This window comes from Streptomyces millisiae (assembly GCF_031845425.1).
GTDB lineage: Bacteria > Actinomycetota > Actinomycetes > Streptomycetales > Streptomycetaceae > Streptomyces > Streptomyces millisiae.
The window spans coordinates 113406-171076 of sequence record NZ_JAVREM010000001.1; the positions used below are offsets into that span (position 1 = coordinate 113406).

Consider the following 57671-nt stretch of genomic DNA (forward strand, 5'->3'; position numbering starts at 1 on the left):
AGTGGGCCAGGCGCCACCGGGTGCCGGCCGTGATGGTCTCGCACGAGAGCGTGGACGGCGTCATGGCCACCTGGGGCCTGCCGGGCGGCTGGTGCCGGCGCGCCGCGGACGGCCTCAACCGGCGGACCGCCTACGCCTTCACGCGGATCGTGTGCACCACCGCCTGGGCGGCGCGCGAGTTCCACCGCGTCGGCGCGCGGAACGTGGTGCGCGCCCCGCTGGGCGTCGACCTGCGCCGCTGCCACCCCGGGCTGCGCGACCCGCGGCTGCACGCCCGGCTCACCGGCGGCGGGGACCAGGTGCTGCTCGCCCTCTGCTCCCGGCTCTCCCCCGAGAAGCGCCCGGGACTCGCCCTCGACGCGCTGGCCGAACTGCGCCGGCGCGGCGTGCCGGCCACCCTGGTCGTCGCCGGCGACGGGCCGCTGCGCGGCCGGCTGCGGGAGCGGGCCGCCGCGACCCGCCTGCCCGTCGTCTTCCGGGGACACGTCGGCGACCCGGCCGACCTCGCGGTCCTCCAGGCCACCGCCGACATCGTGCTGGCGCCGGGCCCGGCCGAGACCTTCGGCCTCGCCGCCATGGAGGCCCTGGCCTGCGGAACCCCCGTGGTCGCCAACGCGCGCTCGGCCGTCCCCGCCCTGCTCGGCCCGGCCGGCACCACGGCGCACCACGGCACCGCCTTCGCCGACGGCGTGCAGCGGCTGCTCGCCCGCCCCGCCGACGCCCGGCGCGCCATGGCCAGGGCGCGCGCCGAGGAGTTCCCCTGGTCGGCCGCGGTCGACGCGTTCCTCGCCGCCCTGGACGCGCCCGCCGTCGTCCGGCGCGCGCCGCAGCCCGTCCCGGCGGTGGAGGGCGGCCCCCGGTGAACGAGGCGCTGCGGTTCGCCGCGCTCGGCGACTCCCTCACCGAGGGCGTCGGCGACCCGGTACCCGGCGGCTGGCGCGGCTGGGCGCCGCTGCTGGCCGCCGGGCTCACCGCGCCGGAACACCGGCCGCCGGCGCGACTCGCCAACCTCGCGCGCAGCGGCGCCCGCACCGCCGACGCCGCGGGCGAGCAACTGGCCGCCGCCCGCCGGCTCCGCCCCCACCTGGCCGGGGTCATCGTCGGCGGCAACGACATCCTCCGTTCCGCCTTCGACATCGCCGCCAACGCCCGCGACCTCGACGCCGTCATCGGCACCCTGAGCCGGGACGGCACCCTGGTGCTCACCGCCTGCCTCCCGGAACCCGGCGGCGTGCTGCGCCTGCCCGGCGCCCTGACCCGCCCGCTGGCCCGGCGGATGGCGGCGCTCAACGACGTCGTGCACCACCTGTCCCAACGGCACGGCGCGGTCCACGTGCACCTGGCGGGCCATCCGATGGCCGCGGCGGTCGAGGCGTGGAGCGTGGACCGGCTGCACCCCAGCGAGCTGGGCCACCGGCTGCTGGCCCGCGAGTTCCACGCCGCGCTGGCGGCCCGCGGCCTGGCCACCGGGCCGCCACCCGCCGCGGCGGCCGAGCGCCCGCCGCCCTCCAGGGGCGCCAGCGCCCGCTGGCTCGCCACCCGTGGCACCCGCTGGCTGCTGGCCCGCGCCACCGACCTGCTGCCGGGACTCGTCGGTCTGGCGCTGACCGAGACCGGCCACCGGGTGGCCGGCACCGTCGACACCCTGGACGCGGCGTCCCGCGCCGCGACCCGGGCGGCGCTCGCCGCGCTCGGCCAGCGACCGGCCGCCCCGGCCGCACCGTCCGACCGGCCGGGCCCCTTCGGGCCCGCCGACCAGCTCGGCCGGATCGAGGGCATCGACCACGTGGGCCGACTCCGCCCGCCGGCGCGTACCGACCGCTCACCGGCCGCCTGACCGGCGCGCCGGCGTCACGTGCGACCGGCGTGCGGGGCGAACAGGTCGAGCAGCCTGGTCCGCGCCGCCCGCACCCGGTGGGCCAGGATCTCCGCGATCACCCGCAGCAGGACATAGCCGAACTCCGGGTCCTCGTCGCACAGGGCCTGCACCTCGGGCCCCTGGAACTCGTAGGCGCGCACCGGCGAGAGCGCCTCGGCCCCGAAGTCCCACTCGTAGGGCGGGAACAGCCAGGACCAGCCGAGCAGGTCGCCGGTGTCGAGCGAGGAGACCGCGGTCGGCCGTGGCCCGCCGAGCCGCAGGTCGAGCGTCACCGTCCCGGACCTGATGATCCAGAACCGGTCGGCCCGCCCCTTCTCCTCAAAGATCCGTTCGCCCTGCGCGAAGGAGACCTCCTCCGCCAGGGACATCAGGCGCTCCCGGTAGTCGGCCGGAAGGACCCGCAGCAGACGCCGTGGGGCGGCCATCGCCGGCCTCCTCCCATTGCTCCCTCAGGGGGACACTGCCATTGCACCGCGCCGACCGCCCGGCCGCATCCCGAGCCCCCCGCCGCCACCGGGGCCGAATCGGCACGGCGGGCGCCGCTCACTGTCAGTGGCACCGCCTAATCTGTGCCAGGTGACCGCACCCGCAACAGCTGACCAGGCAGGCGAGGGCCGCGCCGCCGGCCCGCCGGCCGGCGGGCACCTCCCCGGCGGCCGTCCGGCCCCCGGGCCCGCGGCGGACGAGGGGCTGGCCCGCCGGCTGCGCGCCCTGGCCTGCACCGCGCCGCTGCACGACCTGGACGCGCGCAAGGCCAACCTCGCCGGCGAGTACAGCACCTACGCGATGGCCGAGGTGGCGCTCGCCGCGATCGACCTGGTCACCCTCAGCATGGACTTCGACACCGGCGCCGACCACGAGCAGGTCGTCGCCCGGCTGCTGCCCAGGGTCGCCGCCCAGGCCCCGAGCCGGCCCGCCGCCGAGCACGAGCGGGTCGCCCGCTGGGTCCTGGACAACCTGATCAACGTCGGCAGCGTCGACCGCGGCTTCCGCGCCGTGTACGGCACCTTCGAGCCCGACGGCTCCTACGTCCGCCGGGACTACGACTTCAAGCTCGTCGAGGAGGTCCCGGGGCCCGGCGGTGGCGTGTACCTGCGCACCACCGACGAGGCGGTCAACGTGCTGGTCGGCGCCCTCGACACGGACGTCACCAGCGCCCAGATCGCGGCCGAGGTCAAGCTCGAGGTGCTCATCAACCGCGGCCGCCTCGCCGACGCCCAACTCGCCGCCGAGCAGGCCAGGTACCGCACCGTCCAGTACGCGGAGACGCTGCGCCGCACCCTGGAGACCACCCGGCGCAACGTGCGCGCCGTCGACTGGCTGCACGCCGTGCCCGACATGATCGACGAGGCCCTCGGCCACATCGCCGACCGCTACCGCCACGAGAACGCGATCCTCACCAACATCAGGCGCGCCCGCGACGAGGCCACCGACACCGGCCACAAGCTGCGCGCCGCCGAGCTGGTCGACATCGTCAAGGACTGCATCAGGCGCCACACCCAGCTGCAGTCCCGGCTGTTGGAGGCCGGCCCGCTGTTCCGCGCCGAGCAGGACCGCCAGGCGTTCCGGCCGCCGGCGGCCAGGGCGGGCGCCGACCTCTACGGACAGCTGCTCGCCCCGCTGCTGCCGGAGCCCCTGGAGCGCGCCACCCGCGTCACCGACGCCTTCTTCGCGCGGGGCACCGGCCCCCGCCCACCGGGCGCCGTGCGCCTGGCCGACCTCGCCGAGTCGCTGCTCACCCCGCCGGCCCCGCGCGAGCACCTGGGCGCCGAGCTGCCCGAGCCCGACCTGGTCACCACCCCGGACGACAGCCGGTTCAGCGAGGAACAGCTGGCCGCCGCCCTGGAACTGCTCCAGCTCCCCGAGGACGCGCCGCGCCGGCTCTCCGGCCTGCTCGCCGAGGCCCGCCGCGCCGATCCCGACCTGCCGTACCTGGTGGCGCTGCTCGCCGTGCACGCGGCGAGCCCCCCGGTGGGCACCGCGCACCGGCAGGGCGAGAGCCGGCTGCTGTTCGCCGTGGACGACGGCACCGAGCTCGACGACCCGGAGTTCGGCGGCGCCGACCTCATCGTCGGCACCGCCCTGCTGGCGCCCGACGGCTCGGCCCCCGCCCGCCGTCCCGCCCGCACCCTGGTCACCGTCCCCGCACCGGCCACTCCCGCGGAGCCCGGCCGATGACCGCCCACGCCCCTTCCCCGGCGGAGGTGGGCCGTGGCCTGCCCGCGACCCGACCGGTGACGGGATTCGCCGAGGCCGGCCGGCCCGTGGCGAAGGCGGCGGGCCCGGCCGGCTCCGGGCCGGGGGCGTTGCGGGGGCGACGGCCGCGGCACGCCCGGCCGGCGCGCCGGACGCAACCGCCATCCCGCGTAGCGAAGGACGCACCGTGACAGAACCCCTCACGCCGACCAGCGACCAGACCGCTCCACCGCCGCGGAGCGGACCCGCGCCGACCCCGGCCGACGCGGCCGACGCCGCCCGGCTCGTCTCCTTCGGCCTCCAGCCCAAGCTCTCCCCGGCGCGCGACGCCGAGTACGGCGCCCTGCTCCGCCGCTACCAGGAGGAGCCCCCCTTCGCCCGGCTCGCCGACGCGGTGGCCACCGGCCTCGGCCTCGTGGTGCTCGAGGTGTCCACCCGCGCCGGCATGGCCGTCGCCGCCGCCGAGGACTCGGTCTTCGCGGTCCGCATGGGCGAGTACGCGCGCCGCGCCACGGCCGACCCGGCCGACCGCTTCCTGCACGGCCTGGCCCATCTCGCCGTCGCCGCCCTGGCGTTCCCCCGCCCCGCCGACCTCGCCGACGACGGCTACATCGGCCGGATCACCGTCAACGGCGTGGAGGCCTTCGTCCGCCAGGCCTGCCGCCGCATCGAGGAGCGGGCCGCGGAGCAGGGCGAGAACACCGACCCGGTCAGCGAGGCCCCCGGGCTGGAGGCGGCGTGGCGGGTCTACACCCGGCGCAGCGCCACCGGCGCCACCAAGGACGCCCGCCGGCTCGCCGGCTCCACCACCGGCATCATCGGCAAGGCCGTCGGCTTCCTGGCCGACTCCGGCTTCCTCCAGCGCACCGGGGACGACGGCGGCGGCACCTACCGCACCACCGCCCGCTACCAGCTCCAGGTCCGCGAGCTCGCCGCGACCGGCGCCATGGCCGAGCTGCTCGACCTCGGCATCGTCCCCGTCGGCGACGGCAGCGGCTCGCTGCTGCCGGCCGACACCGACGACGGCGAGCTGGTCGACGGCGCCGGCCTCCCCTTCCACGGCTGAGCCACCGTCACCGCCCGCCACCCACCCGACCCAGCGACTTAACGAGAGTCCCCAGTCATGTACGAGCTGTCCCGGATCCGCCTCTACTCCATCGGACCGGCCGGTGCCCGCTACGCCGACACCGTGCTCGACCTGCGAGGAGTCGGCGAGCCGGTGCCCCGACCGGCGCCCGCCCAGGCGGACTTCTTCGAGGACGAGCCGGTGGGGCCGCCGCGCCGCCCCGCGCCGGCCGGCGTGCTCTTCCTGGAGAACGGCGGCGGCAAGTCCGTGCTGCTCAAGCTCATCTTCTCGGTGATGCTGCCCGGCCACCGCAACACCCTGGGCGGCGCCAGCTCCGGCGTGCTGCGGAAGTTCCTCCTCGCCGACGACTGCGGCCACGTCGCCCTCGAATGGCAGCACACCCTCACCGGCGAGACCGTGGTCGTCGGCAAGGTCAGCGAGTGGCGTGGCCGCCAGGTCTCCGGCGACCCGCGCAAGTTCGCCGAGGCCTGGTACTCGTTCCGGCCAGGACCGGGGATGAGCCTGGACTCGCTGCCCGTCGCCGAGTCCACCGCGCTCCGCCCCCGCGCCGACGGCACCTCCGGCGCGTCGGGCCGCCGCCGGACCATGAAGGGCTTCCGGGACGTCCTCACCGAGACCGGCAAGGCCTACCCCAACCTCGACGTGGTCTGGGAGGAGGTCCACGAACGCTGGGTCGACCACCTGGGCAGGCTCGGCCTCGACCCCGAACTCTTCCGCTACCAGCGCGAGATGAACGCCGACGAGGGCGAGGCCGCGGGCCTGTTCGCCGTCAAGAACGACTCGGACTTCACCGACCTGCTGCTGCGCGCCGTCACCGACACCCGCGACACCGACGGCCTCGCCGACCTGGTGCACGGCTTCGCGCACAAGCTCGGCCGCCGCGCCGAGCTGGGGGCCGAGCGGGACTTCACGGCCGGCTCCCTCGATCTGCTCACCCGGATCACCGAGGCCGCCGGCGAGCGCGACTCGGCCCGCGCCGTCCACCTGGCCGCCGAGCACCGGGCCCGCGCCCTCGCCCGGCTGCTCGCCGCCCGCGGCGCCGCCGAGCGCGCCCGGGCCGCCGAGCTGGCCGAGCACGTCGCCGCCGCGGCGCACACCGTCACCGACGCCGAGCGGGCCCGCGCCACCGCCGGCCGGGTCGCCGCCGAGCTGGCCTACCGGCACGCCTCGCTCGCCCTGGCCGCCGCCGAGAAGGCCGCCGCCGCCGGGCGCCGCGAGCTGACCGAGGCGCGCACCCTGCACGCCGCCTGGCAGGCGGCGGAGACCGTGCTCCAGCACCGCGCGGCGGCCGACCGCGCGGCCCGCGTCGCGGCCGCCATCCGCGAGGCCGAGCGGGACGCGGCCCCCGCGCTCGCCGCCCGCGGCCGGGCCGCGGCGGCCCTGGTCCGCGCCCTGCACACCGCCGCCGCGAGCAGCGAGCTGGCCGCCACCGAGCAGGAGGAGCGGTCCGCCGCGCTCCAGGCCGAGTCGGAGGCCGCCCACCGCGACGCCACCACCGCCGCCACCGAGGCCCAGCGGGCCCGCAGCGAGAGCGAGCACCTGCGCCAGCGGCTCGCCGAGGTCGAGCAGGAGACCGAGCAGGCGGTGCGCGCCGGCTGGCTGGACGGCGCCGACCCGGCCCGCGCCGCGCTCGCCGCGAGCGACGCCGAGCGCGTCGCCGTGGCCGCGTACGAGACGGCGCGGGAGGCCGCCCGGCGCACGGCGGACGCGGCCCGCGCCGCCACCGGCGAGCACACCAGGGCCGAGCTGGCCGCGGCCCGCGCCGCCGACGCGGCGCGGGCGGCCGAGGCGGCCTGGCGGGGCGAGCAGCGCACCGCGGCCGCCCTGGCGGCCGAGCCGCGGATCGCGGAGCTGCTCGGCCTGCCGGCGCGGGCCGACGAGGGACCGGCGTTCACCGCGGAGGAGCTCGACCGCGCGGCCGAACAACTGGCCGGCCTGCTCGAGGAGCGTGTCGCCGACGCCGAGCGGCAGCTCTTCGAGCTGCGCACCGCGGCCGCCGACGACTCCCGCATCCTCGCCGCGCTCGGCGACGGCGGCCTGTTGCCCCCGGGGCCCGACGTGCTGGCCACCGTCGAGTACCTCGGCGAGCACGGCATCCCGGCCCTGCCCGGCTGGCGCTACCTGGCCCAGGCGGTCAACCCCGCCGACCACGCCACGGTCCTCGCGGCACGCCCCGAGCTGGTCGACGGCGTCGTCATCACCGACCCCGACAGCCACGCCAGGGCCCGCGAGGTGCTCTCCGGGGCCGCGCTGCTGCCCCGTTCTGCCGTCGCCGTCGGCACCGCGGCCGCCCTGCTCGCCCCGACCCCGCCGCCCGGCGGCGCGGAGAGCGGCGTCTTCCTCGTGCCACCGAACCCGGCCATGCACGACGAGTCCGCCGCCGACGACGAGCGCCGCGCCCTGCGCGAGCGCGCCACGAGGCGCGACGCCGAGATCCGCGACCTCGCGGCCAGGCTCACCGCCGACCGCACGCTGGCCGCCAGGATCGCGTCCTGGCGCGCCGGCTGCCCGGCCGGCCGGCTCGCCGAGCTCGCCACCGCCGCGGAGCGCGCCGCCGGTGAGGCCGAGGCGGCCGGCCGGCAGCTCGCCGAGGCGGACGCCGCCCGCGCCGAGGCCGAGGAGGCCGCCGCGCAGGCCGCCCGCGCCAGGGAGGAGCGTCAGGAGGCAGCCCAGCGCGCCCGCCGCGCCGCCGACGCGCTGGCCGGGCTGGCCCACCGGCTCCGCGAGCGCGCCCGCTGGGGGACCAGGCTCAGGGAGCTGGCCGCCGAGGCCGCCGAGGCGGCCGAGGCCGCGGCCGCCTGCCTGGAGCGCGCCCGCGCCGCCGACGAGGACCGGCGCGCCGTGCAGCGCGCCGCGGACGACGCCCGTCGCACCGCCCGCGCGCTGCGCGCCGAGCGCGCCGAGGTGACCGGCGTCCCCGACGAGGGCGTCGAGGAGGCGGCGCCGGCCGCCGACGCGCCCTCCCTGCCGGCGCTGCGCGAGGCGTACCGGTCCGCGTCCCAGCTGTACGAGAAGGTCGGCGTCGGCGCCGACCTGCGCGCCGAGCAGGCCAGGGCCGAGGGGGACGAGAGCGCCGCGCTGGCCGCACTCGACCGGCTGAGCAACAAGGTCCGCACCCGCGCGGCCCGGCTGCTCGACGGTCCTGAGGGCGCGGACGGCCCCTCCCGGCAGGCCGCCGTGGCCCGCGCCGAGGCCCTGGTCCAGCTGCTGGAGTCCCGGGCGTCCGCCGCCAGCGAGCAGCTGGGCAGGCTGCGCGGCGAGGCCGAGCGGCTCGCCCCGGCCGACGGGGAGGCGCACATCGAGCTGCCGGCCGAGCGGGTCCCGGCCGACGCCGCGGCGGCCAAGGAGCTGCTGCGCGCGGCCACCGCCGAGTTGGCCGCCCACGAGGACGCGCACGCCGCGGCCGTCGCCGCCCACGAGGACCTGCTGCGCGAGCACCGGGCCGCCCAGGAGGCCGCCGCCGGATTCGAGGAGACCGCGGTGCCGCTGCGCGACCAGCTGCGCGACCCGGCCCCCGGCGCCGGCGCGCCGGCCGCCGAGGGCGGCGACGGCGCGGGGGAGCCCCCCGCCGAGCCCTACCAGGGCGGCCTCGACGAGGCCCGCCGGGCCGCGGCGGAGGCCCGCCGCTCCCTGCGTTCCTGCGCCGCCGGGCTCGCCGCGGCCGAGGCCGCCGTCCGGGAGGCCGGTGACCGGCTGGTGCGGCACGCCAACTCGACCCGGTTCGAGCAGGTCCGCACCCCCGCCCGGCAGCAGATCCGCGAGCTGCCGGCCGCCGCCCTGCCGGCCAACGCCGCCGCCTGGGCCGAGGCGTTCGCGCCCCGGCTGCGCGTCCTCACCGACGAGCTCGAGCAGTTGGAGCGCAACCGGGACGGGATCGTGGACCGGCTGCGCGGCCTCGTGGAGTCGGCGCTCGCCACCCTCCGCTCCGCCCAGCGGCTCTCCCGGCTGCCCGAGGGGCTTGGCGAGTGGTCGGGCCAGGAGTTCCTCCGCATCCGCTTCGACGACCCGGACCAGGCCACGCTCACCGAGCGCCTCGGCGAGGTCATCGACGAGACCACCCGGGCGGCCGTCCGTAAGAACTCCGACCTGCGGCGCGACGGCGTCTCGCTGCTGCTGCGCGGGGTGCACGCGGCGCTCGCCCCCAAGGGGGTGCGGGTCGAGATCCTCAAGCCGGACGCCGTGCTGCGGGCCGAGCGCGTCCCGGTCGGCCAGATGGGCGACGTCTTCTCCGGCGGCCAGCTGCTCACCGCCGCCATCGCGCTCTACTGCACGATGGCCGCGCTCCGCGGCAACGACCGCGGCCGCGACCGGAACCGGCACGCCGGCACCCTCTTCCTGGACAACCCGATCGGCCGCGCCAACGCCACCTACCTGCTGGAGCTCCAGCGGGCCGTGGCCGACGCCCTCGGTGTCCAACTCCTCTACACGACCGGCCTGTTCGACACCACGGCGCTCGCCGAGTTCCCGCTGGTGATCCGGCTGCGCAACGACGCCGACCTGCGGGCCGGCCTCAAGTACATCAGCGTCGAGGAGCACCTGCGGCCCGGCCTGCCCCAGCAGGATCCGTCGGCCGAGCCGGTGCACGGCGAGATCACCGCCACCCGGGTCTTCCGCAGACCGCGCTCGGGGGAGGGGAGCTGAGCGCCGGTCACTGACGCCGCAGCGGCCGGCGCCTGGCGGCGCTGCTCGGCGTCGAGATCACCCCGTGGCGCTGCTGCCAGGCCTGGCGGGTGATCCAGATGTCGAGCACCGCCCAGGTGGCGACGACCGTGCTGCCGAGCGAGCAGAACGCCATGGGCAGGGCCAGCCAGGACCCGGCCAGGGTGCACAGCAGAACGATCACGACCTGGGTGAGCGTCAGGGCGATGATGATCACGGCACGGACGGCGGCGGCACGCACCGGGTCCGGCATGCGGGGTCTCGCGTACACTCCGCCTTCGCTCCTCGCACGGCAAAGATGCGCTGATATGTCCTGCCCATCCATGGTAGAACGCCTTGCGGGCTCCTCGACGAGGGGTCAGGATGAGGCGCCCGCAGGCCAACTCCTCCCGCGGCCCGGGCCGATACCCCGGTGGCGGCCACGGCACCGGTAGTAGGCTCGCGCTGCGGCGGCGGGAACCCCCGAGCGGCCGCTCGAAGACCAAGGGGAGGGCATGCGCTTTCGCGGCAAGTCGATCCGGCGGAAGACGGGCGCGCTGGTCCTGGTGCCCCTGCTGTCGCTCGTGTCGGTCTGGGCGTTCGCCGCCACCGACGCCATCGGTGAGGCGAGAGCCGTCGGCGCCGCGTCCGACGCCGCGGCGGCCCTCACGGGGCCGACCCACGACGTCACCGCGGCCGTCCAGCGCGAGCGCCGCCAGACGCTGGTCCACCTCGGCGACCCGAGACGGGCCGACTCGCTCAGCGAGTTGCGGGAGATCAGGGAGGAGACCGACCGGGCCGTCGAGCGCGCCCGGCAGGGGGCGCGCGAGGCCGGGGGCGGCCTGCGTGACTCGGCCCGTGACCGCCTGGAGCGGCTGCTGTCGGCGCTCGACGGCCTCGACCAGGTGCGCGACCTGGTGCAGAGCAACACCATTCCCCGCGAGAACGCGTTGGCCGCGTACGGCGACGTCGTCGACCTCGCCTTCCGGCTGCTCGCGGTCCTCCAACCGGCGGACGATCCCGACCTCGCCCGGCAGGGCCGCGCCGTCGTCGGTCTCGCCCAGGCCCGCGAGCACCTGTCGGCCGAGGACGCCCTGGTCGCCGGGGCGCTGGCCGCCGACCGCACCGACGAGGTGCTCGGCGAGCTCGTCGAGCTGATGGCGCGGCGCGAACTCGCGTACGACACCTACCTGCCGGACCTCACGCTGGACGACCGGCAGGCGCACGAGGCGTTCTGGGAGAGCGGCACCGGCCGGGTCCTGGCCGCGGCCGAGGAGAGCCTGATCGAGGGCAACGCCGCGGCCGTCCGCGCCGACAGCTGGGAGGAGACCAGCTCCTCCGCCCTCGACCAGTTGACCGCCCTCGGCGGCGAGGCCGCCGCCCACCACCAGGAGCGGTACGACTCCGCCACCTCGGGGCCGGCCGTGCGGGCCTGGTTGGTCGGCGGCCTCGGCCTGGTGGCCGTCGTCGTCTCGGCCGTCGTCGCGGTGCGCGTCGGTCGCGGCCTCACGGGCGACCTGCGCGGCCTGGCCCGCGAGGCCAGGGACGCGGCCGCGGTCAGGCTGCCCGGGGTCACCCGCCGGCTCGCCGTCGGCGAGCACGTCGACGTGGAGACCGAGGCGCCGGTCCTGGAGTACGGCTCCGACGAGCTCGGCCAGATCGGTCGCTCCCTCAACATCCTGCAACGCGAGGCGGTCTCGGCCGCCGTCCAGCGCTCCCACACCCGGCGCGGCATGTCCGAGGTGTTCGTGAACCTGGCCCGTCGCAGCCAGGTCCTGCTGCACCGTCAGCTCAACCTGCTCGACGGCCTGGAGAGCCGCACCACCGACTCCGAGAACCTGGCCGACATCGTCCGCCTCACCCACCTGGCCACCCGCATGCGCCGGCACGCGGAGGGGCTCGTGCTGCTCTCCGGAGCCGCCCCGGCCCGCCAGTGGCGCAAGCCGGAGCAGCTGATGGACGTGGTGCGGGCCGCCGTCGACGAGGTGGAGGACTTCGAGCGGGTCGAGGTGCGCCGGCTGCCGCCGCTGGCCGTGGCCGGTGGCGCGGTCGCCGACCTCGTCCACCTCGTCGCCGAACTCCTGGAGAACGCCACCGTCTTCTCGCCGCCGCACACCGCCGTGCAGGTCGACGGGGAGCGGGTGCCGCACGGCTTCACGCTGGAGATCCACGACCGCGGCCTCGGCATGACGGCCGAGGCCCTCCGGGACGCCAACCGGCGGCTCGCCGATCCCCCCGAGTTCGAGCCGTCCGACACCGACCGGATCGGCCTCTTCGTCATCGGCCGGCTGGCCGAGCGCCACGGCATCAAGGTCTCCCTGCGGGACTCGCCCTACGGCGGCACCACGGCCGTCACCCTGATCCCCGGCGAACTGCTGACCGAGGTGCGCGAGTTGCCGGGCAAGCGGGGCAGTATCGCCGGGCGGCGGGACCGGCCGGCGCCGCACGGCGGCCCGGTGGAGCTGGAGGCGCCGGTCGGCGCCCCTGACCTGGTGCTCGGCCCGGCCTCGGGGCCGCCCGTCGCCGGTCCTTCGCCGGCCGTCGGGCACCCCGTGGAACACGGCCCGGCCCACGAGGCCGAGGCGCCGGTGGCGTCGCCCCGACTGCCGTACCGGCACCGCACCCCGGTGCTGGTCGCGGACCACGGCCGACAGGTGGGCGAGCCGCCCGAGCCCGAGCCCGCCCCCGCGGCCCCCATCCCGCTCGCCCGCCCCAAGGCCACGGAGGAGCGCACCAGTACCGGTCTGCCCCGGCGCGTGCGCCGCCCCGCGCCTCCGTCGGGCGGCTCGGGCCCCGGCGACGGAGGGGGCCCCGGCGGCCACCCCGAGGCCGACGCGCTGCCCGACGTCGACGCGGACGAGGTCCGCTCCCGGATGGCCTCCCTGCAGCGCGGCTGGCAGCGCGGCCGCCAGCAGACCGGCGACCGCCCGGGGCCGACCCGGCCCGACGCGCGCCCCGAGACCTTCGAGACACCCGAGACCCCCGAGACGTCGTAAGCCCGTAAGCAGCGAGAACACCGTAAGGCAGGACCGATGACCGCACCCGAGGCCGCGGCCCACGGCGGCGCCCCACCCGACGAGGCCCAGCTGGGTCGCATCCTCGACGAGTTGGCCGAGCGCGTGCCCAGCGTCCGGCACGCCCTGATCCTGGCCGCCGACGGCCTGCCCAGAGGCGCCACGCGTTCGCTGGGCAGGGACGACGCCGAGCAACTCGCCGCCATGGCCTCCGGTTTCCACAGCCTCGCCAGGGGCGTCGGCCGGCACTTCGAGACCGGCCATGTGCGGCAGACGCTCGTCGAGCTCGACGACGCCTTCCTGCTGGTCACGGCGGCCGGCGCGCGCAGCGCCCTGGCCGTGTTCGCCGAGGCGGACGCCGACATCGGGCAGGTGGCCTACGAGATGGCGTTGCTGGTCAAGCGCGTCGGCCCGCTGCTCGCCACGCCGCCCCGCGCCGACTGAGGCGCCGGCGTCCCCACGCCCCCGACGTCCCGACGGCGAGCCGCCCGGCGCGGCTCGTCGTGGCCGCTTCCTGCCGAAGATCACCGGAACGCCGCGCCCATGTCGCGAACGCGTGACAACGGGCCGGTGACGCGAACCGCCGCCGACCGTTCCGCGTCCGATCACGATGACGGCGGTGTCCCGGGACCGACGGGGGTGGTCCCGGGGCGCCGCCGTCCTCCGTGGAGCGCCACCCTGGTGCGTGCGTCGCCCACCTGGCATCGTCTCGCCCAGACGTGCCACGTGACCGCGTCGTTCGTGTAGACCAGACGGGAGCCGCCCATGACCGCCGCGCACGCCGCAACGCCCACCGAGCCCGCGCCCCTGTGGCGCCCGTCGCGGGAGCGGGCGGCCGGTGCCCGGCTCACCGCCTTCCACGCGCACGTCGCCGCCCGGCACGGCGCGCCCCCGCCGTCGCCCGACGACCCCGAGGGCTCCTACGCGGCGCTGCACCGCTGGTCGGTCGACGAGCTCGACGCCTTCTGGTCCGCCGTCGCCGACTGGTTCGACGTCCGCTTCGCCACCCCCCACCAGGCCGTGCTCGCCGACCGGCGGATGCCGGGCGCCCGCTGGTTCCCCGGTGCCACCCTCAACTACGCGGAGCACGCGCTCCGTCGGGCCCTCGACCCGGCCGTGGCCGAGGAGCCGGCGCTGCTGCGGGTCGACGAGCGGCACCGACCCGAGCCCGTCAGCTGGGCCGAACTGCGCCGCCAGGTCGGCTCGTTGGCCGCCGCCCTGCGAGAGCACGGGGTGCGCCCCGGCGACCGGGTCGCCGGCTACCTGCCCAACGTCCCCCAGGCCGTCGTCGCGCTGCTGGCCACCGCCTGCGTCGGCGCCGTCTGGACCTCCTGCGCCCCCGACTTCGGCGCCCGCAGCGTCCTCGACCGCTTCCAACAGGTCGAGCCCGTCGTGCTCGTCACCGTCGACAGGTACCGCTACGGCGGGCGGGAACACGAGCGCGCCAGCACCGTGGCCGAACTCCGCGCCGGCCTGCCCACCCTGCGCGCCGTGGTGCACGTGCCGCTCCTCGGCACCCCGGCGCCGGACGGCGCCCTGGAGTGGGACGCTCTCACCGCCGCCGACACCGAACCCGAGTTCACCCAGGTGCCCTTCGACCACCCGCTGTGGGTGCTCTACTCCTCGGGCACCACCGGGCTGCCCAAGGCCATCGTCCAGTCCCAGGGCGGCATCCTGCTGGAGCACCTCAAGCAGCTCGGCCTGCACTGCGACCTCGGCCCGGGCGACCGGTTCTTCTGGTACACCTCCACCGGCTGGATGATGTGGAACTTCCTGGTCTCCGGGCTGCTCACCGGAACCACCGTGGTGCTCTACGACGGCGCCCCCGGGTACCCCGACACCGGCGCCCAGTGGCGCGTCGCCGAGCGCACCCGGGCCGCCCTGTTCGGCACCTCCGCGGCCTACGTCATGGCCTGCGCCAAGGCCGACCTGCACCCGGGCCGCGACCTCGACCTCTCCGCCGTCCGCTGCGTGGCCACCACCGGGTCGCCGCTGCCCCCGGACGGCTTCCGCTGGCTGCACGAGCGGGCCGGCGCCGACCTGTGGATCGCCTCGGTCAGCGGCGGCACCGACGTGTGCAGCTGCTTCGCCGGCGCCGTGCCGACCCTGCCGGTCTACCCGGGCGAGTTGCAGGCCCCCGGGCTCGGCACCGACCTGCGGGCCTGGTCGCCCGACGGCCTGCCGCTCACCGACGAGGTGGGCGAGCTCGTGGTCGCGGCCCCCATGCCCTCGATGCCCGTGCGCTTCTGGAACGACCCGGACGACGCCCGTTACCGGGACGCCTACTTCACGACGTTCCCCGGCGTCTGGCGGCACGGCGACTGGATCACCCTCACCTCGCGCGGCACGGTCGTCATCCACGGGCGCTCCGACTCCACCCTCAACCGGCAGGGCGTCCGCATGGGCTCGGCCGACATCTACGAGGCGGTCGAACGGCTCCCCGAGATCCGCGAGTCGCTGGTGGTCGGCATCGAACTGCCGGACGGCGGCTACTGGATGCCACTCTTCGTCCGCCTCGCCGAGGGCGCGGCCCTGGACGACGCGCTGCGCGCGAGCATCCGGCGCACCATCCGCGAACACCTCTCCCCGCGCCATGTGCCGGACGAGGTCATCGAGGTCCCCGGGGTGCCGCACACGCTGACCGGCAAGCGCCTCGAAGTGCCGGTCAAGCGGCTGCTGCAGGGCGCGGCGCTGGAGTCCACGGTGAACCCGGGGTCCGTGGACGACGTCGAGCTCCTCAGGTTCTTCGAGCGCCTGGGCCGCGAGCGGGCCGCTGTCAGTGGCGGCGACTACCGTGGGTGACCAGTAGCTTCCGATCCGTCGAGGGGGAACCATGGCACACACCGGGAAGCGCGTCAGGGCCGGCGGGCGTGGCGGGCGGGCCGGCCGGCGGCAGGGGACCGTGCCGGCCGCGCGCTGGCGGGAGGCGGCCGGCACGGTCGCGGTGGTCGCCGACGAGGCCGGCTTCGCGCTGCTGCGGCGCCGCTGCCCCACGCTGGGCTTCGCCGACCACGCCGGTTACCTGCGGGCGACCGAGGCGCTGCTGCGCTCGCTCGCCGGCCGCCACGGCCACACCAGCGTGGCGCTGTTCGACCCGGCCGCATTCGCCGACTACTGCGAGCGGGAGGGGCTGGCACCGGACAGCCCGGCCAGCCGCGCCCGGTACACGGCCGAGGTCGCCGCCCGCGGCGCCACCGTCCCGTACGCGGGCCAGCCGATGGACCGGCTGCTGCCCGAGCTGCGCGCCGAGCGGCACCGGCGGGACACCTGGGAGCTGGGCGGCGACCTGCTGGCCGCCGCCGGTGGCTGTGCCGACTGCGGGGCGCCGCAGGCGCGTTGCGCCTTCCGGCGGGCCGCCGGGCTGCTCGCCGAGGTGCTGGAGCGGGTCGGTCCCGGATCCCACCACCTGGTGGCCACCTCGTTGCCGGACACCGCCCCGCTGGCCGCCGCGCTGACGGTGGAGATCGGCGCCGGCGGCGAGCTGCGGGTGGCGGAGCCGGCGGCCCTGGCGCTGTGCACGGTGCTCGCCGTGTGCCTCGCCACGGGCGACCCCGGCGGTCTCGTCCTGCGCTCCACCCCGACCGGCCCCGGCCCGCAGGAGGTGCGTGGCTGGAGCCTGCGCGACCGCCGGGCCAGGCCCCTCACCGCGAGCGAGGTGTTCGCCGCCTACTGCACGGACGGCGCGACGGGGGAGCCGGTGCCCCCGGAGCCCGGCGTCTCCTACCTCGCCGCCCCCGAGCTGCCGCCCGCCGAGTGCCTCCGGTGGTAGGCGCTCCGTCACCCGCCGGCGAGCACGGCGCGGGCGGCCTCGCGGGCCGTCGCCGCGGTGTCGGCGGCGCGGGCCGCGGCGGCGGCCCGCTCGCAGTGGGCCAGCGTGTGCTTGGCCAGCGTCGCCCGCACATAGGGGATGGCCGCCGCCCCCATCGACAGGCTGGTGACGCCCAGCCCGGTCAGCACACAGGCCAGCAGCGGATCCGCGGCCGCCTCCCCACAGACGCCGCAGCTCCTGCCCTCGGCCTTGGCCGCCTCCGCGGCCAGCGCCACCAGGTCGAGCAGCGCGGGCTGCCAGGGGTCCTGCAACCGGGAGACGGCCCCGACCTGGCGGTCGGCGGCGAAGGTGTACTGCGCCAGGTCGTTGGTGCCCAGCGAGAGGAACTCGACCTCCTGCAACAGCGCCCTGGCCCGCAGCGCGGCGGCCGGGACCTCCACCATGGCGCCGGCCTTGGCGGCGAGCCCGGCCGCCCGACAGGCGTCGGCGAACGCCCGGGCGTCCTCCCGGTCGGCGACCATGGGGGCCATCACCTCCAGATAGACCGGCAGCCCCTCGGCGGCCCTGCCGAGCGCCCGCAACTGGGTCTCCAACACGGCGGGATGGGCCAGCAGCGCGCGCAACCCCCGCACGCCGAGCGCCGGGTTGGGCTCGTCGGCCGGGCTGAGGAACGGCAGGGGCTTGTCCGCGCCCGCGTCCAACACCCGCACCACCACCCGCGACTCGGGGAACGCCTCGAGCACCTGCCGGTACGCCGCCGTCTGTGCCTCCTCGGACGGTGCCGAGCCGCTCCCTTCCCCTTCGAGGAACAGGAACTCGGTGCGGAACAGACCGATCCCCTCGGCGCCCGCCCGGAGCGCGGCGGCGACGTCCGCCGGGCCGCCGATGTTGGCGAGCAGCGGCACCTTGTGGCCGTCCGCCGTGGCCCCCGGGCCGGTCACCGTGTCCAGCGCGGCCCTGCGGTCGGCCGCCGCCCTGGCCAGGGCGGCCCGCTCGGCGGCGCTCGGGTTAACCACCACCTCGCCCGTCGAGCCGTCCACCGCGATCACCGTGCCCTCGGAGATCTCCAGGGCACGCGGGAGCGCGACCACCGCGGGCACCCCGAGCGCGCGGGCCAGGATCGCGCTGTGGCTGGTCGGGCCGCCCTCCTCGGTGACGAAGCCGAGCACCAGCGAGGGGTCGAGCAGCGCCGTGTCCGCCGGGGCCAGATCCCTGGCGATCAGCACGAACGGGTCGTCGCTGTCCGGGACCCCCGGGATCGGCACCCCCAGCAGCCTGGCCACCACGCGGTTGCGCACGTCGTCGAGGTCCGCGACCCGCCCCGCCAGGTACTCGCCCGCGTCCGCCAGCAGCGCCCGGTAGGCGGCGAAGGCGTCGTAGACGGCGCGCTCGGCCGTGGAGCCCGCGGTGATCCGCCGCTCCACGTCACTCATCAGCTCGGGATCCTGGGCCATCAGGGCCTGCGCCTCCAGCACCGCCTGCGCCTCGCCGCCCGCCAGCGTGCCCCTGGCCGTCAGGTCGGCGGCCACCGCGGCCGCCGCCTGGCCGGCGCGCCCCAGCTCACGGGCCGTCTGCTCCGGCTCGATGCGGGCGTCGGGCGGCTCGACCGCCGCCGTGCCCATGTGCCGCACCTCGCCGATGGCCACGCCCTGGCTGACGCCGACCCCCTGCAGCCTGGTCTCCATCTCACCGCCTCGCAACGCTTCGCCGGTCCCGGCTCTCGTCGGGCCGCACATCACATAAAAGCCCACGTCGCCGCATTCGGCCCCTCCGGCCGCGCCGTCGGAACCGCCGGGTAGGGTTCTTCCGCACAGTAGGAGACACGGGGAACACGGGAGGCTTCCGGGTGGAGCTCCAGGATTCAGGCGTTCAGACCCACCGGATTCTCACCATCCCCAACATCCTCAGCATGGCCCGGCTGGCGGGGGTCCCCCTCTTCCTGTGGCTCGTGCTCTCCCCGGCCTTCGACGGCCCCAACCTCGACGGCTGGGCCCTGCTGGTGCTGGCCGCCAGTGGGGTGAGCGACTACCTCGACGGCAAGCTCGCCCGCCGCTGGAACCAGGTGAGCGCGCTCGGCCGCGTCCTCGACCCGGCCGCCGACCGCCTCTACATCCTGTCCACGCTGGTCGGCCTCACCTGGCGCGACATCCTGCCGATCTGGCTCACCGCACTCCTGCTCGCCCGCGAACTCATGTTGCTGGTCACGGTCTTCGTCCTCGACCGGCACGGATACGCCCCGCCCCAGGTCAACTACCTGGGCAAGGCGGCCACCCTCAATCTCATGTACGCCTTTCCGTTGCTGCTGCTCAGTGACGGAAGTAGCTGGGCGGCATCACTCGCTGCTATTTTCGGATGGGCGTTCGCCGGCTGGGGTACAGCGCTGTACTGGTGGGCAGGGATCCTCTACGTGGTCCAGGTCCGCCGCCTACTGAGGGCGAACCCCACGGCCGACTGAGCTCGCCCTGGCAGTGTCGCAGGGGCCTGGCGCCCGCACGTGCCGCTAATTCCGGGGAGCCACCCCGGGCCCGGGCCCCTCCAGACGGGTGCGGTCGGTGTGACTGTCGACTCCCCAAGGAGGACACTTCCGATATGAAGGCCGTCGTAATGGCTGGTGGCGAAGGCACCCGGCTTCGCCCCATGACCGCGAGCATGCCGAAACCGCTGCTGCCCGTGGCCAACCGCCCCATCATGGAGCACGTGCTCCGGCTCCTGAAGCGTCACGGGCTCACCGAAACCGTGGTCACGGTGCAGTTCCTCGCTTCTCTCGTGAAGAACTACTTCGGGGACGGTGAGGAGCTCGGGATGGACCTCACCTACGCCCACGAAGAAAAGCCACTGGGTACGGCCGGAAGTGTGAAGAACGCCGAGGAGGCGCTCCGCAGCGACTCCTTCCTGGTGATCTCGGGTGACGCGCTCACCGACTTCGACCTCACCGATCTGATCCGTTTTCACCGCGAGCGCGGCGCGCTCGTCACCGTATGCCTCACCCGCGTTCCCAACCCCCTGGAATTCGGCATCACCATCGTCGACGACGAGGGCCGCGTCGAACGCTTCCTGGAAAAGCCCACCTGGGGCCAGGTCTTCTCGGACACGGTCAACACCGGCATCTACGTGATGGAGCCCGAGGTTTTCGACTATGTCGAGGCCGATATCCCCGTGGACTGGTCGGGAGACGTCTTCCCCCGCCTGATGAAGGAGGGCAAGCCGATCTTCGGCTATGTCGCCGAGGGCTACTGGGAGGACGTCGGCACCCACGAGAGCTACGTGAAGGCCCAGGCCGACGTGCTCGAGGGCAAGGTGGACGTCGACATCGACGGCTTCGAGATCTCGCCCGGCGTGTGGATCGCCGAGGGCGCCGAGGTGCACCCCGACGCCAAGCTGCGCGGCCCGCTGTACGTCGGCGACTACGCCAAGATCGAGGCCGGCGCCGAGATCCGCGAACACACCGTCATCGGGTCCAACGTGGTCGTCAAGGCCGACGCCTTCCTGCACCGGGCGGTCGTCCACGACAACGTCTACATCGGCCCGCAGACCAACCTGCGCGGCTGCGTGATCGGCAAGAACACCGACGTGATGCGCGCCGCCAGGATCGAGGACGGCGCCGTCATCGGCGACGAGTGTCTGGTCGGCGAGGAGTCGATCGTCCAGGGCAACGTCCGGGTCTACCCGTTCAAGACCGTCGAGGCCGGCGCCTTCGTCAACACCTCGGTCATCTGGGAGTCGCGCGGCCAGGCCCAACTGTTCGGCGCCCGCGGCGTCTCCGGGATCCTCAACGTCGAGATCACCCCCGAGCTGGCCGTCCGGCTGGCCAGCGCCTACGCGACCACCCTCAAGAAGGGCTCCACGGTCACCACCGCCCGCGACCACTCCCGGGGCGCCAGGGCCCTGAAGCGCGCGGTGATCTCCGCGCTCCAGGCCAGCGCGATCGACGTCCGCGACCTGGAGAACGTGCCGCTGCCCGTGGCCCGGCAGCAGACCGCGCGCGGCAGCGCCGGCGGCGTGATGATCCGCACCACCCCCGGTGTGCCCGACTCCGTCGACATCATGTTCTTCGACGAGCGCGGCGCCGACCTCTCCCAGGCCGGCCAGCGCAAGCTGGACCGCGTCTACGCCCGCCAGGAGTACCGCCGGGCCTTCCCCGGCGAGATCGGCGACCTGCGCTTCCCGGCCAGCGTCTTCGACGCCTACACCGGCTCGGTGCTGCGGGCCGTCGACACCACCGGGGTCGAGGAGTCCGGGCTCAAGATCGTGGTCGACGCCGCCAACGGCAGCGCCGGCCTGGTGCTGCCCAGCCTGCTCGGCCGGCTGGGCGTCGACGCCCTCACCATCAACCCGGGGCTCAACGAGGCGCGGCCCACCGAGACCGCGGAGGCGAGACGGGCGGGTCTCGTTCGGCTCGGCGAGATCGTCTCCTCGGCCCGCGCCGCCTTCGGCGTCCGCTTCGACCCGGTCGGCGAGCGCCTGTCGCTGGTCGACGAGCGGGGCCGGATCATCGAGGACCAGCGGGCCCTGCTGGTGATGCTCGACCTGATCGCCGCCGAGCAGCGCAGCGGCCGGGTCGCGCTGCCGGTCACCACCACCCGCATCGCGGAGCAGGTCGCGGCGTACCACGGCACCCAGGTCGAGTGGACGACGACCTCGCCCGACGACCTGACCCGCGTCACCCACAAGGAGGGGTCGGTCTTCGGCGGCGACGGCCAGGGCGGCTTCATCGTGCCCGAGTTCTCCAGCGTGTTCGACGCCACGGCGGCCTTCGCGCGGCTGATCGGCCTGATCGCCCGCACCCAGCTGTCGCTCAGCCAGATCGACGCCCGCATCCCGCGCGCCCACGTCCTCAAGCGCGACGTGATCACCCCCTGGGCCATCAAGGGCCTGGTGATGCGTCGGGTCGTGGAGGCCGCCGGCGACAGATCGGTGGACACCACCGACGGCGTGCGGGTGGTCGAGCCCGACGGCAGGTGGGTCCTGGTGCTGCCGGACCCCGCGGAGGCCGTCACCCACCTGTGGGCCGAGGGGCCCGACGACGCGACGGCCTCCGAGCTGCTCGACGAGTGGTCGGTGATCGTGGACAGCGCCGAACGCTGAGCCGGGGCCGGCCGGCCGCCCCGTTTCGATCTCCGCGGGGGCGGCGTGCAATCATGCCCGCCATGCCACAGCAGGAGCCGGCGCCGCGCCGGCCGGTCCGCCCCGACGCCTCCATGTCGCTGCTGACCACCGTCATGGAGCACTCGCTCGACGCCGGGTACGCGCGGGCGGCGGCCAGGCGGCGCGCGGCGGACGGGGCCCGGCCGGCGCACGGCGCGCGCACCCTGCGCGGCCGCCTGTGGCTGGCCGCCGGGCTCGCGCTGGCCGCCGCCGTGGTCACCCTGGGCGCCGCCCACGCCAGGGACGCCGCCCCCACCGTCGCCAGGGAGCGCGAGGAGCTGCTGGAGCGGGTCGAGGCCGGCACGGACGGTCTCGACCGGCTCCAGGGGGACGTCGACGCGCTGCGTGCCGACGTGGCCGCCAGGCAGCGGGCCGCCCTGCCCGAGGACCACGCCGACCGGGCCGATCTCGTGGCCCTGCTCGCCGGGGCCACCGCCGTGTCGGGGCCCGGCGTCGAGCTCACCGTCGACGACGCGGAGGGCGCCGGCCAGGCGGCCTCGGGCGGCCCCGGGGACGGCGGCTTCGGTCAGGGCGGCCGGGTCCGCGACCGTGACCTCCAGTGGATCGTCAACGGCCTGTGGCAGGCCGGCGCCGAGGCCGTCTCCGTGAACGACCAGCGGCTCACCGCGCTCTCCGCGATCCGGGCCGCGGGCGACGCGGTGCTGGTGGACAACCGCCCGCTCGTCCCGCCCTACACCCTGCGCGCCGTCGGCGACGGGGACGAGCTGGCCGCCGCCTTCGCCGCCGGCCCCGCGGGCAGCTACCTCCGGGTCCTCGCCGACGACTACGGCATCCGCTCCGCCACCGAGGTCCGCGACGAACTGCGGCTGCCCGCCGCCCCCAGCCTGACCATACGTTCGGCCAGTCCCGTGGGCTCGGCCGGATCAGTGACCGAGTGAACGAGACCGACCAAACAGGAGAAGGTAACCCGCAGTGATCGCCGTTCTGGGGCTCGTCCTGGGAGTCGTGGCCGGAATACTCACCCGTCCCGTGGTGCCCACCGGCGTCGAACCGTACCTCCCGATCGCCGTGGTCGCCGCGCTCGACGCGGTGTTCGGCGGCGTCCGGGCGATGCTCGACGGGGTGTTCGACGACAAGGTCTTCGTGGTCTCCTTCCTGTCCAACGTCACGGTGGCCGCGCTGATCGTCTTCCTCGGCGACAAGCTGGGCGTCGGCGCCCAGCTCTCCACCGGCGTCGTGGTGGTCCTCGGGATCCGGATCTTCTCCAACACGGCGGCCATCCGCCGCCACGTCTTCGGGGCGTGAGGGCGATGAAGGACCCGCGGCAGGACCCACGGCAGGATCCGCGGCAGGAGCGGGAGCCGGCCGCCGCCGCGCCGGAGCCCGCGGGGCCGCGGGCGCTGCTCGACGCCCTGTGGCCGCCCCGCGTCACCCGAAGTCAACTGCTCGCCGCGGCGCTGCTCTTCGCCCTGGGGCTCGCCCTGGCCATCCAGGTGCGGGCCGCGAGCAGCGAGGAGACGGCGCTGCGCAACGCGCGCCCCGAGGACCTGGTCCGGATCCTCAGCGACCTGGAGGACCGCACCGCGCGCCTCGAGGACGAGCGGGCCGGTCTCGAGGAGCAGCGGTCCGACCTCGAGACCAGCTCCGACCAGGCCGAGGAGGCCCGCAGGCAGACCCTGGAGCGAGAGCGCCAGCTGGGCGTCCTGGCCGGCACCATGGCCGCCGAGGGGCCGGGGATCAGCCTGCGGATCAGCGATCCGCGGGGCGTCGTCGAGGCGGATATGCTGCTCGACGCGGTGCAGGAACTGCGTGCCGCCGGCGCCGAGGCGATCCAGATCAACGACGTGCGGATCGTGGCGGACACCTCCTTCGTGGACCACAACGGCGGGGTGCGCATCGACGGTGTGCCGGCCGGGGCGCCGTACCTGGTCTCGGCCATAGGCCGCCCGCAGGACCTGGAACCGGCGCTCAACATCCCCGGGGGAGTGGTGCAGTCCCTGGAGAACGAGGGGGTCGGTGTCACCATGGACCGCCCGGAGACCGTCGTGGTCGACGCCTTGCGGTCGGCCGAGCAGCCTGACTACGCTCAGTCGTCATCGTGACCTGAGACGGCGTCAGGGGGGCGGCGGCCCGGTGTGGCGCTCGGTGAGGGAAACTGAACGGAGGCCGTGGACGTTGTCACGACGTTCGAATCGGCCGGTGATAGAAAATGGACCGCCCCGTCCCACCGACGGGTCGGGCTACGTGCGAGGGGATCGCTGGTGAGTTTTTTCGCTCGTTTGTTCGGCAGGCGTCAGAGCGGCAGCCACAGTGCCGCGCGGGGCCGCGCCCGCCAGCATGGCGACACGCCAGCGTCGGCGTCCGGTGCCGAGCAGGGGCGCCCGTTGTTCCGTGACGAGGTCGCGGGGCCCGGCGGCATAGGCTCCCAGCCGGCAGCCGGTGGCGCGCCCTGCGGCCGTTGCGGCAGCCGCAACCCCGCGACCAGCCGGTTCTGCTCCAACTGCGGCAACGCGCTGCGCCCCGGGCTCGAGGGCTCCTCCGAGACCACGTCCACGATCTCCATCTCCGGGCTCGAGGCGTACGAGGCGGAGATCACGGGACAGCACCCGGCGCCCGCGCTCTCGGCCGAGGCCCAGGCGGCCGTCGACGCCCTCCCGGGCGGCTCGGCCCTGCTGATCGTCCGGCGCGGGCCGAACTCCGGCAGCCGCTTCCTGCTGGACGGCGACCTGACCACCGCCGGCCGTCACCCGCAGAGCGACATCTTCCTCGACGACGTGACGGTCTCCCGGCGCCACGTGGAGTTCCGGCGCCAGCCGGACGGCGCCTTCACGGTCAGTGACGTCGGCAGCCTCAACGGCACCTACGTCAACAGGGAGCCGATCGACTCCGTGGTGCTCACCAACGGTGACGAGGTGCAGATCGGCAAGTACCGGCTGGTTTTCTTCGTCGGAAGGCACGGATACTGACCGGCCGGGGGCGTGCGCGGGCGGCATGGTGGTGCTCGACTATCCAAATGCCCCGGGCACGGCCTAGGGTTGCTGTGTGAATCAGCTCGACGTCGTGGGCGTGCGGGTGGAAATGCCCAACAACCAGCCCATCGTGCTTCTCCGTGAAGTCGGCGGTGATCGCTATCTCCCGATCTGGATCGGACCGGGAGAGGCGACCGCCATCGCGTTCGCCCAGCAGGGCATGACCCCTGCCCGGCCGCTGACGCACGACCTCTTCAAGAACGTGCTCGAGGCGGTGGGGCAGGAGCTCAGCGCGGTGCGGATCACCGACCTGCGGGACGGGGTCTTCTATGCCGAGCTCGTGTTCGCCAGCGGGGTCGAGGTCAGCGCCCGCCCGTCCGACGCCATAGCCCTCGCGCTGCGCGTCGGTACGCCGATCTACGGCAGCGACGCGGTGCTCGACGACGCGGGGATCATCATCCCGGACGAGCAGGAGGACGAGGTGGAGAGGTTCCGCGAGTTCCTCGACCAGATCTCTCCGGAGGACTTCGGCACCAGCCAGTAGCGGCGCGTGGCGTTCGTTGACGCGCCGAGTGTGGATGCCTAGCTTCAATGGGGCATGTCTTGGGAGGAGCGCTGTGTGCGTGCTCATCGTGACAGCCGGTGAGCGACGAGGGCACAGTCGGGGCATGCGGAACGGAGGCCGGCGTGACAGGTAACGGCGACAGTAGAGCGGTCGGCGGGGTCTCCGCCCTCCCGGGCGCGCCGCCCAGGCCGGGGCTTCGGCACTCGGTGGCCCCCCAGGGGCGGGGGAGGACCGAGGAGCTCGGATATCGCGGCCCCAGCGCGTGCGCGGCCGCCGGGATCACCTATCGCCAGCTCGACTACTGGGCCCGCACGGGTCTGGTGCAGCCCAGCGTGCGCCCGGCGCACGGCTCGGGCAGCCAGCGGCTCTACAGCTTCCGGGACGTGCTGGTCCTCAAGATCGTCAAGCGGCTCCTGGACGCCGGCGTCTCGCTGGGGAGCATCAGGACCGCGGTCCAGGCGCTGCGCGCCGCCGACCTGGCCGAGCTCGCGGGGATGACCCTGATGAGCGACGGCGCCGCCGTCTACCGTTGCGCGTCGCCCGACGACCTGGCGGAGCTGCTGCGCGGCGGCCGGGGCGTCTTCGGCATCGCGGTGGGCGCCGTCTGGGGGGACGTGGAGAGCGCGCTCGCCCAGCTGCAGGCCGAGCGGGTGGACACCGGGGAGGCCGTGCCGGCCGAGCACCCGGGGGACGAGCTCGCCCGCCGCCGCAACCGCGCCTGACCCGCCCGCCAGGCCCTGACTGTCGGTGCCCTGCGGCACCATCGGAACCGTGAGAGGCCAGCCCAGCATCCTGCACCTCGACATGGACGCCTTCTACGCCTCGGTGGAGCAGGCGGCCAAGCCGAGCCTGCGGGGCAAACCGGTGATCGTGGGTGGCCTCGGCCCACGCGGCGTGGTCGCCACCGCCTCCTACGAGGCCAGGCGCTTCGGGGTGCACTCGGCGATGCCGATGGGACAGGCCCGCCGGCTCTCGCCGCACGCGGCCTTCCTGGTGCCCAGGTTCGCCGTCTACCGGGAGATCAGCGAGCGCGTCATGGCCCTGCTCGGCGAGCTCTCGCCGCTCGTCGAGCCGCTGAGCCTGGACGAGGCCTTCGTCGACCTGGCGGCCGGCCCCGCCCCGCCCACCTCGTCCGCCGCCGCCCGCCGCGCCGGCGAGGGGCTGCGCGCCCGGATCCGGGCCGCCACCGGGCTCACCGGCTCCGTGGGCCTCGCTGGCTCCAAGATGCTCGCCAAGATCGCCTCCGAGCAGGCCAAGCCCGACGGCCTGCTGCTGATCGAGCCGGGCACCGAGCGGGAGCTGCTCGCCCCGATGCCGGTGCGCACCCTGCCGGGGGTCGGCCCGGCCACCGCGGAGACGCTGCGCCGCGCCGGCCTCGCCACCGTCGGGGACGCGGCCGAGGCGGGCGAGGCCGAGCTGCTGCGCCTGCTCGGCAGGGCACACGGCCACGCGGTGCACGCGATGGCGCTCGGCCTGGACGACCGCGCCGTGGTGCCCGACCGGGACGCCAAGTCCATCTCCGTGGAGGACACCTTCGACACCGACGTCACGGACCGGGCCAGGATCAGGTTCGAGGTGGCGCGGCTCGCCGAGCGTTGCGTGGGGCGGCTGCGCTCGGCGGCCAGATCGGGCCGCACCGTGGTGCTGAAGGTCAGACGGTACGACTTCACCACCCTGACCCGCTCCGAGACGTTGCGCGGCCCGACGGACGACCCGGTGGTGATCGCGGAGGCGGCGGGGAGGCTGCTGGAGGGCGTGGACACCACGGAGGGCGTGCGGCTGCTCGGCGTGGGCGTCAGCGGCCTGGCCGACTTCACCCAGGAGGACCTGTTCGCGCAGGCGACCCCGGCGGAGCCGGCCGCGGGGGCGCCCGCGGTGCCCCTCGCCGAGGAGCCGGTCGAGCGGCGCTGGCTCCCGGGCCTCGACGTGACCCACGCCCGGCACGGTCCCGGCTGGATCCAGGGCAGCGGGGTCGGCCGGGTCACGGTCCGCTTCGAGCGCCCCGGTTCACCGCCCGGCCGTGCTCGAACGTTTCGCCTCGACGATCCGGAGCTCACCCACTCGGATCCGTTGCCCCTGGTCACCGACGCGGACGCCGAGGCGGGCACCGCCCGGGGGCCTCGCTAGGTCCCGTCCTCCTGCGGCACGTCGAGGCCGTAGTGGTGGTAGAGCTGCAACTCCTGCTCGGGGGAGAGGTGGCGGCCGACCCCGAAGTCGGGCGCGTCCCTGATCAGCGAGCGGTCGAACGGCACCCGCAACGTGTCGCCGACCACCTCGCTCGGCTCCAGGGGGACGAACGCGTCCCGGCTGAAGATCCCGGTCCGCACGGCCGCCCACTCCGGAGCCCCGGTCGCGTCGTCGAGGTAGACCTCGTCCACGGTGCCGATCTTGGTGCCTTCGCGGTCGAAGGCCTTGCGGCCGATCAGGCTGCGTGGGTCGATGTCGATCTGCATGCTTCCTCCCGCTGCTCCCCGCACCTCCGGAACCCATCCGGAAAGGGAACGCCACCTCCTACGAAAGGGCACAAACCGGCGGTCGGCCAGTCGAGCGCCGGGCGGCCGCACGGGACGTACGGGCCAGGACGTCCGCTGGTAGGCTCGAAGGCGGTTGACGACCCCGCGCGGGAGAGTCCCGCCGTCGAGCGGACGGCGGGCGCCGAAGGAGCAAATCCTCCCCGGAATCTCTCAGGCCCACGTACCGCGCGAGCGAAACCACTCTGGAAAGCAGGGCGACCCGGTCGTCCTCACCGACGGTGCAAGCCGGGCACGCAGGTGCCGGGCGAAGCTCTCAGGTCCGGGCGACACGGCCGGATGACAGAGGGGGAGGCCGGTCGGGCAGCGCCGCCCGAACCCCCGAGGTCGCCGCGACCAGGAGGAGCCTCCACCCATGACCGTCCCCCGCACCCCGCTCACCGAACTCGAGCGTGGCACCCCGTTCGCCGCCCGGCACATCGGTCCCGACGCCGCCGACCAGGCCAAGATGCTGGCCCAGGTCGGCTTCGGCTCGCTGGACGAGCTGACCGCCGCCGCCGTCCCCGAGGCCATCCGCAGCGTCGGCGCGCTCCGCCTGCCGGACGCCGGGAGCGAGGCCGAGGTCCTCGCCGAGCTGCGCGCGCTGGCCGAGCGCAACAGCGTGCGGCGCTCGATGATCGGCCTCGGCTACCACGGCACCTTCACCCCGCCGGTGATCCTCCGCAACGTCCTGGAGAACCCGGCCTGGTACACCGCCTACACGCCGTACCAGCCGGAGATCTCCCAGGGCCGTCTCGAGGCGCTGCTCAACTTCCAGACCGTCGTCGCGGACCTCACCGGGCTGCCCACGGCCGGCGCCTCGCTGCTCGACGAGGGCACCGCGGCCGCCGAGGCGATGGCCCTGGCCCGCCGGGTCGGCAAGGTCAGGGACGGCGTCTTCCTCGTCGACGCCGACTGCCTGCCACAGACCGTCGCCGTCGTGCGCACCAGGGCGGAACCCACCGGCGTCGAGGTGGTGGTCGCCGACCTCGACGACGGCATCCCGGCGGAGCTCGCCGAGCGCGGGGTGTTCGGCGTGCTGCTCCAGTACCCGGGGGCCTCCGGCGCCGTGCGCGACCACCGGGCGCTGATCGAACGGGCGCACCAGCTGGGCGCCGTGGTCACCGTCGCGGCCGACCTGCTGGCCCTCACCCTGCTCACCTCGCCCGGCGACCTGGGCGCCGACATCGCCGTCGGCACCAGCCAGCGTTTCGGCGTGCCCATGGGCTTCGGCGGTCCGCACGCCGGCTACATGGCCGTCCGCGACGCCTACGCCCGCAGCCTGCCGGGCCGTCTGGTGGGCGTCTCGCGGGACGCGGACGGCCGGCCCGCCTACCGGCTCGCGCTCCAGACCAGGGAGCAGCACATCCGCCGCGAGAAGGCCACCAGCAACATCTGCACCGCCCAGGTGCTGCTGGCCGTGATGGCCGGCATGTACGCGGTCTACCACGGCCCCGAGGGGCTCGCCGCGATCGCCCGGCGCACCCACCGGTACGCCGCGCTGCTGGCCGCCGGGCTGCGCGCCGGCGGCGTGGCGATCACGCACGACGCCTTCTTCGACACGGTCACCGCCCGGGTGCCGGGACGGGCCGCCGAGATCGCGGCGGCCGCCCGCGCGGCCGGGGTCAACCTGCGCGAGACCGACGCCGACCACCTCGGCATCGCCTGCGACGAGACCACGACCCGGGCCGATCTGGCCGCCGTCTGGGGCGCCTTCGGGGTGCCCGCGGACGCCACGGACATCGAGTCGCTGGACGCGACCACCCCGGACGCCCTGCCGCAGGCGCTGCTGCGCGGGGACGACTACCTCACCCACCCGGTCTTCCACGAGCACCGCTCCGAGACCGCGATGCTGCGCTACCTGCGCCGGCTCGCCGACCGCGACTACGCGCTCGACCGCGGCATGATCCCGCTGGGCTCCTGCACCATGAAGCTCAACGCCACCGCGGAGATGGAGCCCGTCACCTGGCCGGAGTTCGCCGAACTGCACCCGTTCGCGCCCGCCGAGCAGGCCGCCGGCTATCTGACCCTGATCCGGGAGCTCGAGGACCGGCTGGCCGAGATCACCGGTTACGACCGGGTCTCGCTGCAGCCGAACGCGGGCTCCCAGGGCGAGTTGGCCGGACTGCTCGCGGTGCGCGCGTACCACCGCGCCAACGGCCAGCCCGGGCGCACCGTCTGCCTGATCCCCTCCTCGGCGCACGGCACCAACGCGGCGAGTGCCGTGATGGCCGGCATGCGGGTGGTGGTCGTCGCCACCGGCGAGAACGGCGACGTGGACGCGGCCGACCTGCGGGCCAAGATCGAGGCGCACCGTGACGAGTTGGCCGTGCTCATGGTCACCTACCCGTCCACGCACGGCGTGTTCGAGGAGGACATCGCGGCCATCTGCGCCGCGGTCCACGAGGCCGGTGGGCAGGTCTACGTCGACGGCGCCAACCTCAACGCGCTGGTCGGCCTCGCCAAGCCGGGGCACTTCGGCGCCGACGTCTCGCACCTCAACCTGCACAAGACCTTCTGCATCCCGCACGGCGGCGGCGGCCCGGGCGTCGGTCCGGTCGCCGTCCGCGCCCACCTGGCGCCCTACCTCCCCGGCCACCCGCTCCAGCCGGCCGCCGGGCCCGAGGGCGGCGGCATCGGCCCGATCGCGGCCGCCCCCTGGGGCTCCGCCGGCATCCTGCCGATCTCCTGGGCCTATCTGCGGCTGATGGGCGCCGAGGGGCTGCGCCGCGCCACCCAGGTCGCCGTGCTCGGCGCCAACTACGTCGCCAAGCGCCTGGAGCCGCACTACCCGGTGCTCTACACGGGCCCGGGCGGCCTGGTGGCGCACGAGTGCATCATCGACGTCCGGCCGCTGACCAAGGCCACCGGCGTCACCGTGGACGACATCGCCAAGCGGCTCATCGACCATGGCTTCCACGCGCCGACCATGTCGTTCCCGGTAGCCGGCACGCTGATGATCGAGCCCACCGAGAGCGAGGACCTGGCCGAACTCGACCGGTTCTGCGAGGCGATGATCGCCATCCGCGCCGAGATCGACCGGGTCGGGGCGGGGGAGTGGCCGAAGGACGACAACCCGCTGCGCAACGCCCCGCACACCGCCCAGCAGTTGGCCGGCGACTGGCCCCACCCGTACTCGCGGGCCGAGGCCGCGTACCCCGCCGACGGCGGCCAGCGTGACAAGTACTGGCCGCCGGTGCGCCGCATCGACGGCGCCTTCGGCGACCGCAACCTGGTCTGCTCCTGCCCGCCGGTCGCGGAGTACGCGGGCTGACGCTGACTCAACGACACCGCCGGGTTCCGTCGATACGACGGCCCCACCGGGGACTCCCCGGTGGGGCCGTCGTGTCACGAACGGGGTGACCGCGAGGGTCAGTCGATGACCTCGTAGATGTTGAACCTCTCCCAGGAGCCGGACGGCTCGGCGGAGCGGGCGCGCAGCAGGTACTGGAGGGTGCCACCGTAGCTGTTCTCCATGGCGACCCACTGGCCGTTCAGCGTCGACCGGATCGCGAACTCAAGGCTGTCGGGGTCCTGGAACAGCTCGAACCGCTCCCAGCCCCCGACGCTCGCCGAGCGGGCGCGCAGCATGTTCTGCCGCTCGCCCGTGAGGTTCCTCTCGACCGCGACGTAGAGGCCGTTGGCCCGCGACCGCATCGCGAACGTGCCGGTGGCATCGTCCCAGACGAAGTCGAACTCCTCCCACGCTCCGAAGACGCCCTGGGAACGGGCGCGCAGCAGGCCGGTGTTCGGGGCCGGGTAGCTCATCTCCGTGGCGACGAAGTTCCAGTTGCGGACCGACTCGATGGCCAGGCGCTCCTCGACGACCACGTCCTGGGCGGTGAACCCGGAGTCCACCCGCCCCGCCGGCGCGGCCAGCGTGGACCCGGCCAGGACCTCCGCCAGCTCGGCCTCGCTGTCGATCCGCTCCCACCCCTCCGACACGGCGGCGGGCGTCGCGACCGGCGAGGCCGCGGTGGCCGTGGTCGGCGCGCCCAGTGCGAAGGCGGCCAGCAGGCCGCCCGTACATGCCATGACTGCGATCGTGCGTCTCACGTTCATCCCTCTGTCAGTCACGGACTGGTCACCATTCCCCCCGCCCGTGAGCACCAAGTCGAACTCCTGGTGGAATTCTGGGACATGACGTGATCACCGTCGCGCCGCCTTCGACGTGTTCACCTGTCTGTCGACGTGTCTTCCCCCTCTCGTCGCCAGCCGGTCGCGCTGCCATCGCTGGCGCGGTGGTGGTGTGGACCGACTCGGCCGGCGACCGGCCGCCCCCGGGGGCGGCCGGTCGGTCTCTGCTCGCGGGGGGCTGAAGGACGGTTCTGGCGTCGTGCCCCCCCCGGCCGCGTGACGAGCCGCTAGCTCGCCAGGCCCAGCGGTGCCACCCGGCTGGTCACGAGCGGCAACAGCGCGTCCGTGCGCACCGGGCGGTCGGCCGCGATGCCGGGCGGCGCCGGCGCGAGCGGCACCAGCAGGTCGTCCGGCAGCGGGTCGCCGGCGGTCGGCTCGGCCTCCAGGTCGGCGTGCAGCCAGAGCGTCAACATGTACAGCTCGGGGATGGAGAGCAACCTGGGCTGGTACGGCGTCGGCAGGGCCTCGGCCAGCCGCACGGCCCGCTCGGTCGACGCGATGAACGGTCCCTCGAGGAAGTGGGAGAACTCCCAACCGTCCGCCGTGAACGCGGTCTCGGCCGCACCCACGGTCCGGCCGTCACGCTCCAGCAGGAAGCGCCAGCCGGTCAGCCCGGCACGCGGCGGCTCGGTGAGCGAGGAGACCGGCGTCAACCGGTGCAGGGGTAGCGGGAGCACCAGCCGGGGAGGCTCCCCGAGGAGGTGTGCTGGCACCGGGGTCCGTGCGGTGCCCGGGTGCAGCGCGGTGCGGACGGACTGCTCGGCCGTGGCCGGGGCCGAGGGGATACGCAGGGGCATGATGGGTCGCCTCTCGCTTTGGAGTAGGTCGCCTCTGGAATAGGAGACACGCCATCAGCTATTTTATACCGGGCATGTTCTCCCCGTGTTTCGGCTAGCCGCCCCCGGATGTTTCGGCAAGGGGGAAATCGGACTCCGCCGAGCAGGTTCGACCGCCGAATATTCCGGAGGAATATGCCGGATTCCGCCCCGGGGGCCCCGTCGGTCCTGGTTCCCCGGCCCGTGGCGTGGGCAGGATCGTGGCACCGCTCGACGGAGGAGGTGCCCCCATGGGGGAGAAGTTCGTCGCCGACCGCTTCGACCTGGCTGCCCGTCAGGAGTACCGCGCCAGGCTGAACGACTGCCTGACGGCGTTGGCGAGGATGCTGCGCGAGGAGCGCTTCGACGGGCCGCGCGACCTGATCGGCCTCGAGGTCGAACTGTCCATGGCGGATTCCGGCGGTTCGCCGCGAATGGTGAACGACGAAGTCCTCGCCCGAATGGCCACCAACGATTTCCAGTCGGAGCTCGGGCAATTCACCATCGAGCTCAATATGCCACCGCGTCGACTCGTCGGCAGGGTCTTCGACGATCTGGCCGAAGAACTGCGCATCGCGATCGGCTATGCCGACCGAATGGCCGGCGAATTCGGCGCGGGCCTCGTGCTCACCGGGGTGCTGCCGACCATCACCCCGGAGGAGGTGGCCCCGGGGTCCCTGTCGCCGGGCGACCGCTACACCCTCCTCAACGACCAGATCCTGGCCGCCAGGGGCGAGGCCATCCTGCTCGACATCGCCGGCGCCGAGAGCCTGACCCACTCCTTCGACTCGATCGCCGCCGAGGCGGCCTGCACCTCCGTCCAGTTCCACCTCCAGGTCACCCCCGACCGGTTCGCCGACACCTGGAACGCCGCCCAGGCCACCACCGCCGCGCAGATCGCCGTCGGCGCCAACTCGCCCTTCGTCTTCGGCCACGAGCTCTGGCAGGAGTCGCGCCCCCAGCTCTTCCTCCAGGCCACCGACAGCCGCCCACCGGAGCTCGCCGCGCAGGGCGTGCGCCCGCGCGCCTGGTTCGGCGAGCGCTGGATCGACTCCGTGCTCGACCTGTTCGAGGAGAACATCCGCTACTACCCGGCGCTGCTCCCGCTCCGCGACGAGGAGGACCCGCTCGCCGTCCTCGACGCCGGCGGAGTGCCCAGGCTCGGCGAGCTGACGCTGCACAACGGCACCGTCTACCGCTGGAACCGGCCGGTGTACGACGTGGCCGACGGCGTGCCGCACCTGCGCGTGGAGAACCGCGTGCTCTCCACCGGGCCCACGGTCACCGACGTGGTCGCCAACGCCGCCTTCTACTACGGCCTGGTGCGCGCGCTCGCGGACCAGCGGGAACCGGTGTGGCGGCGGCTGCCGTTCGCCGCCGCCGAGGCGAACTTCCAGGCGGCCTGCCGGCACGGCATCGACGCCGAGTTCACCTGGCCGACCGAGGACGGCGCCGCCCTGGTCAGGCAGCCCGCCCACCGGCTGATAGGCGAGCGGCTGCTGCCGCTCGCCGACCAGGGGCTGGAGGCCGCCGGCGTGGCGGCGCCCGACCGTGAGCAGTACCTCTCCGTCATCGCGGAGCGGTGCCGGCGTCGGGTCACCGGCGCGGGCTGGCAGACTCGGACCTACCACCAACTGGTGGCCAGTGGAGCTGACCGGTCGACCGCGCTGCGCGAGCTCGTCCGGCGATACTGCGATCTGGCGCGCACGGACGCCCCCGTGCACAGCTGGCCGGCCGGCGTCTGAGCCGCCGGCGGCGGCCCGGGCCGGCGTCCGCGGCGCCGGACGGGAGGCCAAGTGGCGTTGAAGCCGGACGGCGAGGGCACGGCGATCCAGGCGCCGGCGACCGGGGCCGGTGCGGGGCTCGGCCGGCGCGTGGCGCGGGACGAGCTGCTGCTGGTGCTCGCGCTCTCGCTCGGTGCCAGCGCGGTGAGCGCGCTGATCAGCTTCACCGGGGTGCTGACCCGCCCCGGCGGCCTCGGCGACCACGCCGCCAACCTGAACTCCTCCCGCGCCCCCGACCGGCCCTGGCTCGACCTCGCCTGGCAGCTGTTCGGCATCGCCACCGCGCTGGTGCCGGTGCTCCTCGTGGCGCACCTCCTCTCCCGAGAGGGCGGCTTCCGACCGGGCTCCGGACTGCGGGTCATCGGCTTCGACGCCGCCCGGCCACGCTTCGACCTGGCCTGGGGGGCCGTGGTGGCGGCCGGCATCGGCGGCTCGGGGCTGATGCTCTACCTCGGCGCGCACGCGGCCGGCGCCAGCCTCACCGTCGTACCCGAGTCGCTGCCCGAGGTCTGGTGGAAGTTCCCGGTCCTGATCCTCTCCGCGATCCAGAACTCCGTCGTGGAGGAGGTGATCGTGCTGGGCTTCCTGCTGCTGCGACTCGAGCGGCTCGGCTGGTCGCCTACCGGGGCGCTGGTCGGCAGCGCGGTGCTGCGCGGCACCTACCACCTGTACCAGGGGATCGGCGGCTTCTTCGGCAATGTCGCGATGGGCGTGATCTTCGTCTGGCTGTACCGGCGGTGGGGGCGGGTGATGCCGCTGGTGGTGGCCCACGCGCTGATCGACATCGTGGCCTTCGTCGGCTACGCGCTGCTCGCCGGCCGGGTGGACTGGCTGCCCACGGCGTAGCCGGGCCCGGGCGGGCCCGGCCACGCCGTACCCGGCGGCTACTGGGCCGGGCCGCTGCCGACGGCCAGCGGCAGGGCCTCGATCCGGCCGGCGCCGCAGACCTGGCCGAGCTCCCAGTCGGCGGGCGTGGCCGACTCCTGGTCGGGCGGGATCACTTCCAGCGTGGACGGATCGGGGCCGCAGGTGCCGTCCGCCGGGTCGTCGTCGCCGGCCACCACCGTCCAGTGCAGCTGCGCCCAGGCGCTGGCGCCCGGCTCGATGGTGAGCTGGCTCGGTTCCCGCGAGTCGTCCCTGACCGTGGTGGTGGGGATCGCGTCGCCGTCGCCGGTCTCCAGCGAGAGCCCCGGCCAACCCTGCGTGCGGCAGGCGGTGTCCGAGGTGTTGGTGAGCACCAGGGCCGCGTAGCGTTGGCCCGCGGCGGCGTTGAGCGGGCTGAGGGAGGCCGAGAGCGCGTCGGTGGCGCACCAGCCGGGTGCGGCCGCCCGCGCCGAGCCCTCGTCGTCGGCCGAGCCGTCCTCCGGCTCCGCCTCCCGCTGCCCGTCGCCCGCAGCGGCGGCGGAGTCGGAGTCGGAGTCCGGGGCGGAATCGGAACCGGAATCGGGATCCGTGTCCGGCAGGGTGCGGGCCTCCTCGCCGCCGGGCGAGCTCTCGCCCGCCTGGGAGTCGGCGGCCGCGGTGCCGTCCTGTGCCGTGTCGTTGGACCCGCCGCAGGCGGCGAGGGCGAGAACGCCGAGGGTGATGACTGCTGCCGAGCGGAGCGGACGAATGGCCACGATCGCCTCCGAGTGTGGGGAGTTCGGCCGGTTGTGGGGGGTGGGCGCCGGGTGGGCGCCGCGCGGGTTTGGACGCCCGCGCGGCGAGCCGGGTTCCCGTCCGCCGTCTTCCCTATACCCCGCCGGGGCTCCTCACCTCGTGAGGCGCGCCAGATAGGCGGGCGCCGTGCCCTCTCCCGCCGGCTCCGGCGGCCCGTACGCGGTGCGCGTGGGGAGCACCCCGCTCCAGTGGGGCAGGTCCAGGTCCTCGGGATCCTCGTTGGGGCCGCCGGTGCGTGCCTTGACCGACACCTCGGCCAGGTCGAGCTCGAGCAGCGCGGTGGCGGCCAACTCCCTGGCGCTGGCCGGCCGGCAGTCCGCGGCCCGGCCCGGCACCACCTGGTCGACGACCGCGTCCAGCACCCGGCGCTTGACGGCCTCCTCGGTCACCGGCCTGGCGAGGCCGTGCACCACCACGGAGCGGTAGTTGACGGAGTGGTGGAAGGCCGACTTGGCCAGCACCAGGCCGTCCAGGTGGGTCACGGTCAGGCAGACCGGCAGGCCCTGGGGCTCCTCGGCCGCCGACCGGACCGGGCGGGAGCCGGTGGACCCGTGCACGTAGAGCCGCTCACCGAGCCGCGCGTAGAGGGTGGGCAGCACCACGGGCGCGCCGTCCCTGACGAAGCCCAGATGGCACAGGTAGCCGTCGTCCAGGACGCGGTGCACAAGATCCCGGTCGTAGGACACCCGGTCGCGGGCCCGGGTCGGGGTGGTGCGCGGGGTCCGCGGGTACGCGGGGGCGCTGTCGATGGCCGCCACGGTGGCCTCCTCGGTCGCTCGCTTCGACTTGCCAAAGCTTATGCATTAGTGCAAAATCTTCCTTGTGCTAGGAGATTATCGGATCGAGGGGCGGCGCGCCGCCGAGATTTCCGCCAGCGTCGAGCGCGGGGTCAGCAGCGGCGAGCTGGTGCCCGGCCAACCGCTGCCCTCGCTGCGCGAGCTGGCCGACCAGCTGGGGGTCAACCCGAACACGGTGGCGGCCGCCTACCGCACCCTGCGGGACCGCGGCGTGGTGGAGACCGCGGGTCGCCGTGGCACCCGGGTGCGGGCCCGCCCGGCCAGCACCCCGCGCGACGCCATCGCCGTCGAGGTGCCGCCCGGCGTCCGTGACCTCTCCCAGGGCAACCCGGACCCGGCGCTGCTGCCGCCGCTCGGCCCCGCCCTGGCCGCGGCGGCTGAGCGCGCCGAGCGCTCGCCCATGCTCTACGGCGGGCCGCCGGTCGCCGCCGAGCTGGCCCGCGTCGCCAGGGCCGCCCACGAGCGGGACGGCGTCCCCGCCGGGCCGCTCACCGTCACCTCCGGCGCGCTCGACGCCGTCGAGCGGGTCCTCAACGCCTGGCTGCGCCCCGGTGACGCGGTTGCCGTCGAGGATCCCGGCTGGGGCAGCCTGCTCGACCTGGTCGCGGCGCTCGGCCTGCGGCCGGTGCCGGTGCCGGTGGACGACGAGGGGCCGCTCGCCGGCGCGGTCGGCCGGGCGCTGCGTGGCGGGGCCCGCGCGATCGTCGTCACCTCCCGCGCCCAGAACCCGACGGGCGCCGCCGTGTCCGCCGCCCGGGCCGCGGAGTTGCGCGCCGAGCTCGCCGCGCACCCGGACGCGCTGCTCGTCGAGGACGACCACGGCCACGGCATCGTCGACCTGCCCTACCACTCGCTGGCCGGCGGCAGCGTCCGCTGGGCCCTGGTCCGCTCCAACGCCAAGGCGTTCGGGCCCGACCTGCGGCTCGCCGTCTGCACCGGCGACCCGGTCACGATCGACCGGGTCCAGGGCCGGCTGCGGCTCGGCCCCGGCTGGGTCAGCCACCTGCTGCAGGACACGGTCGCCGAGCTGTGGCGCGACCGGGGGGAGGCCGTCGCCGCGTCCGCCCGCCGCTACGACGAGCGCCGCGACGCCCTGCTGCGCGCCCTCGCCGACCGTGGGGTCGCCGCCCACGGCCGCAGCGGGCTCAACGTCTGGGTGCCCGTGCCCGACGAGACCGCCGCCATCACCCGCCTGCTGCGCGCCGGTTGGGCGGCGGCGCCGGGCGCCAGGTTCCGGATCGCCGCCCCGCCGGGGCTGCGGCTCACCGTCTCACCGCTGGCCGCGGCCGACGTGGAGCCGCTGGCCGCCGCGGTCGCGGCCGCCGTCCGCCCCCCGGCCGTCCGGCGCTACGACTAGGGCCGGATAGCCTGGGGCGGTGCTCCGCGAAACCTGCGCCATCCGCTATGTGACCCCCCTCAGGGAGGGGGGTTCGCTGCCCGGGATCGTCGAGGCCGACGACCTCGGCACCTATGTCATGAAGTTCACCGGCGCCGGGCAGGGCCGCAAGTCCCTGGTGGCCGAGGTGATCTGCGGGGAGTTGGCCCGCCGCCTCGGGCTGCGGGTGCCCGAGCTGGTCAGGATGCGCCTCGACCCGGTGATCGGGCGCGCCGAGCCCGACCAGGAGGTGCAGGAGCTGCTCAAGGCCAGCGGCGGGCTCAACCTCGGCATGGACTACCTGCCGGGCTCCATCGGCTTCGACCCGCTGGCCTACCGGGTGGACGCGGCCCAGGCCGGCCGGATCGTCTGGTTCGACGCCCTGGTCAACAACGTCGACCGCTCCTGGCGCAACCCCAACCTGCTGGTGTGGCACGGCGACCTCTGGCTGATCGACCACGGCGCCGCGCTGATCTGGCACCACAACTGGCCGACCGCGACCGCCTCCGCGGCCCGCGGCTACGACGCCTCCGACCACGCCCTCGCCCCCTTCGGTCCGGATCTCGCCGCGGCCGCCGCCGAGTTGGCCCCGCGGGTCACCCCGGAGCTGCTGGCCGAGGTGCTGGCCCAGGTGCCCGACGAGTGGCTGGCCGACGAGCCGGGCTTCGCCACCCCGGACGAGTCGCGCGCGGCCTACGCCGGCATCCTGGCCGAGCGCGCCACCACCATCGGCGAGCGCGTCACGGTCGGCGCCCCGACACCGGACCGCCCGTCCCAGGCTCCCGGCTGGCTCACCGGCCGCGCCGACCAGCCGAGCGGAGCCGCCCGATGAGCGCGCCACACGAGGGACGCGAGGTCTTCGAGTACGCCCTGCTGCGGGTCGTCCCCCGGATGGAGCGCGGCGAGACGATGAACGCGGGCGTCCTCCTCTACTGCCGGGCCGCCTCGTTCCTGGCCGCCCGCGTCCACCTCGACACCGACCGGCTGCTGGCCCTCGACCCCGACGCCGACGTGGCCGGCGTGCGGGCCGCGCTGCGCGCCGCCGAGCGGGTCTGCCACGGCGGCCCGGGGGCCGGCCAGGCCGCCGGCGAGGACCCGGGCCGCCGCTTCCGCTGGCTGATCGCCCCGCGCAGCACGGTCGTCCAGCCGGGCCCCGTGCACTCGGGGCTCACCGCCGACCCCTCGGCCGAGCTCGACCGGCTGCTCGACGTGCTGGTCCGTTGACAGTCGGTGCCGCCCCTTCTACCGTCGCCCCTGCGCTCGTTACCAACGAGTAGCGCCCGGTAGCCCACTCGACGGCGAGGAGAAGCCACCATGTCCACCACCGAGCAGCGCGTCGCCATCGTCACCGGGGCGGCCCGAGGCATCGGCGCCGCCACCGCCGTCCGGCTCGCCGCCGAGGGCCGGGCCGTCGCCGTGCTCGACCTCGCCGAGGAGAGCTGCGCCGACACCGTCGCCGAGATCACCGCCGCCGGTGGGCGCGCGCTGGCGGTCGGCTGCGACGTCGCCGACGCCGAGGCGGTGGACCGCGCCGTCGCCCGGGTCGCCGACGAGCTCGGCCCGCCGGTGATCCTGGTCAACAACGCCGGCGTGCTGCGGGACAACCTGCTCTTCAGGATGAGCGAGTCGGACTGGGACACCGTGATGAACGTCCACCTGCGCGGCGCCTTCCTGATGTCGAGGGCCTGCCAGAAGCACATGGTGGACGCCGGCTTCGGCCGCATCGTCAGCCTGTCGTCGAGCTCCGCGCAGGGCAACCGCGGACAGGCCAACTACTCGGCGGCCAAGGCCGGTCTGCAGGGCTTCACCAAGACCCTCGCCATCGAGCTCGGCAAGTTCGGCGTCACCGCCAACGCCGTCGCCCCCGGGTTCATCGTCACCGACATGACGGCCCAGACGGCCGCCCGGGTCGGCGCGACCTTCGAGGACTTCCAGCGGGCCGCCGCCGAGTCGATCCCGGTGCGGCGCGTCGGCCGCCCGGAGGACGTCGCCGGCGCCATCGCCTACCTCACCGGCGACGCGGCCGGCTTCGTGTCGGGCCAGGTCCTCTACGTCGCGGGCGGCCCGCTGGACTGAGGTGCCCGCTGTCAGCGGCTGCCGGTACGTTTTCCGCGACAACTGATCGCGAACCCTCGGAGGTTGACGACGTGACCGGCATGCTGCCCGAGTCCTGGCAGGGCGTTCTCGGCGAGGAGCTCGACAAGCCCTACTTCAAGGAGCTCACCGAGTTCGTCGAGGAGGAGCGGGCCAGGGGGCCGGTGTACCCGCCGCGCGACGAGGTGTTCGCCGCCCTGGCCGCCACCCCCTTCGAGAAGGTCAAGGTGCTGATCCTCGGCCAGGACCCGTACCACGGCGCGGGCCAGGGCCACGGCCTGTGCTTCTCGGTGCGCCCCGGCGTCCGCGTCCCGCCCTCGCTGCGGAACATCTACAAGGAGCTGCACGCCGAACTCGGCCACCCCGTCCCGGACAACGGCTACCTGATGCCCTGGGCCGAGCAGGGCGTGCTCCTGTTGAACGCGGTGCTCACCGTCCGGGAGGGCGAGCCCAACTCCCACAAGGGGCGTGGCTGGGAGAAGTTCACCGACGCGGTGATCCGCGCCGTGGTGGCCCGCGAGGACCCGGCGGTGTTCGTGCTGTGGGGCGCGTACGCCCGCAAGAAGCTGCCGCTGATCGACACCGGGCGGCACGCCGTGGTGGAGGGCGCGCACCCCTCGCCGCTGTCCGCCAAGAAGTTCCTCGGCTCCCGCCCCTTCAGCCAGATCGACGCGGCCGTCGCCGCCCAGGGGCACGAGCCGATCGACTGGCGGATCCCCGACCTCGGGAAGTGAGGGGCGGGGCGCGCGCCCGTCGGTCAGGCCGGCTCCTGGTCGAAGGTGTAGTGGATGTCCTTCGCGCCGGGCTCGGCGGTGAAGGCGCCCGTGCCCCGCAGCCCGGCGAGTTCGCCGCTGCCGGAGCCGGGCAGCACCTCGAACGAGCAGCGCACGACGCCGCCCTCGTCGAAGGTGCCCCACTCCCGGAGCGTGAAGGTGCCGGCGCGCCCGGCCACCGTGCCCTCGCACCGCTCGTAACCGGTGAACGAGCCCGTGCCGTCGGCCGCGTAGGAGATGGCGTACACGCAGGCGGTGGCCGCCGCCTCGATGGCGCCGGTGAACGTGTTGACGACGGTCGCCGTGGCCAGTCGGGCCCCGCCCTCGGCGCCGGCCACGACGCTCTCCTGCCAGTCCTGGTAGGTGAAGCTGCCGGTGGTGCGCGTGCTGGTGCCGGTCATGACGTGCTCCTCGATGGGCGTGGTGCGTTGACGTGACCCCACCCTGGCCGCTGTACCTGACATCTTCTGTCAGGTACGGCGGCACAATGGGAGGCGTGCGCGCCGACCGACTCCTGACGACCCTGCTCCTGCTGCAGAACCGCGGCCGGCTGACCGCGCCGCAGCTCGCCGCCGAGCTCGAGGTGTCGGTCCGCACCGTCTACCGCGACATCGAGGCGCTGGCCGCCTCGGGCGTCCCGGTCTACGCCGAGCGCGGCCCGGCCGGCGGCTTCCGGCTGCTCGACGGCTACCGCACCCGGCTCACGGGCCTCACCGGCGAGGAGGCCGACTCGCTCGCGCTCGCCGGCATGCCGGCCGCCGCCGCCGAACTGGGCCTCGGCGCCGACCTGGCCACCGCCAGCCTCAAGCTGGCCGCCGCGCTTCCGGCTGAGCTCGGCGAGCGCGCCCGCCGCGTCCAGGAGCGCTTCCACCTGGACGCCCCCGGCTGGTTCCGCGACGCCGACCCCGTGCCCTTCCTCGCCCAGGTCGCCGCGGCCGTCTGGGAGGGCAGGCGACTGCGGGTCAGGTACCGCCGCTGGCGGGGCGAGGTGGACCGTGACCTCCACCCGCTCGGCCTGGTCCTCAAGGGCGGCATCTGGTACCTGGTCGCCGCCGTCGACGTCACGCCCCGCACCTACCGGGTGTCCCGGCTGCTCGCCGTCGAGCCCCTGGGCCAGCCGGTCGAGCGGCCCGCCGACTTCGACCTGGCCGACTACTGGGCCGGCTCCGCCCGTGCCCTGGAGGCCGCCCGCTACCAGGGCGAGGCCCGGCTGCGCGTCTCACCGCGCGGCCGGCGGCTGATGCCGATGATGTTCGGCGCCGCGGGTGTCCGCGCCGTCCGGGAGGCCGCGCCCGCCGACCGGGACGGCTGGGCCGAACTGACCCTGCCCGTCGAGGCGGTCCCGGTCGCCGTCACCGACCTGCTCAGGCTCGGCGCGGAGGCCGAGGTGCTCGACCCGCCCGAGCTGCGCGCCGCCCTGGCCGCCACCGTCCGTGAGCTGGCCGACCGCTACCGGTGAGCCACCCGCCGGCGCCCGCCGCGTAAGCTGCCCGTCCACGGCGGCGGTCCCGACCGCGGGCAGCCGCACCACCGGCGACAGCCACACCACCAGGGGGACTTGCGTGAAGGTCGGCGTGATCGGTCTCGGCGACATCGCCCACAAGGCGTACCTGCCCGTGATCACCACCCAGCCCGGAGTGCGACCGCTGCTGCACACCCGCAGCCCCGCCACCCTGGCCCGCGCCGCCCGCACCCACCGTGTCCCCGACGAGCACTGCCACGCCGACCTGGACGGGCTGATCGCCGCCCGCCCCGACGCCGCCTTCGTGCACGCCCCCACCCACGCGCACCCGGCGATCGTCGGCCGGCTGCTCGCCGCGGGGATACCCACCTATGTCGACAAACCGCTCGCCTCGGAGCTCGGCGCCGCCCAGCGGCTGGTCGACCTCGCCGAGCGGAGCGGGGTCTCCCTGGCCGTCGGCTTCAACCGCCGGCACGCGCCCGCCTACGCCCACTGCCTGGAGCACCCCCGCGACCTGATCGTGCTCCAGAAGCACCGCAGGTCGCTGCCCGAGGATCCCCGGCACACCGTCTTCGACGACTTCATCCACGTCGTCGACACCCTGCGCTTCCTGGTGCCGGGCCCCGTCGACCGGGTCGGCGTCACGGCCCGGGTGCGCGACGGGCTGCTGCACCACGTGGTGCTCCAGCTCTCCGGCGACGGCTTCACCGCGATCGGCGCGATGAACCGGGTCTCCGGCTCGGCCGAGGAGATCCTGGAGATCTCCGGGCAGGACAGCAAGCGGGAGGTGCGCAACCTGGCCGAGATCACCGACCACAAGGGCCAGCCGAGCGTCAGGCGCCGCGGCGACTGGGTGCCGGTCGCCCGGCAGCGCGGCATCGAACAGGCGGTGGTCGCCTTCCTCGACGCCGTGCGCGCCGGTCGCACGCTCAGCGCCCGCGACGCGCTGCGCTCCCACGAACTGTGCGAGCGGGTGGTGCGCGCCGCGCTCGACCAGGACTGAACCCGGCGGCCCTTCTCGACGCCGTCAGGTCACGCTGATCGCGCCCGTCACCACCGCGAACAGGACATAGGCCAGCGAGACGGGGATCCCCCAGCGCAGGGCGTGGCGGTGGAAGTCGCCGAGTTCCGTCCTGACGAGGCCGAGCAGCACCCACAGCGGGGCCGAGGTGGGGCCCATCATGTGGAGGATCTGGCCGATGGCGCCGGCGCGGGCGATCTCGTTGGGGTCGGTGCCGTAGTGCGCGGCGGACTCGGCGAGTACCGGGACCACGCCGAACCAGTAGGCGTCGTTCGACATGAAGAAGCCGAGGGGCAGCGCGAGGAGCGCGGTGAACAGCGGGACCAGGTTGCCCATGGAGTCGGGGACGACGGCCAGCGTGGCGTCCGCCATCTCCTCGATCATGCCGGCGTCGGTCATGACGCCGGTGAAGACGCCGGCGCCCAGTACCAGCATGACCACGGGGACGGCGTTGGCGGCCTGTCGCTTGACGAGGTCCTGCTGGGCCTCCACGGCGCGGATGTTGACCAACAGGGCGATGACGAAGGCCACCATGAAGAGGACGACCAGTTCGGCGACCTCGAGGACGAGCAGGACCAGCAGGGTGACGGTGAGCGCGGCGTTGAACCACATCCGCCAGCCGGCGCGCACCGGTTCGATGCCCTCGCCGGCGGCGATCTCCTCCCGGTAGGCGGCGAGCGTGCCCGCGTCGATCGTGCGGCGCTCGCGCACGCCGAGCCAGTAGGCGACGGCCACGATCGTCAGCGAGGTGAGGGCCATCGGGCCGATCATGTGGACGAAGTAGTCGGTGGCGTCCAGGTGCAGCACGCTGATGCCGCGGGTGGCGGCGCCGCCCCAGGGGGTCGTGCCGGAGACGGTGCCCAGGGCCATGACGGCGAGGACGGCGGCGATGAGCGGGTTCATGCCGAGGCGGTGGTAGATGGGCAGGAACGCCGAGCAGACGATCATGTAGGTCGTGGTGCCGTCGCCGTCGAGGGCGACGAGCAACGCGAAGACGGCCGTTCCGACGCAGATGCGCACCGGGTCGCCCTTGGAGAGCCTGATGATGAGGCGGGATATCGGCTCGAAGAGCTTGGCCTCCATCATCAGGCCGAAGTAGAGGACCGCGAAGAGCAGGAGCACGGCGGTCGGCGCGACGGTCTCCAGACCGTTCATGATCATGTCGCCGAGCTGACCGCCCTTGCCCGCCACGAGCGCGGCGGCGATGGGGGTCACCATGATGGCGGTGAAGGCGGACAGGTACTTCCGCATCACGAGCAGCATGAAGCTGCCAAGGGTGGCGAAGCCGAGGACGGCGAGCATCGTTGCTCCTTGGTGCAGGGAGGCGGGCCGCCGGGCCGGGGGCGGCGCCATCCGGAGAACTGGTTTACCGGTAGTCCGGTAGGTAACCTGACGGTCGCCTGGCGCGTCAATAGCTGTGGAGTGCCGCGTCGCGGCGGTGGCGTCCTGGAGGGTTGAAGAGCCGGTTGACCGGTTGACCAGAACTCTCTACAGTGACGGCGCGGCGACGGGACAGCCCCGGGTCGCCGCCTACCGAAGAGGGGAAGCCAGGTGAGTGCACGCCATCCGGTGATCGCCATGATCCACGCCGTGTCGGCGGGGGCCAGCGTCGCGGGCAGCGCCTTCGCGCGGGAGTTCCCCGAGGCGCGCCCGTGGAACCTGCTGGACGACCGGCTCCTGGACGACGCCCGCGCGGAGGGCGGCCTCACCAGAGCCCTCCACCGCAGAATGCTCCGTCTCATCGCCCACGCGGTGCGCGGCGGCGCCGACGGCCTGCTGCTCACCTGCTCCTCGTACGGGGAGGTGGTGGACACGGCCCGCACGCTGTGGGACGTGCCCATGCTCAAGGCCGACGAGGCGATGTTCAAAACCGCGCTCGCCGGCCCCCACGACCGACTCGCGGTGGTCGCGTCCACCCCACCCGCCGTGCCGGCGGCCGTCGCACAGCTGACGGCGCTGGCCCCCCGGGTCCGGCCGGACCGGCCGGTGGAGATCGTGACCGCGCTCAGCGAGCGGGCGGCCACCGCCGAGAGCCCGGAGGAGACCGCCCGGCACCTGGCCGACGCGCTCCGGTCGAACGGGGCGGGCGCCGCCCCCGTGGTGCTGCTCGCGCAGTACTCGCTCGCCCCGGCCGGCCCTCCGCTCGCCGCATCCCTGGGGGTTCCGGTGCTCGACGGGGCGGGCGCCGCCGCCAGGGAACTGCGCGGCCGGCTGCTCGGCGGCGTGCCGGAGCCCGCCGGAGCGGCCTCGTGACCGCCGGACCGCCGTGGCCGCTGGCCTACACCGTCTCCACCGACGACTGCCACGTGCCGGTGCCGCTCGGCTTCCAGGCGCCGCTGGCCGAGGCCGCGGTCCGGCTCGCCGAGCTGGGCTACGACGGCGTCGAGGCGCAGGTGCGCGACGTCGACGCGCGGGACGCGCGGGCGTTGGCGAAGGCCGTCGAGACCCCGGGCCTCCGGGTGTTCGCGCTGGCCACCGGGCCGATCGCCACCCAGGACCGGCTCACCCTCACCGACCCCTCGCCCGACGTGCGCCGCCACGCGCTCGACCGGTTGCTTGGCGCCGCCCGGCTCGCCGCGGCGCTCGGCGTCCCGCTCACCCTGGGCCAGACCCGCGGCACGTTCCTGCGCGGCCTGGAGGACTCGCAACGCCACTGGGCGGAGCAGGCGGTGCGGCGCCTCGCCGAGGAGGTGGCCGCGCTCGGCGGCACGCTGCTGCTCGAACCGCAGTGCCGGGAGAACACCTCGCTGTGGCACACCCCGGAGGAGGCGCTTGCCTTCGCGGCCAGCCTCGGCTGCCGGACGAGCCTCGCCCTCGACACCCACCACCTGGCGCGCGAACGGCTCGACCCGATCGCGGCCGTCCGCGACCACGCCGGGGCCACCCACTGCCTGCAACTCGCCGCCGCCACCGGCCGCGGCCCGCTGCCCCTGGGCGACCTGAGACTCCCGCCCCTGCTGCGGGCGCTGCGGGACGCCGGCTTCACCGGCTGGCTGACCCTGGAACACACCCAGGAAGGTGGCAGCCCCCTGGCCGCCGCCCGCTCCTGGACGGCCCTGCACGACGCTGCGGGCACGCTGGCGTGACCCATGGACGCCAACCACACCCACCCGTTCACCAACTCACCGAAGGGGAAGCGGAGATGAGCACCACCTACCGACTCGGCGTCCTGGAAGGCGACGGCATCGGCCCCGAGATCGTCCCGTCCGCCGTCGAGATCGCCACCACCGCCGGCCAGGCCGCCGGCGTCGCCGTCGACTGGATCACCCTCCCGCTGGGCGCCGGCGCGATCGACAGCCACGGCACGCCCGTGCCGGACGAGACCAGGGCGGCCCTCGCCGAACTCGACGGCTGGTTCCTCGGCCCCCACGACTCCGTCAGCTACCCCGAGCCGCACCGGTCGGCGCTCAACCCCTCCGGCACCCTCCGCAAGCACTTCCGGCTGTTCGCCAACATCCGGCCGGCCAAGAGCTTCCCCGGCGCGCGGGCCGTGTGCGAGAACGCCGACCTGGTGATCGTCCGCGAGAACACCGAGGGCTTCTACGCCGACCGCAACACCTTCGCCGGCACCGGCGAGTTCATGCCCACCCCGGACACCGCCATCGCGATGGGCATCATCACCCGCGAGGCCACGGAGCGCGTCGCCCGCGTCGCGTTCGACCTGGCGCGCTCGCGGCGGAAGAAGCTGACCATCGTGCACAAGGCCAACGTGCTGAAGCTCACCACCGGGCTCTTCCGCACCGTCTGCCAGGAGGTCGCCGCGGAGTACCCGGACGTGACGGTCGACGACTTCCACATCGACGCCATGACCGTCCACCTGGTGCGCCGCGCCCAGGACTTCGACGTCATCGTCACCGAGAACATGATGGGCGACATCCTCTCCGACCTCGCCGGCGAGATCTCGGGGTCGCTGGGCACCGCCCCGTCCATCAACGCCTCGGCCGACCGGGCCATGGCCCAGGCCTCGCACGGCTCGGCCCCCGACATCGCCGGCCGCGACATCGCCAACCCGGTCGCCATGATCCTCTCCGGCGCGATGCTCTTCGAATGGCTCGCCGCGCGCCACGAGGACCCCGCGCTGGCCAGGACCGCGCGGATCGTCGAGGCCGGCGTGGCCGCCGCGATCGCCGCCGGCACCTCGACCCGCGACCTCGGCGGCTCCGCCACCACCACCGGGTTCACCGCCGCCGTCGTCGAGGCGATCAAGGCCGGCGCCGGCCAGGACTGACCCGGGACGGGGCGGGCGCCCCGAGCCACGGCGCCCGCCCCGCGCACCCACCGCCCCGCACGTTCGAGGAGATCCCCCCATGTCCCTGCGCATCGGCTGTGTGGCCGACGACTTCACCGGCGGCACCGACGTCGCCGCCGCCTTCCGGCGCGCGGGCCTGCGCACGGCCCTGGTCTTCGGCGTCCCCGACGCGGACACGGCCCTGCCCGCCGACTGCGACGCCGCCGTCGTCGCGCTCAAGTCCCGCTCCGCACCGGCCGACGAGGCCGTCGCCGACTCCCTCGCCGCCCAGCACTGGCTGTGGGACCGGGGCGCCGCGCAGACCTTCTTCAAGTACTGCTCGACGTTCGACTCCACCCCGGCGGGCAACATCGGACCGGTCACCGACGCCCTCCTCGACGCCGCCGGCGCCCCCCTCACCCTGGCCTGCCCGGCCTCCCCGCCCAATGGCCGCACCGTCTACCAGGGCCACCTCTTCGTCCACGACCAACTGCTCTCCGAATCCCCGCTGCGCCACCACCCGCTCAACCCCATGACGGACTCCTCGCTGCCGCGCCTGCTCGCCGCCCAGACCCGGCACCGCGTCGGCCTGATACCGCTGGCCACCGTCCGCCGGGGCGTCGCGGCCGTCCGCGACGCGCTCCTCGACCGACGGCGCGACGGCGTGCGGCACGTCATCGCGGACGCGCTCACCGACGAGGACCTCGCCGTCCTCGGCGCCGCCGCGCTCGAACTGCCCGTCGTCACCGGCGCCGCCGGACTCGCCGAGGGACTCGGCCGCGCCTACCCGGCCACCCCGCACCCCACCGCCGAGCCGCGGCCGCCCGCCGGCCGGGCCGCCGTGCTCGCCGGCAGCTGCTCCGCCCGCACCCTGGAGCAGATCGCCCACTTCCGCGCCGCCGGCCTCCCCACCCACCACCTCGACGTCCTCGCCGCCGCCGTCGGCCGGGACGTCGCCGGGGAGGCCCTGGCCTGGTACGACGCCCAGGACCCCGACCTGCCCGTCCTCGTGTTCGCCTCCGCCACGCCCGACGAACTCGCGGCCGTGCAACAGGAGCTGGGCGTCGCGGAGGCCGCCGCCCAGGTGGAGGCGCTCCTCGGCGCCCTCGCCGTCCGGCTCGTGCGCCGCGGGACGCGCCGGCTGCTCGTCGCCGGCGGCGAGACGTCGGGAGCCGTCACCACCGCCCTCGGGATCGACGCGGTCCTGGTGGGCGACGAGATCGATCCCGGGGTGCCCTGGACCCACACCGGCGACCTCGCGCTCATGCTCAAGTCAGGGAACTTCGGCGCCCCCGACCTCTTCGTCCGTGCCCTGCGGCCCGTCCCCGTCAAGGAGCCCATGTGACCACCCACACCGACGAGTCGACCGCGCGCGCCCGGATCGTGCGCACCGCCAGGTCCCTGTTCGACAGGGGCCTCACCCACGGCTCGACCGGCAATCTCTCGGTGCGCCTGGCCGACGGCAGCCTGCTGCTCACGCCCACCGGCTCCAGCCTGGGCACCGTCACCGAGGCCGAGCTGTCCCGCACCGACCCACGCGGCCGCCACCTCGACGGGCCGCCGCCCACCAAGGAGGCGTTCCTGCACGCCGCGTTCTACCGAGCCCGCCCCACCGCGCACGCCGTGGTCCACCTGCACTCGACCCACGCCGCGGCCGTCTCCTGCCTCGCCGGCCTCGACCCGGCCAACGCCCTGCCGCCGCTGACCGCCTACTACGCGATGCGCGTGGGCACCCTGCCGCTCCTGCCCTACCACGCGCCGGGCGACCCGCGACTCGAACCGCTGGCCGAGCGGACGGCCGCCACCCACCACGCCGTACTGCTCGCCAACCACGGCCCCGTCGTCGCCGGAGCCACCCTGGAACAGGCCGCCGACGCCGTCGAGGAACTGGAGGAGACCGCCAGACTCCACCTGCTGCTGCACGGGCACGCCACCCGGCCCCTCACCATGGAGCAGGCGGCCGCCCTGGCCCGCTGACGCCACCGACGGAGGCCACGTCCTCGTGGTCGACGGCCTGCCGGGACGGTGCCCGACCGCCGCCAGCGCCTCAGCCCCGACCCGGGGCCCCGCACGAGGAGCGGATGACCAGGCGCGGCTGCAGGGTGAGTTGACGGATCGGAAGGCCCGAAGGGTCGGCCGCCTCCAGGCGTTCGAGCAGCAGCTGCGCGGCCAGTTCGCCGAGTTCCCGCTTGGGCGGGGCGATGGCCGTCAGCGGCACGTCGGCCAGCGCGGAGATCTCGTCGTCGTACGCGATCAGCGCGAGGTCGTCCGGCGGGCGGAGACCCAGCGCACGCATGCGTCGCATCATCCCGATGGCGTCGTGGTCGGAGTGCACCAGCGCGGCCAGGGTGCCGCTGGCGCGGCAGTCCGCGATGAACCGGTCGTAGAGAACGGTGGCCCGGCCCCCGCCGAGGGTCGGGTGGCCGCTGTCGACGACCGGGGCGCCGGGGGCCAGCCCGAGCCGCCGGACGGCCGTGGCGTAGCCCTCCCGCACCAGGGGCGCCGTCGGACTGCCGTTGGTGAACAGCCCCACCCGCTCGTGGCCGAGTTCGGCGAAGTGCCGGACGGCCGTCGACGCGCCCTGCTGGTGGTGCGAGATGACGTACTCGCAGGCGGCGAACACGTCCTGCGGCCGGCGTTCCACCAGGACGAAGGGGAGCCCGCCCCGCCGCAGCCGCTCCAGCGCGGCGGCCGGCAGGTGGGCCGCCTCCGCCGTGACCACGAGCAGCCCCGTCGCCCCGGCCACGCCGAGCTCGTCGAGCCGTTCGAGATCGCGGGGCCGCGCGTAGTCGGTCAGCCCGATGACCAGGCGTGCCCCGCGCCGCGCCGCCACCGCCCGGACGCCGGCGACCACCTCCGGGTAGTAGTAGTCGGTGGACGGGACGAGCAGCCCGACGGTCTGCCCGGAGCCGGTCGGGGACGGGACCACCGACCGCGCCCCGTCCGCTGGGTTCCGGACGGTGCGCGAGCCGGCCAGCAGGGCGCCGCCCCGCACCCGGGTCACCCGGCCCGCCGCCTCCAGGCCCAGCAGGTCCCGCCGGACGGTGTCACGGGAGACGCCGAGACGCGCGGCCAGTTCGGTGACCTTCAGTACGCCGGCCGTCTCCAGTTCCTTGATCAGCAGTGCCTGCCGCTGCGGGACGAGCATGTCGGCCATGGCCCTTCCATAGAACGGTCCTCACGGGCCGGGGCGTCCCCGACCGTCGCGCCCTCAGCGCGTGCCGCCGGCCTGTTGCAGCTGTTCCTCGTACCCGGTGCGCATCTGGTCACCGACCGCCGAACGCCAGTCGTCGACGGCCCGGTCGAGGTCGGTCAGCGACTTGCGGCCCTGGATGACGTCGTCCCGGGTGGCGAGCAGGTTGCGTTCGGCGGCCTCGGCCCGGGCGGTCGTGGAGTCGACGTAGAGCCCGAGGGTGGGGTCGTCCTTCCGGCGCTGGAGCACCGTGGTCTGGAAGGCGTGCTGGTAGTCCACGTCGTCGGGGCGACCCGGCTGGTAGAGCACCGCGGGGGCGTCGACGAGGTACCGGGTGGGCACGGCGGTGTTGGTCTGCCCCTCCGAGGTGTAGATGGGGTCGCCTTCGTCGTTCCGCTCGTGGTCGACGCCCGCCTCGCCGTAGACGCGGTACAGGTGCTCCTCGGTGCCGAACGGGGCGGCCAGCCAGTTCAGGACGCGCAGCACCAGCCTGATCCGCTCCGGGTCGTCCTGCCTGCGAAGACCGGCGGTGTTGAAGACGCCGTTCCCGGTGTGCCAGGCGGCCAGCTCGCCGCCGGCCCGGTCGTAGACCGGCATCAGGCCGAGCTCGAACCCCTCGTTGTCCACGTTGCCGAGGGTGGTGGTCGACCAGGAACCGTACCCGTCGGCGAGGGCCAGGACGGTGGTGCCGGCGCCGAAGTACTGCGAGAAGGGAGTGCTCGGGTTGAAGGTGTCGGGGTGGATGACGCCGGCCTCCCACAGCGCGGCCATGTCCCGCACGGACTGCTGGTACTCCTCGGTCTCGTAGAAGTGGGTGAGGTTGCCGCCCTCCTCGCGCCAGACGTTGGGCTCGTCGTTCATCCGGGCCAGGAAGTACATGGCCTGGGTGACGCTGCCGATGGCCCACCTGCGCCGGGAGGGGTCCGTCAACTCCCGGCAGAGCGCCAGGAACTCGTCCCAGCCGCGCGGCTCGCCGCTGACGCCGAGCTCGTCGAGGATGTCCTTCCGGTAGAGGTTGTAGTGCCGGATCCGGCCGCGCGGGACGGGGACGGCGTAGAGGGCGCCGTTGTAGACGCAGTTCTTCCAGTGCGCGGTCGGGATGTTCGCGAGGTTGGGATAGTCACCGACGGCGTCGCCGCCGATGAACTCGTCGAGCGGGGCGAAGGAGTTGCGCAGCATGTCGGCGAAGTTGGCCCCGGGCCACAGCTGCATCACGTCGGGCAGGTCTCCGCTGGCCATGGTGATGGAGAACGTCTGCTCGTAGTCGGCGTTGGGCACCATCCGCATGTCCAGGGTGACGCCGAGGCGCTCGTTGAGCCCCTGCCAGTAGGAGTTCCGGTCCACGCCGGGCGGCACCGCGCTGTAGATGTTGGCGAGCCCGGAGACCGTCTCGCCGCTGCCGGGCGTCTCAGCCACGCTGCGGGGGGTCTCGGTCGGGTAGTGGCGGAACCCCGGCAGCACGCCGGTGGTCTCGTCGCCGGGCAGGTCCGGCGTCACCCCGTCGAAGGGGACGTACCGCGGCAGCTGGACCGCGCTGTTGGCCTCGGCGCTGTTCCGGGTCGCGCGCGACCCGGACGAGCAGGCCGTCAGGGGGCCGAGGCCGAGCGTGGCCGCGCCGAGGCCGAGACCGGCGAGCAGGCCGCGCCGGGAGAGGGGTCTGGTGGACAACGGGATCACCTCTGTGGGACGTGCGGAAGAGAAGGGGGAGAGGGGGCAAGGGGGAGTGGTCAGCCCTTGACCGCGCCGATGAGGACGCCCTTGGCGAAGTGGCGCTGCAGGAAGGGGTAGACGAGCAGGATGGGGACGATCGCGATGACCAGGATCGCCATCTGCATGGGGAGTTGTGGCGGCAGCGCCTCGCTGCCGCCGACCTGGTCGCCGCCGATGGCGGACTGGTTGACGACGAAGGTGCGCAGGACCAGGGCCATGGGCCACTTGTCGGTGGTCTGGATGTAGAGCAACGCGTTGAAGAAGGCGTTCCAGTAGCCGACGGCGTAGAAGAGGCCGACGACCGCGAGCACCGCCTTGGAGAGCGGCAGGACGATGCGGGTGAGGACGGTGAACGGGGTGGCGCCGTCGATGTGCGCGGACTCGAAGAGCTCCTGCGGGAGTTCCTGGAAGAAGGCGCGCATGACGATCACGTTGAAGGCGTTGATCATCACCGGCAGGACGAGGGAGGCGTAGCTGTCCAGCAGGCCGAACTCCCTGACCACCAGGTACGTCGGGATGATGCCGGGCGAGAACAGCACCGCGCCGAGCAGCAGCATCAGCACCGGCCGGCCGCCGACGACGCCCGGGCGGGCCAGCCAGTACGCCAGGCCGGCGGAGGCGGCCAGCGAGAGCAGGGTGCCGATCACGGTCACCCCGATCGAGATCAGCAGGGCCCGGGTGACGACGCCGCCGGAGAGCACGGCCTGGTAGGCGTCGAGGGAGACGCCGTCCGGCCACATCAGCATGCCGCCGCCGGCGTCGTTGATCGCCTCCTGGTCGGCCAGGGAGGTGACGACGATCGACCAGAACGGGACGACCACCAACGCCACCGCGACGAGGAGCACGACGAACTTCAGCGCCTGGACGACCGGGTTGGGCTTCTCCATCCAGATCGGCCGCTTGTGTTCGCGGCGTGGCCTGCGGACGGTGTCGTCGCCGATCGTGGCCTGTTCGAGTGTGGTCACTTCTGGTACACCCCCCGCTCGCCGAAGGCGTGCGCCAGCTTGTTGGCGCCGATGACGAGCAACACGCCGACCAGCCCCTTGACCAGGCCGGCCGCCGCCGAGACGCCCCAACCGCCGCCGAGGATTCCATAGTTGTAGAGCCAGGTGTCCAACACCTCGCTGGCCTCCAGACCGACCGGGCCCTGCTGCAGGACGATCTGCTCGAAGCCGACCGAGAGGCTGTTGCCGAGCCTGAGGATCAGCAGCAGGACGAACAGGCCGCGCAGCGAGGGCAGCGTGATGTGGACCAGGCGGTGCCAGCCGTTGGCCCCGTCGATGGCCGCCGCCTCGTACTGCTCCTCGTCGATGCGGGAGAGCGCGGCGAGGAAGATGATGGTGCCCCAGCCGGCGTCCTTCCAGATCGACTGTGCGGTGATCAGGGTCATGAACAGCTCGGGGGTGCCGATGATCTCCACTGTCGGCAGGTCGTTCCGGACCAGGAAGGTGTTGAGGGTGCCGGCGTTGCCCAGCATCTGCTGGAAGATCGCCACCACGATCACCCAGGACAGGAAGTGCGGCAGGTAGAGGACCGACTGCAGCAGGCGCTTGAGCCGTTCGCCGGCCAGGCTGTTGAGGAGCAGCGCCAGGGCGAGCGGCACCGGGAACACCAGCACCGTCTGGATGACGGTCAGTTGGAGGGTGTTGACCAGCGCGTTGACGAACTCGGGGTCGCCTTCGGTCAGGAAGGAGAAGTTCTCCAGGCCGACCCACTCGGAGTCGCCGATGCCCAGGAAGGGCTGGTAGTCCTGGAAGGCGATGACGCTGCCGAGCATGGGCAGGTAGTGGAAGGCGACGAGCACCAGCGCGCCGGGCAGGCCCAGCACCAGCAGGAGCCGGTCCCGCGCGAGGCGGCGCAGGAGCCCGGGTTGCCGAGCGGTGGGCGGCGTGGGCGGCCGTTTCCGGCCCGCGCGGGGCCGCGCGTCGGGAGACCGCTGTCTCCGACGCTCCCGAATCGTTTCAAGAGCAGTCATGAAAGGGGCATTCCTTAACGGGAGGGCGGGGCGGGTTCAGCGGTGGTGGCCGCCCTGGGGGTGACGGGCGTCAGATGTGGTCGCCGACGAGGGCGAGGCACTGGATGGCGGCCAGGCCGTACTGGGCGCTCGCGTTGGTGCCGAGGCGGGCCTCGTCGACGGGGTTGAGCACCGCCGGGCCCTCGACGCGCTCGGCGGTGAAGTCGTGGTCCTCCGGATAGCCGGCGTGCCCGGTGCGCAGCTCCCGCCAGGCGCGCTCCGCGAGCGCGGCGTCGTCGAGCCGCACGGCGGCGTAGGCGGTGGCCCGGGAGTACGCCTGACGCAGGTTGAGGCTGCCCCAGGACGAGCCCGTCTCCAGCCGCTGCTCCTCCGCGGTGGAGTTGTAGAGCCGGCAGAACCGCACCCACTGCGCGGTGACCTGCTCGTCGTCGATCAGTTCGAGCAGTTCCGTCATCAGCTCGATCAGGCCGAAGACGGAGCTGAGGCTGCCGATGCTGATGCTGGGTTCCGAAGGCCCCGTGAAGCGGCCGTCCGCGAGGTTGTAGGTGACGTTCCCGCCCTGCGCCCAGGAGTTGGGCAGCGCGGCGATGGTGGTGGCGCCGTTGATCAGCTTGGTGCGGGCGATCTCGTCACCGTTGCGTTCCCACTCGGTCAGCCAGGCCAGGGCCAGCGCGCCCCAGTCGGTCGACTTGCCGACGCCGAGCGCCGTCGGGTCCGGGTCGAAGGGTTCGTCGGTGAGCTTGCGGCCGGGGTTGAGGACGAGGAAGGTGCGGTCGGCGTCGACGAGTTCGTGCAGCACGTCGCCGACCCGCTCGTCGGCGGTGAGGAAGTAGAGGAACCGCTTGTAGCCGGCGTTGCTGATCCGGACCTGCTTGGCGCTGTCCCCCCAGTGCTGTACGCCGTGCCGGGTGCCCAGGCCCTTCCACTCGCCGAGGTGGTACATGTCGACCTCGCCGGTGTGGCGGGTCATGGCCTCGGCGAAGCGGAACGCGGTGGCGTCGCCGGTGCGCAGGTAGTGGTACCACAGCCACAGGTCGGTGGAGAGCTCGGAGTTGTCCCACGCGTAGCCGCCCACGTCGTAGCGCCAGGCGTGCCGGTCCCGGTCGTAGTCGTGCATCACGTCGCCGTAGTCCCAGAAGCCGTACCAGTGGCGCTGGTCGACCGAGTCGACGTAGTAGCGGTGCATGAGCGCCAGGTTGTTCTCCACCTCGTCCCTGGCGGCGTTGGACCGGTCGACCGGGGACCAGGCGCCGAACACGCCGGCCGCGTGGTTGTGTTCGGGCGGGCTGGCCAGCAGGGGCGGGGTGGCGTTCGCGTCGGCGAGGGCCGAGACGCGTTCGGCACTGGGCGTCGACTCCAGGGCCCAGAAGGTCAGTTCGGTGGTGCGGGCGACGCCGTAGGGGGTGCCGAACTCCGGCTCGTAGTCCTCGTAGGTGATCTCCAGGCCCTCCAGCTGCTCGGGGTAGGTGTCCTGGCCCATGCCGTCGTGGTAGAAGCGCAGGTCCATCGCGCCCGCGCGCGGGGACCACATCCACACCGTGGCCTGGGCGGTGTCGGTCGCGGCCCCGGTGATCTCCAGCTCGGTCGGGTGCAGTTGCCAGAAGTTCCGCATTCCGAACGCCAACCCGCCGCTGGGCGAGCCCACATAGGCCAGGCCCCTGGCACGCTGCCCGCCGTCCACCCGGATCCAGGAGTGCCCGGCCTTCGTCCGCTTGTGGACCTCGAAGCCGTTGGCGGTGAGCTGGTGGAGGCTGTAGTCGCCGAACGCCGGGATGTACTGGAGCCGGGTGGTGACGCGCTGGTCCCAGGTGGTGGGGTCGGGGGTGGCCTGGCCGGCGACCTGGGCCTGCCGCACCGCCGCGCCGGGGTCACGGCGCAGCCCGGTGATGCCGCGCACCGCCTCGGACAGCACGCCCTCGCCCTGGCCGGCGAACCGCACGTGCCGGTCGTGCGGCTCGCCCCGCATCGGCACGTCGAACCGCACCCCCAGACCGCCCACGAAGTCCCGCTCCGCGTCCCCGTCGTAGACGAAGGTGTGCACCACGCGGACCGCGTCCGAGCCGGCGTAGAGGTAGAAGCGGACGGTGAACGGCAGCCAGGCCCGCCGGTCCTTCCGGTGCCTGCCCTCGACCTTGACGACGGCCCGCACCGGTCCCTCCTGTTCGACCGTCACCTCCTCGACCGCGCTGGTGAAGAACTGACTCCTGATCACCTCGGCCTGTTCCGTGCTCGGTCTGTCCTGGCGGGAGGCGACCAGGCGGCCCTTCTCGGCGATCACCGTGTCGCCGCGCCGGATCGACTCCACCAGGTGCTCGCCGCCGCGCCGGAAGGTCACGGCGATCACTCCGGTGTCGACGGTGATCCGCCGACTGTTCGAGGTGACCGTCACGGGCGAGTCCGGGGCGGCGGCCTCGCCGGCGACGAGCCGGTAGCTCTCGGCGCGCGGAGCGGCGCCGCTGGTGGCGTGTGCCGTCCACTTCACGGAGCCGTCGGGCCACCACCCGGTGGGCCAGGACTGCACGGGTATGGCCGTACCCGAGTCGGTGACCAGCGAGAACTCCTGGTCGGGGGCGAAGGCGCCGCGCGGCCACGGCACCCCGAACGTCGTCCCGGCGGCCAGCTCGGCCGGCGCGCCGCCCTCCAACCACCGCACGGTGACCGGCTCGTGGCCTGCCAACTCGGTGGGGCGTGAGGCCTGTTCCGCGCTGGGCGCGGCCGCCTCAGCGCCGCGGGAGGCGAGCAGGGCGGTGGCGCCGGCGGCGGCCGCCGAGGCGAGGACGTTGCGTCGACTGATGTGAACCACGGTGTTCAGCTCCTTGGGACGGGCGAGGTGCGGGAGGTCAGCGGATGACGCGGGCGCCGACCAGGCCTTGGGCCCGGAGTTCGGCGACGCCGCAACCGGCCGGCAGGGCCGG

The 57671-nt window shown here is 74.5% G+C and carries 49 protein-coding genes and 1 riboswitch (2 of these 50 cut by a window edge); of the genes, 33 read left to right on the forward strand and 16 right to left on the reverse strand.

Annotation, left to right across the window (positions count from 1 at the left end):
* Window positions 1-863, forward strand: partial view of a glycosyltransferase gene (locus RNC47_RS00500; protein WP_311594542.1) — the 3' portion only. It extends 313 nt beyond the left edge of the window; the window shows 863 of its 1176 coding nt (coding positions 314-1176); the start codon falls outside the window, past its left edge; the stop codon is at window positions 861-863.
* Entirely contained in the window at window positions 860-1837 is a 978-nt protein-coding gene (locus RNC47_RS00505; protein ID WP_311594543.1) for an SGNH/GDSL hydrolase family protein, read from the forward strand. Before RNC47_RS00500 ends, RNC47_RS00505 begins: the two co-directional genes overlap by 4 nt.
* Window positions 1838-1851: 14 nt before the next feature.
* On the opposite strand, the gene RNC47_RS00510 is transcribed toward RNC47_RS00505, so the two are convergent.
* A complete protein-coding gene (locus tag RNC47_RS00510; RefSeq protein ID WP_311594544.1) occupies window positions 1852-2304 on the reverse strand; it encodes a Crp/Fnr family transcriptional regulator in 453 nt (150 codons plus the stop codon).
* Window positions 2305-2455: 151 nt separating this feature from the next.
* Here RNC47_RS00510 and RNC47_RS00515 point away from each other — a divergent pair, with 151 nt between their 5' ends.
* The 3 genes from RNC47_RS00515 to RNC47_RS00525 all read left to right on the forward strand — a co-directional run bounded on the left by RNC47_RS00515 (window position 2456) and on the right by RNC47_RS00525 (window position 9803).
* Window positions 2456-4057: a hypothetical protein gene (locus tag RNC47_RS00515; RefSeq protein ID WP_311594545.1), complete on the forward strand. Its 1602-nt coding sequence runs from the start codon at window positions 2456-2458 to the stop codon at window positions 4055-4057.
* A gap of 205 nt (window positions 4058-4262) precedes the next feature.
* Window positions 4263-5141 (forward strand): hypothetical protein, encoded by an 879-nt coding sequence (locus tag RNC47_RS00520; protein ID WP_311594546.1) that lies wholly within the window; start codon window positions 4263-4265, stop codon window positions 5139-5141.
* A gap of 57 nt (window positions 5142-5198) precedes the next feature.
* Window positions 5199-9803 (forward strand): hypothetical protein, encoded by a 4605-nt coding sequence (locus RNC47_RS00525; RefSeq protein WP_311594547.1) that lies wholly within the window; start codon window positions 5199-5201, stop codon window positions 9801-9803.
* Window positions 9804-9810: 7 nt separating this feature from the next.
* Here RNC47_RS00525 and RNC47_RS00530 read toward each other — a convergent pair whose 3' ends face one another.
* Entirely contained in the window at window positions 9811-10092 is a 282-nt protein-coding gene (locus tag RNC47_RS00530) for a hypothetical protein (protein WP_394814680.1), read from the reverse strand.
* 223 nt (window positions 10093-10315) lie between these two features.
* Here RNC47_RS00530 and RNC47_RS00535 point away from each other — a divergent pair, with 223 nt between their 5' ends.
* The 4 genes from RNC47_RS00535 to RNC47_RS00550 all read left to right on the forward strand — a co-directional run bounded on the left by RNC47_RS00535 (window position 10316) and on the right by RNC47_RS00550 (window position 16583).
* Window positions 10316-12796, forward strand: coding sequence for a sensor histidine kinase (locus RNC47_RS00535; RefSeq protein ID WP_311594548.1), 2481 nt, complete (start codon window positions 10316-10318; stop codon window positions 12794-12796).
* A 36-nt stretch (window positions 12797-12832) separates the two neighbouring features.
* Window positions 12833-13258 carry a roadblock/LC7 domain-containing protein gene (locus RNC47_RS00540; RefSeq protein ID WP_311594549.1) on the forward strand — a complete coding sequence of 142 codons (426 nt, stop codon included), beginning with the start codon at window positions 12833-12835 and terminating at the stop codon, window positions 13256-13258.
* A gap of 321 nt (window positions 13259-13579) precedes the next feature.
* Entirely contained in the window at window positions 13580-15616 is a 2037-nt protein-coding gene (locus RNC47_RS00545) for an acetoacetate--CoA ligase (RefSeq protein ID WP_311594550.1), read from the forward strand.
* Window positions 15617-15647: 31 nt separating this feature from the next.
* Window positions 15648-16583, forward strand: coding sequence for a hypothetical protein (locus tag RNC47_RS00550; RefSeq protein ID WP_311594551.1), 936 nt, complete (start codon window positions 15648-15650; stop codon window positions 16581-16583).
* Window positions 16584-16591: 8 nt separating this feature from the next.
* On the opposite strand, the gene ptsP is transcribed toward RNC47_RS00550, so the two are convergent.
* Window positions 16592-18268 (reverse strand): phosphoenolpyruvate--protein phosphotransferase, encoded by a 1677-nt coding sequence (gene ptsP / locus RNC47_RS00555; protein ID WP_311594552.1) that lies wholly within the window; start codon window positions 18266-18268, stop codon window positions 16592-16594.
* A 161-nt stretch (window positions 18269-18429) separates the two neighbouring features.
* On the opposite strand from ptsP, the gene RNC47_RS00560 reads away from it, so the two are divergent.
* The 9 genes from RNC47_RS00560 (at window position 18430) to RNC47_RS00600 (ending at window position 27350) form a co-directional block, all read left to right on the forward strand.
* The gene (locus RNC47_RS00560; protein ID WP_311594553.1) at window positions 18430-19038 is read left to right on the forward strand and encodes a CDP-alcohol phosphatidyltransferase family protein; all 609 of its coding nucleotides are present in this window, start codon (window positions 18430-18432) and stop codon (window positions 19036-19038) included.
* Between the two features lie 134 nt (window positions 19039-19172).
* A complete protein-coding gene (locus tag RNC47_RS00565; RefSeq protein ID WP_311594554.1) occupies window positions 19173-21668 on the forward strand; it encodes a mannose-1-phosphate guanyltransferase in 2496 nt (831 codons plus the stop codon).
* A 62-nt stretch (window positions 21669-21730) separates the two neighbouring features.
* Window positions 21731-22627 carry a DUF881 domain-containing protein gene (locus RNC47_RS00570; RefSeq protein WP_311594555.1) on the forward strand — a complete coding sequence of 299 codons (897 nt, stop codon included), beginning with the start codon at window positions 21731-21733 and terminating at the stop codon, window positions 22625-22627.
* A gap of 34 nt (window positions 22628-22661) precedes the next feature.
* Window positions 22662-22994 carry a small basic family protein gene (locus tag RNC47_RS00575; RefSeq protein ID WP_311594556.1) on the forward strand — a complete coding sequence of 111 codons (333 nt, stop codon included), beginning with the start codon at window positions 22662-22664 and terminating at the stop codon, window positions 22992-22994.
* A gap of 5 nt (window positions 22995-22999) precedes the next feature.
* Window positions 23000-23791: a DUF881 domain-containing protein gene (locus tag RNC47_RS00580; RefSeq protein WP_311594557.1), complete on the forward strand. Its 792-nt coding sequence runs from the start codon at window positions 23000-23002 to the stop codon at window positions 23789-23791.
* A 282-nt stretch (window positions 23792-24073) separates the two neighbouring features.
* Window positions 24074-24655, forward strand: coding sequence for an FHA domain-containing protein (locus RNC47_RS00585; protein ID WP_311594558.1), 582 nt, complete (start codon window positions 24074-24076; stop codon window positions 24653-24655).
* A gap of 76 nt (window positions 24656-24731) precedes the next feature.
* Window positions 24732-25202, forward strand: a complete 471-nt coding sequence (locus RNC47_RS00590) for a bifunctional nuclease family protein (protein WP_132818669.1) — start codon at window positions 24732-24734, stop codon at window positions 25200-25202.
* A gap of 143 nt (window positions 25203-25345) precedes the next feature.
* On the forward strand, window positions 25346-25945 hold the full coding sequence (locus RNC47_RS00595; protein WP_387091889.1) for a MerR family transcriptional regulator: 600 nt from the start codon (window positions 25346-25348) through the stop codon (window positions 25943-25945).
* 49 nt (window positions 25946-25994) lie between these two features.
* Window positions 25995-27350: a DNA polymerase IV gene (locus tag RNC47_RS00600; RefSeq protein ID WP_311594559.1), complete on the forward strand. Its 1356-nt coding sequence runs from the start codon at window positions 25995-25997 to the stop codon at window positions 27348-27350.
* Here the strand turns inward: RNC47_RS00600 and RNC47_RS00605 are convergent.
* Window positions 27347-27676, reverse strand: coding sequence for a PRC-barrel domain-containing protein (locus tag RNC47_RS00605; RefSeq protein ID WP_311594560.1), 330 nt, complete (start codon window positions 27674-27676; stop codon window positions 27347-27349). The two genes, RNC47_RS00600 and RNC47_RS00605, sit on opposite strands and share 4 nt — an antisense overlap.
* A gap of 158 nt (window positions 27677-27834) precedes the next feature.
* Window positions 27835-27933, forward strand: a riboswitch (glycine riboswitch).
* A gap of 176 nt (window positions 27934-28109) precedes the next feature.
* Here RNC47_RS00605 and gcvP point away from each other — a divergent pair.
* The gene (gene gcvP, locus RNC47_RS00610; protein ID WP_311594561.1) at window positions 28110-31007 is read left to right on the forward strand and encodes an aminomethyl-transferring glycine dehydrogenase; all 2898 of its coding nucleotides are present in this window, start codon (window positions 28110-28112) and stop codon (window positions 31005-31007) included.
* Between the two features lie 98 nt (window positions 31008-31105).
* Here gcvP and RNC47_RS00615 read toward each other — a convergent pair whose 3' ends face one another.
* Together RNC47_RS00615 and RNC47_RS00620 are read right to left on the reverse strand one after the other, a co-directional pair.
* Entirely contained in the window at window positions 31106-31768 is a 663-nt protein-coding gene (locus RNC47_RS00615; RefSeq protein WP_311594562.1) for a fascin domain-containing protein, read from the reverse strand.
* Window positions 31769-32097: 329 nt separating this feature from the next.
* Entirely contained in the window at window positions 32098-32667 is a 570-nt protein-coding gene (locus RNC47_RS00620) for a hypothetical protein (RefSeq protein WP_311594563.1), read from the reverse strand.
* Window positions 32668-32936: 269 nt separating this feature from the next.
* Between RNC47_RS00620 and RNC47_RS00625 the strand changes: the two genes are divergently transcribed.
* Window positions 32937-34430 (forward strand): glutamate-cysteine ligase family protein, encoded by a 1494-nt coding sequence (locus RNC47_RS00625; RefSeq protein ID WP_311594564.1) that lies wholly within the window; start codon window positions 32937-32939, stop codon window positions 34428-34430.
* A gap of 57 nt (window positions 34431-34487) precedes the next feature.
* Window positions 34488-35315: a CPBP family intramembrane glutamic endopeptidase gene (locus tag RNC47_RS00630; RefSeq protein ID WP_394814686.1), complete on the forward strand. Its 828-nt coding sequence runs from the start codon at window positions 34488-34490 to the stop codon at window positions 35313-35315.
* 38 nt (window positions 35316-35353) lie between these two features.
* Here the strand turns inward: RNC47_RS00630 and RNC47_RS00635 are convergent, their stop codons facing one another.
* A complete protein-coding gene (locus RNC47_RS00635) occupies window positions 35354-36088 on the reverse strand; it encodes a DUF4232 domain-containing protein (protein WP_311594565.1) in 735 nt (244 codons plus the stop codon).
* 132 nt (window positions 36089-36220) lie between these two features.
* Window positions 36221-36886 carry a pyridoxamine 5'-phosphate oxidase family protein gene (locus RNC47_RS00640; RefSeq protein ID WP_311594566.1) on the reverse strand — a complete coding sequence of 222 codons (666 nt, stop codon included), beginning with the start codon at window positions 36884-36886 and terminating at the stop codon, window positions 36221-36223.
* A 64-nt stretch (window positions 36887-36950) separates the two neighbouring features.
* On the opposite strand from RNC47_RS00640, the gene RNC47_RS00645 reads away from it, so the two are divergent.
* The 5 genes from RNC47_RS00645 to ung all read left to right on the forward strand — a co-directional run bounded on the left by RNC47_RS00645 (window position 36951) and on the right by ung (window position 41128).
* The gene (locus tag RNC47_RS00645) at window positions 36951-38282 is read left to right on the forward strand and encodes an aminotransferase class I/II-fold pyridoxal phosphate-dependent enzyme (RefSeq protein ID WP_311594567.1); all 1332 of its coding nucleotides are present in this window, start codon (window positions 36951-36953) and stop codon (window positions 38280-38282) included.
* Between the two features lie 19 nt (window positions 38283-38301).
* Window positions 38302-39132, forward strand: coding sequence for a HipA family kinase (locus tag RNC47_RS00650; RefSeq protein ID WP_311594568.1), 831 nt, complete (start codon window positions 38302-38304; stop codon window positions 39130-39132).
* Entirely contained in the window at window positions 39129-39524 is a 396-nt protein-coding gene (locus RNC47_RS00655) for a DUF3037 domain-containing protein (RefSeq protein ID WP_311594569.1), read from the forward strand. The genes RNC47_RS00650 and RNC47_RS00655 overlap by 4 nt, the downstream gene beginning before the upstream one ends.
* Window positions 39525-39614: 90 nt before the next feature.
* Window positions 39615-40376 (forward strand): 3-oxoacyl-ACP reductase FabG, encoded by a 762-nt coding sequence (fabG, locus tag RNC47_RS00660; RefSeq protein ID WP_311594570.1) that lies wholly within the window; start codon window positions 39615-39617, stop codon window positions 40374-40376.
* A gap of 80 nt (window positions 40377-40456) precedes the next feature.
* The gene (gene ung / locus RNC47_RS00665; protein ID WP_311594930.1) at window positions 40457-41128 is read left to right on the forward strand and encodes a uracil-DNA glycosylase; all 672 of its coding nucleotides are present in this window, start codon (window positions 40457-40459) and stop codon (window positions 41126-41128) included.
* Between the two features lie 23 nt (window positions 41129-41151).
* On the opposite strand, the gene RNC47_RS00670 is transcribed toward ung, so the two are convergent.
* A complete protein-coding gene (locus RNC47_RS00670; protein ID WP_311594571.1) occupies window positions 41152-41568 on the reverse strand; it encodes a DUF3224 domain-containing protein in 417 nt (138 codons plus the stop codon).
* Between the two features lie 95 nt (window positions 41569-41663).
* On the opposite strand from RNC47_RS00670, the gene RNC47_RS00675 reads away from it, so the two are divergent.
* Both RNC47_RS00675 and RNC47_RS00680 read left to right on the forward strand, forming a co-directional pair.
* The gene (locus RNC47_RS00675) at window positions 41664-42626 is read left to right on the forward strand and encodes a helix-turn-helix transcriptional regulator (RefSeq protein ID WP_311594572.1); all 963 of its coding nucleotides are present in this window, start codon (window positions 41664-41666) and stop codon (window positions 42624-42626) included.
* Window positions 42627-42729: 103 nt separating this feature from the next.
* Window positions 42730-43632 (forward strand): Gfo/Idh/MocA family protein, encoded by a 903-nt coding sequence (locus RNC47_RS00680; RefSeq protein WP_311594573.1) that lies wholly within the window; start codon window positions 42730-42732, stop codon window positions 43630-43632.
* A gap of 24 nt (window positions 43633-43656) precedes the next feature.
* On the opposite strand, the gene RNC47_RS00685 is transcribed toward RNC47_RS00680, so the two are convergent.
* The gene (locus tag RNC47_RS00685; RefSeq protein WP_311594574.1) at window positions 43657-44952 is read right to left on the reverse strand and encodes a CitMHS family transporter; all 1296 of its coding nucleotides are present in this window, start codon (window positions 44950-44952) and stop codon (window positions 43657-43659) included.
* Between the two features lie 249 nt (window positions 44953-45201).
* Here RNC47_RS00685 and RNC47_RS00690 point away from each other — a divergent pair, with 249 nt between their 5' ends.
* From RNC47_RS00690 to otnC, 5 genes are all read left to right on the forward strand, one after another.
* A complete protein-coding gene (locus RNC47_RS00690) occupies window positions 45202-45903 on the forward strand; it encodes an aspartate/glutamate racemase family protein (protein WP_311594575.1) in 702 nt (233 codons plus the stop codon).
* Window positions 45900-46736 carry a sugar phosphate isomerase/epimerase family protein gene (locus RNC47_RS00695; RefSeq protein ID WP_311594576.1) on the forward strand — a complete coding sequence of 279 codons (837 nt, stop codon included), beginning with the start codon at window positions 45900-45902 and terminating at the stop codon, window positions 46734-46736. The genes RNC47_RS00690 and RNC47_RS00695 overlap by 4 nt, the downstream gene beginning before the upstream one ends.
* 56 nt (window positions 46737-46792) lie before the next feature.
* Window positions 46793-47878, forward strand: a complete 1086-nt coding sequence (locus tag RNC47_RS00700; RefSeq protein WP_311594577.1) for an isocitrate/isopropylmalate dehydrogenase family protein — start codon at window positions 46793-46795, stop codon at window positions 47876-47878.
* 79 nt (window positions 47879-47957) lie between these two features.
* Entirely contained in the window at window positions 47958-49223 is a 1266-nt protein-coding gene (gene otnK, locus RNC47_RS00705; protein ID WP_311594578.1) for a 3-oxo-tetronate kinase, read from the forward strand.
* Window positions 49220-49855 carry a 3-oxo-tetronate 4-phosphate decarboxylase gene (gene otnC / locus RNC47_RS00710; protein ID WP_311594579.1) on the forward strand — a complete coding sequence of 212 codons (636 nt, stop codon included), beginning with the start codon at window positions 49220-49222 and terminating at the stop codon, window positions 49853-49855. Before otnK ends, otnC begins: the two co-directional genes overlap by 4 nt.
* Before the next feature lie 70 nt (window positions 49856-49925).
* On the opposite strand, the gene RNC47_RS00715 is transcribed toward otnC, so the two are convergent.
* The 6 genes from RNC47_RS00715 to RNC47_RS00740 form a co-directional block, all read right to left on the reverse strand.
* Window positions 49926-51035: a LacI family DNA-binding transcriptional regulator gene (locus tag RNC47_RS00715; protein ID WP_311594580.1), complete on the reverse strand. Its 1110-nt coding sequence runs from the start codon at window positions 51033-51035 to the stop codon at window positions 49926-49928.
* A 54-nt stretch (window positions 51036-51089) separates the two neighbouring features.
* Window positions 51090-52739 carry an extracellular solute-binding protein gene (locus RNC47_RS00720; RefSeq protein ID WP_311594581.1) on the reverse strand — a complete coding sequence of 550 codons (1650 nt, stop codon included), beginning with the start codon at window positions 52737-52739 and terminating at the stop codon, window positions 51090-51092.
* A 59-nt stretch (window positions 52740-52798) separates the two neighbouring features.
* Window positions 52799-53668, reverse strand: coding sequence for a carbohydrate ABC transporter permease (locus RNC47_RS00725; RefSeq protein ID WP_394814687.1), 870 nt, complete (start codon window positions 53666-53668; stop codon window positions 52799-52801).
* Window positions 53669-53742: 74 nt separating this feature from the next.
* Entirely contained in the window at window positions 53743-54756 is a 1014-nt protein-coding gene (locus tag RNC47_RS00730; protein WP_311594583.1) for an ABC transporter permease, read from the reverse strand.
* A gap of 70 nt (window positions 54757-54826) precedes the next feature.
* Window positions 54827-57559, reverse strand: coding sequence for an exo-rhamnogalacturonan lyase family protein (locus tag RNC47_RS00735; protein ID WP_311594584.1), 2733 nt, complete (start codon window positions 57557-57559; stop codon window positions 54827-54829).
* Window positions 57560-57596: 37 nt separating this feature from the next.
* On the reverse strand, window positions 57597-57671 hold the 3' end of the coding sequence (locus RNC47_RS00740; protein WP_311594585.1) for a hypothetical protein. Its footprint extends 90 nt past the window's final position; only the last 75 of its 165 coding nucleotides appear in the window; its start codon lies beyond the right edge, outside the window — the gene reads right to left on this strand; the stop codon is at window positions 57597-57599.

Coding starts and splice junctions, on each gene's coding strand:
- RNC47_RS00510 (WP_311594544.1), bottom strand. CDS start 2,304: ATGGCCGCCCCACGGCGTCTGCTGCGGGTCCTTCCGGCCGACTACCGG.
- RNC47_RS00525 (WP_311594547.1), top strand. CDS start 5,199: ATGTACGAGCTGTCCCGGATCCGCCTCTACTCCATCGGACCGGCCGGT.
- RNC47_RS00535 (WP_311594548.1), top strand. CDS start 10,316: ATGCGCTTTCGCGGCAAGTCGATCCGGCGGAAGACGGGCGCGCTGGTC.
- RNC47_RS00540 (WP_311594549.1), top strand. CDS start 12,833: ATGACCGCACCCGAGGCCGCGGCCCACGGCGGCGCCCCACCCGACGAG.
- RNC47_RS00545 (WP_311594550.1), top strand. CDS start 13,580: ATGACCGCCGCGCACGCCGCAACGCCCACCGAGCCCGCGCCCCTGTGG.
- RNC47_RS00550 (WP_311594551.1), top strand. CDS start 15,648: ATGGCACACACCGGGAAGCGCGTCAGGGCCGGCGGGCGTGGCGGGCGG.
- ptsP (WP_311594552.1), bottom strand. CDS start 18,268: ATGGAGACCAGGCTGCAGGGGGTCGGCGTCAGCCAGGGCGTGGCCATC.
- RNC47_RS00565 (WP_311594554.1), top strand. CDS start 19,173: ATGAAGGCCGTCGTAATGGCTGGTGGCGAAGGCACCCGGCTTCGCCCC.
- RNC47_RS00570 (WP_311594555.1), top strand. CDS start 21,731: ATGCCACAGCAGGAGCCGGCGCCGCGCCGGCCGGTCCGCCCCGACGCC.
- RNC47_RS00580 (WP_311594557.1), top strand. CDS start 23,000: ATGAAGGACCCGCGGCAGGACCCACGGCAGGATCCGCGGCAGGAGCGG.
- RNC47_RS00605 (WP_311594560.1), bottom strand. CDS start 27,676: ATGCAGATCGACATCGACCCACGCAGCCTGATCGGCCGCAAGGCCTTC.
- gcvP (WP_311594561.1), top strand. CDS start 28,110: ATGACCGTCCCCCGCACCCCGCTCACCGAACTCGAGCGTGGCACCCCG.
- RNC47_RS00615 (WP_311594562.1), bottom strand. CDS start 31,768: ATGGCATGTACGGGCGGCCTGCTGGCCGCCTTCGCACTGGGCGCGCCG.
- RNC47_RS00620 (WP_311594563.1), bottom strand. CDS start 32,667: ATGCCCCTGCGTATCCCCTCGGCCCCGGCCACGGCCGAGCAGTCCGTC.
- RNC47_RS00625 (WP_311594564.1), top strand. CDS start 32,937: ATGGGGGAGAAGTTCGTCGCCGACCGCTTCGACCTGGCTGCCCGTCAG.
- RNC47_RS00655 (WP_311594569.1), top strand. CDS start 39,129: ATGAGCGCGCCACACGAGGGACGCGAGGTCTTCGAGTACGCCCTGCTG.
- fabG (WP_311594570.1), top strand. CDS start 39,615: ATGTCCACCACCGAGCAGCGCGTCGCCATCGTCACCGGGGCGGCCCGA.
- ung (WP_311594930.1), top strand. CDS start 40,457: ATGCTGCCCGAGTCCTGGCAGGGCGTTCTCGGCGAGGAGCTCGACAAG.
- RNC47_RS00670 (WP_311594571.1), bottom strand. CDS start 41,568: ATGACCGGCACCAGCACGCGCACCACCGGCAGCTTCACCTACCAGGAC.
- RNC47_RS00685 (WP_311594574.1), bottom strand. CDS start 44,952: ATGCTCGCCGTCCTCGGCTTCGCCACCCTTGGCAGCTTCATGCTGCTC.
- RNC47_RS00700 (WP_311594577.1), top strand. CDS start 46,793: ATGAGCACCACCTACCGACTCGGCGTCCTGGAAGGCGACGGCATCGGC.
- otnK (WP_311594578.1), top strand. CDS start 47,958: ATGTCCCTGCGCATCGGCTGTGTGGCCGACGACTTCACCGGCGGCACC.
- RNC47_RS00715 (WP_311594580.1), bottom strand. CDS start 51,035: ATGGCCGACATGCTCGTCCCGCAGCGGCAGGCACTGCTGATCAAGGAA.
- RNC47_RS00725 (WP_394814687.1), bottom strand. CDS start 53,668: ATGGAGAAGCCCAACCCGGTCGTCCAGGCGCTGAAGTTCGTCGTGCTC.
- RNC47_RS00730 (WP_311594583.1), bottom strand. CDS start 54,756: ATGACTGCTCTTGAAACGATTCGGGAGCGTCGGAGACAGCGGTCTCCC.